The organism is Streptomyces sp. NPDC091272 (assembly GCF_044757485.1).
Taxonomy (GTDB): Bacteria; Actinomycetota; Actinomycetes; order Streptomycetales; family Streptomycetaceae; genus Streptomyces.
Genome location: NZ_JBIVVC010000011.1, coordinates 112,837 through 166,036, shown reverse-complemented (window position 1 = coordinate 166,036; position 53,200 = coordinate 112,837). Strand labels below are relative to the sequence as shown.

Sequence of the window (53,200 nt, the reverse complement as noted above, 5' to 3'; positions counted from 1 at the left end):
CGCCGGGGGGCGCCCCCCAACGCGGTGTCCGCCCGCCATCACCCCCCCGCGGCGCATATAAAAAAAGCGCCCGGGGGGGGGGGGGGGGGGGCCGGGGCCCCCCCCCCCCCCCGGCGGTTTTCCATGTCCCGGACAACGCCCCCCGGCAGGGGCCCGGGTACGACGAAGGGCCCGCCGTACGGATGATCCGTACCGCAGGCCCTTGCGAGCGTCAGCTCTCCTCGCGGCGGAGCTTCGGCTTGAGGTCCTTGAAACGGCCGAGCAGACCGTTCACGAACGACGGGGAGTCGTCGGTGGAGAACTCCTTGGCGAGCTGCACCGCCTCGTCGATCACCACCGCGTCCGGGGTCCCGTCCACCCACACCAGCTCGTACGTACCGAGCCGGACGATGTTGCGGTCCACGACCGGCATCCGGTCGAGGTCCCAGCCCTCGGCATAGGTCTCGATGAGCTCGTCGATCCGGGGCGCGTACTGCGCGTACCCCTCGACGAGTTCCATCGTGTATTCGGTCACCGGCGGCTGTCGCTCGTCGCTCCGCGAGTGCCGGACCCAGTCCGCGAGGACATTCTGCACGGACGTACCGCGCTGATCGGCCTCGAAGAGGATCTGGAACGCGCGCTTGCGGGCGTTGTTGCGAGCAGCCACGGTTAGCTGTTCACCCGGCCGAGGTAGTCGCCCGTGCGGGTGTCGACCTTGATCTTCTCGCCGGTCGTGATGAACAGCGGGACGCCGATCTCGTAATCGGTCTCCAGGGTGGCGGGCTTGGTGCCACCGGTGGAGCGGTCGCCCTGCACACCCGGGTCGGTGTGCTTGATCGTCAGCTCGACGGCGGCCGGCAGCTCGACGTAGAGCACCTCGCCCTCGTGCTGGGCGACGGAGGCGGTGAAGCCCTCGATCAGGAAGTTGGCGGTGTTGCCGACGGACTTGCGGTCGACCATGAGCTGGTCGTACGTGTCCATGTCCATGAAGACGAAGTACTCGCCGTCCATGTACGAGAACTGCATGTCACGGCGGTCGATGGTGGCGGTCTCGACCTTCGTGCCGGCGTTGAACGTCTTGTCGACGACCTTGCCGGACATCACGCTCTTGAGCTTGGTGCGCACGAAGGCCGGGCCCTTGCCGGGCTTGACGTGCTGGAACTCGACGACGGACCAGAGCTGGCCTCCGTCGAGCTTGAGCACCATGCCGTTCTTGAGGTCGTTCGTGGAAGCCACGGTTGCGGAATCTCCTGGACTGGTGGAACGACCTACGGAACGCACTCGGCAAGCACGGGGCTAGAGCGCGAGCAGTTCTTTGGTCGTAATGGTGAGTAGCTCGGGTCCGCCGTCCGCCTCGGGGCGCACGACGAGAGTGTCATCGATCCGGACTCCGCCCCGGCCAGGGAGGTGAACCCCCGGTTCGACGGTGACCGGCACACAAGCGTCCAGTTTACCCATGGCCGAAGGTGCCAACTGCGGGTCCTCCACGATTTCGAGCCCCACACCGTGTCCGGTGGACGCCGCGAGGGCGTCTCCGTAGCCTGCCGCCTCCAGTTGGTGACGGGCCACGCGGTCCACCTCGCGGTACTCGACGCCCGGTGCGAGGGCCTCCCTGGCCGTCCGCTGGGCGGCGAACACCAGGTCGTAGAGCTCGATCTGCCAGTCCGCCGGGGTGGTGCCGATGACGAAGGTGCGGCCGATCTCGACCCGGTAGCCCCGGAACTCGGCGCCGAGGCAAACCGAGAGGAAATCGCCCTCCTCGACCCTGCGGTCCGTCGGCCGGTGTCCGGCTCGTCCCGAATTCGGGCCGGTGGCGACGGAGGTGGCGAAGGCGGGGGCGTCGGCGCCGTGGTCGACGAGGCGCCGTTCCAGCTCCAGGGCGAGATGCCGTTCGGTGCGGCCCACCAGGATCGACTCCAGGAGTTCGCCGAGCGCCTGGTCGGTGATCTCGCCCGCGGTGCGCAGGGCGGTGAGCTCCTCCTGGTCCTTCACGATGCGCTGCTGCTCGACGGAGGTGCCGAGCTCGGTGAGGCGCAACCGGGGAGCAGCCGAACCGAGGGCCCGGTAGCGCGCGACGGTGAGGTGGTGTTCCTCGACGGCGAGGGAGCCGGCGCCCGCCGCGGCTGCGAAGCCCGCTGCTGCCACTGCCGCGTCGGCGCCGGTGGTCGGCAGCACCTGCACGCGCAGCGTCTCGTCGGGGCGGCCCTCGACGGGGGCGCCCTCCGGCGTGCGCGGGCACACCAGGAGGTCGCGCTCGGGGCCCTCGGGGCCGAGCAGCAGGACGGCGCCGGGCGGGGCGCCGCCGGCGAGGTAGCGGACGTTGGCGGGCCGGGAGACCAGCACCGCGTCGCTGCCCGCGGCAGCCGTGCGGTCGCGCAGCCGCCCGCGGCGGATTCCATGGGCCTCAGACATGCCCCGAGCGTAGGTACGGGGGCACGGACGCGCCGGTTCTGCGCGTCCGACCGGGGGGCCGCCGAAGGTGTCCGGAGGAACTACCAGGTGGGCGGGCTGGCCATCGCCCGCGCCAGGGTCTCGTCCAGGAGCTGGGCCGTGGTGGCCACGTCGTACTGGGAGTTGTCGATGATGGGCAGTCCCGAGCCGTACCAGCCCGCCATCCGGCCGTGGATGCGGGCCACTTCCTCGTCACTGAGGCGCCGGTTGCCGCTGCGCTTGGCGTTGCGCTCCAGGACGATCTCCAGACCGGGCAGCAGGACCACCGGCAGCAGCCCGGGGCCCACGTGCCGCTTCCAGCCGCCGAGGCCCACGACGGGCCGGTCGGGGAAGACGGCGTCGTCGACGATGCAGGAGATGTTGTTGGCGAGGAAGTTGCGGGCGGCGAAACCGCAGGTGCGGCGGGCCAGGCGGTACTGCGCCTCGGAGTGGTCGTTCCAGCCGGCCTGCGGGTCGGCGAAGCCCGAGCAGACCCACTCGCGGACGTCGTCGAGGCTGATGTGCGCGGTCGGCACCCGGCGGCTCTGTGCCCAGTACTTGGCGACCGTGGTCTTGCCGGCCCCGGCGGGGCCTATGAGCAGCACCGCGAGTGTGGTGTTCCCGGTACCCGCGTGGGCGGGCGCCACCGGCGCGGCGGGCAGCGGCACGGGCCCGCCGGGCGGCAGCTGGATGTGCCCCGTGGTGTCACGCGCGGCGGAGGGCACGGGGGCGTGCTGCGGCGGGGAGGACGGCCCGTGGGACGGCTGGGGCCCGTGGTGAGGCTGAGGCCCATGGTGAGGCTGAGGCTGAGGCTGCGGCGCTTGCTGGGGCTGCGGGGCAGCCGGGGGCTGCGGGGCAGCCGGGGGCTGCGGGGCCTGCTGGGGCTGCGACACGTGCGGGGGCGCGTGGGGCGGCTGGGGCAGACCCTGCGGGGCGGGCGGGCCCGCCGGCGGGTGCGGGGCACCGTGCGGGTGCGGGGTGGCGCCCTGCGGGTGCGAGCCGGCCTGCGGGTGCGGGCTGGCGGCCTGCGGGTGCGGGGTGGTGCCCTGCGGGTGCGAGGTGGCCTGCGGGTGCGGGCTGGCGGCCTGCGGGTGCGGGGTGGTGCCCTGCGGGTGCGAGGTGGTGCCCTGCGGGTGCGAGGTGGTGCCCTGCGGGTGCGAGGTGGTGCCCTGCGGGTGCGAGGTGGTGCCCTGCGGGTGCGAGGTGGTGTCTGCCCACGCCGCGCCGGAGTCGTGAGGAGGTGGCAGCGGAGCCCCCACTACGTGCTGCATCCGGTGCCACTCCGTCTCGTACAGGCGACTGTTGCCGGGCCGGTCGGTGAATCCGAACCGTGATGATGCTGACCCGAAAAGGCCGGGCCGAACCCTCGAACGGTACCGCCCCCGGCGTTCACCAGGTGAATGCCGGGGGCGCTGCCGTCTGCCCCGACCTGTCAGACGGCGTTCTCAGCCGGTGAGTTGCTCCGCGAGCGCGCGCAGTGCGAGCAGGTACGAGCCGATGCCGAAGCCCGCGACGGTGCCGCTGGCGACGGCCGCCACCACCGAGGTGTGCCGGAACTCCTCGCGGGTGTACGGGTTCGAGATGTGCACCTCGATCAGCGGGGCGGTGCGCTGGGCGGCGGCATCCCGCATCCCGTACGAGTAGTGGGTGAAGGCCCCGGGGTTGAGAACGACCGGAATTCGCCCGTCCGCGGCCTCGTGCAGCCAGCGGATCAGTTCGCCCTCGTCGTTGGTCTCCCGGACCTCGACGTCGAGACCGAGTTCCTTGCCGAGCCCCTGACAGGCCTCGACGAGACCGGCGTACGACGTCGCCCCGTACACGTCCGGCTCGCGGGAGCCGAGCCGCCCGAGGTTGGGCCCGTTGAGCACCAGGACCCGGCCGGCCCCGCTCACGCGGCGATCTCCGCGTGCGCGGCCAGCAGCATCGCCGGGTCGGGACCCTCCAGCACGGTCGGCCTGGCGAGGCCGTCCAGCACGATGAAGCGCAGCAGGTCGCCGCGGGACTTCTTGTCGACCTTCATGTTCTCCACCAGCTTGGGCCACTGGTCCCCGCGGTAGGTGAGCGGCAGCCCGACCGACTCCAGGATCGACCGGTGCCGGTCGGCGGTCGCGTCGTCGAGCCGGCCCGCGATCCGGCCGAGTTCGGCGGCGAAGACCATGCCGACGGAGACGGCGGCACCGTGCCGCCAGTTGTAGCGCTCGTTCTTCTCGATCGCGTGGCCCAGCGTGTGCCCGTAGTTGAGGATCTCGCGGCGTCCGGCCTCCTTGAGGTCCCCGGACACCACCTCCGCCTTGACCTTGATCGACCGGACGATCAGCTCGGTGGTGTGCGGTCCGGCGGGCGTGCGGGCCGCGACCGGGTCCGACTCGATCAGGTCGAGGATGACCGGGTCGGCGATGAAGCCGGCCTTGATGACCTCGGCGAGCCCGCTGATGAAGTCGTTGACGGGCAGCGAGTCCAGGGCCGCGAGGTCGCAGAGGACCCCGGCCGGCGGGTGGAAGGCACCGACCAGGTTCTTGCCCTCGGCGGTGTTGATGCCGGTCTTTCCGCCGACCGCCGCGTCCACCATGCCGAGCACGGTGGTGGGTACGGCGATCCAGCGCACACCGCGCAGCCAGGTCGCCGCCACGAACCCGGCCACGTCGGTGGTGGCCCCTCCCCCGACGCCGACGATCACGTCGGTGCGGGTGAAGTTGGTCTGGCCGAGCGCCTTCCAGCAGTACGCCGCGACCTCGACGGTCTTGGACTCCTCGGCGTTGGGCAGCTGGATCGCGATGACGTCGTAGCCCTGCGCCGCCAGGTCCTCCCGTACCGCCTCACCGGTGTCGGCGAGGGCCTCGGGGTGCAGTACGGCGACGCGCTTGGCCTGCTTGCCGATCAGCCCGGGAAGCTCGCCCAGCAACTGCCGCCCCACCAGCACGTCGTACGCCTCGGTGCCGTCCGTGCCGCCGACGGTGATCCGTGCCGGTGCTGCTGCGGGCCCGGTCTGCCCGGTCTGCTCGCTGGTCATGCGTCCTTCAACTCCATTGCGTCCAGGACCGCCTGGGCGACCTCTTCGGGGGTGCGGCCGTCGGTGGCGACCACCACCCGGGCTACCTCGGTGTACAGGGTGCGGCGGGCCTCCATCAGCTCGCGCCACTGCTTGCGCGGGTTGACCGCCAGCAGCGGGCGGGCCTGGTTGAGGCCGGTGCGCCGCACCGCCTCCTCGACGTCCATCGACAGAAAGACGACCGGGTGCGCGGAGAGCAGTTCCCTGGTCGACTCGTCCAGGACGGCGCCGCCGCCGAGCGCGAGCACTCCGGTGTGCTCCGCCACGGCCGCGCGTACGGCCGCCCGCTCCAGCTCACGGAAGTACGGCTCGCCCTCGTCGACGAAGATGTCGGCGATCTCCCGGCCCTGGGCCGCGACGATGTCCGCGTCGGTGTCCCGGTGCGCGAGACCGAGCCGCTCGGCGAGCAGCGCGCCGACGGTCGTCTTGCCGACGCCCATCGGCCCGACGAGCACGACCCTCGGGCCGGTCGGTGTACCGGGCACCGGATCTCCGGGCGGTGTGCCGTCCGGTGTGCCGGACGGTGCGCCGGTCACCGGATCTGCAGGTTGTCGAGGTACGACTGCACGTTGCGCCGCGTCTCGCCGACGCTGTCGCCGCCGAACTTCTCGGCGACCGCGTCCGCGAGCACCAGCGCCACCATGGCCTCGGCCACGATGCCCGCCGCGGGCACCGCGCAGACGTCGGACCTCTGGTGGTGGGCGGCGGCGACCTCACCGGTCGCGATGTCGATCGTGGCCAGTGCGCGCGGCACCGTCGCGATCGGCTTCATCGCGGCCCGTACCCGCAGCAGCTCACCGGTGGACATGCCGCCCTCGGTGCCGCCCGCCCGGCCTGTGGTCCGCCGCACACCGTCCTCGGTCGGCACGATCTCGTCGTGCGCCTTGGAGCCCGGCACCCGCGCCAGGTCGAAACCGTCGCCGACCTCGACGCCCTTGATGGCCTGGATGCCCATGAGCGCGCCCGCGAGCCGGGAGTCGAGACGGCGGTCCCAGTGGGTGAACGAGCCGAGACCGACCGGCACGTTGTACGCCAGGACCTCGACCACACCGCCGAGGGTGTCGCCGTCCTTGTGGGCCTGGTCGATCTCCGCGACCATCGCCTTCGACGCGTCCGCGTCCAGGCAGCGCACCGGGTCCTCGTCCAGCTTCGCCTCGTCCGAGGGCTTCGGCAGGACGCCGTAGGGCGCCTTGGCCGCGGCCAGCTCGACGACGTGGCTGACGATCTCGATGCCGGTGGTCTGCTTGAGGTACGAACGCGCCACCGTGCCCAGCGCGACCCGCGCGGCGGTCTCCCGCGCGCTCGCCCGCTCCAGCACCGGGCGCGCCTCGTCCAGCGCGTACTTCTGCATGCCCGCGAGGTCCGCGTGGCCGGGGCGGGGGCGGGTCAGCGGCGCGTTGCGCGCCAGCTTGGCCAGCTCCTCGGGGTCCACCGGGTCGGCCGACATGACCTGTTCCCACTTCGGCCACTCGGTGTTGCCCACCATGATCGCGACGGGGCCGCCCATGGTGAGGCCGTGCCGCACGCCGCCGAGGAAGGTGACCTCGTCCTTCTCGAACTTCATCCGGGCGCCGCGCCCGTAACCGAGCCGCCGCCTGGCCAGCGCGTCCGCCACCATCTCCGTGGTGATCGGCACACCGGAGGGAAGTCCCTCCAGCGTCGCGACGAGTGCGGGTCCGTGGGATTCTCCCGCGGTCAGCCAGCGCAACCTGCTCAACGGTGCTCCTCATGCTCGCGCCTGGAACTTGGGCGACGCAGCCCGGATGCGCGGCCCGGACCCGCCTACCCCGATCCTCCCACGTCCGGGTGACGCCCTCGCCCCCGGCTCAGTATTCGGACCGGACTCTCACGTACCGGAAAGCGCCCGTTCGCCCGCGGCCCGCATGACGGCGAGCGGCGCCGCGGTGGCACCGGTCATCTGCTCGACCTGGAGCACCGCCTGGTGCACCAGGAGATCGAGTCCTCCGACCACTGCTCCCCCGTGGGCCGACCAGGCCGAGGCGAGAGGGGTCGGCCACGGCTCGTAGAGCACGTCGAAGAGCGTCCCGACGGCGTGCGGTACCCGCGCCGCGAGGGCGTCGGTGGTGCCCGCCGGCGTCGTCGCGATCACCAACGGCTGCGTGAACGCCTCCGCCGCGTCGCCCCAGTCGGCGGTCCGCACGTCCACGCCGAGCCGCTCCCCCCAGGTCCGCATCTCGGCCGCGCGCGCCTCGCTGCGCACGTACGCGGTGACGGGCCCCGCACAGATCCTGGCCAGCGCGGCGAGCGCGGACGAGGCGGTGGCCCCGGCCCCGAGGACCGCCGCGGACTCCACCTTCTCGACACCGCGCTCCCGCAGCGCCGAGACCATCCCCGGGATGTCGGTGTTGTCACCGAGCCGGCGGCCTTCCGCGGTGAACACGACGGTGTTCACCGCCTCCACGGACGCGGCGGTCTCACTGACCTCGTCGAGCAGCGGCATGATCGCCCGCTTGAGCGGCATGGTCAGCGAGAGCCCGGCCCACTCCTCGCCCAGCCCGCCGACGAACTCCGGGAGCCGGGCCTCGTCCACCTCGAACCGGTCGTACGACCAGCCGTCGAGACCCAGCTCCGCGTAGGCGGCGCGGTGCAGGACGGGTGAGAGGGAGTGGGCGATGGGCGAGCCGAGGACGGCTGCCCGGTTGCGGTTGCTGCTCACTGGCCGGACTTCTCCTTCTCCCGTTCCCTCTGGTACTCGCGGCGGTTCTTCTCGTGCTCCGCGTTCGTAGCCGCGAAGAGCGTCTTCTCCGAGGTGACCGACACGAAGTAGTACCAGGGACCCGGCGTGGGGTTGATCGCGGCGGTCAGTGCCTCGTCACCCGGGTTGCTGATCGGGCCCGGTGTCAGGCCCTTGTGGTTGAGTCCGTAGGTGTTGTACGGATCGTTGAACTTGCGCGCCTCGTCGACGGAGCCGATGTCGAGTGTGGACGTCGCCTTGAAGTAGTTGACCGTGGAGTCGAACTCGAGGCGCCCGACGGTCTCCTGGTTGTCCGGCTTGATGCGGTTGTAGACGACGCGTGCGACCTTTCCGAAGTCGTGCGCGTACTTGCCCTCCTTCTGCACCAGGCTCGCCACGGTGAGCAGTTCGAAGGGGGACTTGAGGCCGAGCTTCTGCGCCTCGCCCGCGAGGTCCTGCTGCGCGTAGTGCTGGTTGGCCTCGGCGACCATCTTCTTGAGCACCTCTTCGGGCTTGGTGCCCTTGGCCACCGGATAGGTCGCCGGGTAGAGGAAGCCCTCCAGCGGGTCCTTGAGCTCCGGGTCGTTGGGCACCCAGGCGGGCAGTCCGAGGTTCTTGGCCTGGGCCTTCGCCACCGCCTTGGTGGTGCCCGGCTTGAGCTCCAGACGCTTGTCGAGCTCGGCGTAGACCGTGAGGTTCCGGGTGCCGGGAGGAAGGTTGTAGTTGTTCCGGCTGGCCGGGTTGAGCATCAGCTCCAGCGCGGCCTTCGCGGACATCTCCTTCTTCATGGTGTACACCCCGACCTGGATGGAGTTGCCCTTCTTCGGGTCCTTCCCCATCTCGGCCGTGAAGGCGCTGACGCTCTTGACCACGCCCATCTTCTTGAGCGTGTTGGCGATCTCGTTGCCGTCGGCGCCCTTCTTGACCTCGATCTGCACCGGGTCGGTGCCCTCGCCCGAGTAGTCCTCCGCGGCCCCGAACCTCGCCTGCCAGAAGTCGTACCCGACGTACGCCACCCCGCCGAGTCCACCGAGCAGGACCGCCGACACCACCAGGCACGCGCAGCCGTTGCGGCTCTTCTTCTTGCCCTTGCCGGGCTTGCCGCCCTTGCCCCTGCGTGCGGAGCGGGGGTCGTCGTCGTACTCGTCGTCGTCCTCGCCGCCGCGGGGCGGGGTGCGCCCGTTGTCGGTGCCGGTGAAGAAGGGGTGCTCCTCCTCGGCCGGGGCCTCCGGGTCCCAGTCGATCACCGGCTCGGGGGGCGTGCTGCGCTGGGCGGGGGGCTGCGGCGGCGGGTAGGCCTCGGGCGTGCCGTAGTAGTCCTGCTGCTCGCCGCCGTACCCGGGCTGCTGTCCGCTGTACGGGTCGGCCGCGTTCATGCCGTACGGAACGGCCTGGTGCTGCTGACCGGTGTCCCAGCCGCCGTGGTTCTCCTGGCCTGCGTACTGCTGCGGGCCGGAGGGGACGGCCTGCGGGTACTGGCCGCTGTCATGACCCTGCTGGTACTGGCCGTGCGGCCGGCCCTGCGGGTACTGGCCGCCGTCGTGCTGCTGGAGGTAGTGACCGCCCTGGTGCTGCTGCGGGTACTGGCCGCTGTCGTAGTACGGCTGCTGGGGGGCGCCGCCCTGCTGCGCGTACTGCTGCTGCGGCGGGCCGTCGTGGCCCGGGGGGCCGTAGGGGACCTGGACCTGCTGCTGGTCCTGACCGTGGGCCGCGTCGTACGGGACCTGGCCGTGTCCGGCCTGCTGTCCGCCCCAACCCTGGTCGCCCTGGTCCCCGTAGAGCGGGTCCTCCGGGTGCCACGGTTCGGAGCCTTGACCCCGGCCATACTCAGTCATCGGTCCCCTAGAGCCGCGAGGCGGCGGGTGTGGCGCGCGTGGGGCACGGCATCCGTCCCGCCTCAGATCCTGTGCGGCAGCTGTTCGAACGCCGCCACGGCGCGGAACGTTACCGTATCGCGATCAGACAACCACTTCGACGCCTTCGCCGGGGAGCTCCCCCGACACCCGTTCGGCCTCAAGTGCGTTCTGAAGAATGACAATCGCAGCGGCCTGGTCGATGACGGACCGTCCCTTCTTGGACTTCACGCCGGAGGCGCGCAGCCCCTGAGTGGCCGTCACCGTGGTCATCCTCTCGTCCACCAGCCGCACCCCGACCGGCGCGATGCCCCGGGCGAGCTCCTGGGCGAACTTCCGCACCTTGGCCGCGGCCGGCCCCTCGCCCCCGTTGAGGGAGCGAGGGAGGCCGACGACGACTTCGAGGGGTTCGTACTCCTCGACCAGTTGGCGCAGCCGGCGGTGGGCGGCCGGGACGTCACGTCCCGGCACGGTCTCCACCGGGGTGGCGAGGACCCCGTCGGGGTCGCACGAGGCGACCCCGATCCGGGCGTCCCCGACGTCGATCGCGAGCCGGCGTCCGCGTCGCATCAGGCGGTTTCCCCGACGAGGCGCTCGACGGCGTCGATGGCGTCACCGATGGACTCGACGCTGGTGCCGCCGCCCTGGGCGACGTCCGGCTTGCCGCCGCCACCGCCACCGAGGGTCTTGGCGGCCGTACGGACCAACTCGCCCGCCTTGAGACCGCGCTGACGGGCCGTCTCATTGGTGGCGATGACGGTCAGCGGGCGGCCGCCGGCCGTGCTGAACAGGGCCACGACCGCGGGCCTGTCGCCCTGGATGCGGCCGCGCACGTCGAGTACCAGCTTGCGCAGGTCGTCGGCGGAGGTGCCGTCGGGCACCTGACCGGTGACGAGGGCGACGCCCTTGACGTCCTTGGCGCCCTGGACGAGCCCGGCGGCGGCCTGCAGGACCTTCTCGCCGCGGAACTTCTCGATCTCCTTCTCGGCGTCCTTCAGCTTGCCGAGCATGGCGGAGATCTTCTCGGGCAGCTCCTCGGGGCGGCCCTTGATCAGTTCCTGGAGCTGGGCGACGACCGTGTGCTCGCGGGCCAGGAACTTGTACGCGTCGACGCCGACCAGGGCCTCGATGCGGCGCACCCCGGAGCCGATGGACGACTCGCCGAGCAGCTTGACCAGGCCGAGCTGGGCGGTGTTGTGCACGTGCGTGCCGCCGCACAGCTCCTTGGAGAAGTCGCCGATGGTGACCACGCGGACGCGCTCGCCGTACTTCTCGCCGAACTCGGCGATGGCGCCCTGCTTCTTGGCCTCGTCGATCGACATGACCTCGGCGCGGACGTCCATCTCGTGCGAGAGGACCTCGTTGATCTTCTGCTCGACGTCGGTCAGCACGGCGCCGGGAACGGCGGCCGGGGAGCCGAAGTCGAAGCGGAAGCGGCCGGGCTGGTTCTCCGAACCGGCCTGGGCGGCCGTCGGGCCCAGCGCGTCGCGCAGCGCCTGGTGGGTGAGGTGGGTGGCGCTGTGGGCGCGCGCGATGGCGTTGCGGCGGTGCACGTCGATGATTGCCTGGGCCGGGGCACCGACGGTGACCTCGCCGACCTGGACGACGCCCTTGTGCACGTAGACGCCGGGTACCGGCTTCTGGCAGTCCCGGATCTCGACGACGGCGCCGTTGTCCAGCTTGATGCGGCCGGTGTCGCCGATCTGGCCGCCGCCCTCGGCGTAGAACGGGGTGCGGTCCAGGACGATCTCGACCTCGTCGCCCTCGGTGGCGGCCGGGGACGGCGTGCCGTCGACGAGGATGCCCACGACGCGGGACTCGCCCACGGTGGAGGTGTAGCCGATGAAGTCGGTCTCACCGGCGGCGTCCGCGATCTCGCGGTAGCCGGACATGTCGGCGTGGCCGTGCTTCTTGGCCTGGGCGTCGGCCTTGGCGCGGTCGCGCTGCTCCTTCATCAGACGGCGGAAGCCGTCCTCGTCCACCGAGAGGCCCTGCTCCTGGGCCATCTCCAGGGTGAGGTCGATCGGGAAGCCCCAGGTGTCGTGGAGCAGGAACGCCTTGTCGCCGGAGAGGACCTGGCCACCGGCGGCCTTGGTCTCGGTGACGGCGGTGTCCAGGATGTTGGTGCCGCCCTTGAGGGCCTTGAGGAAGGCGGCCTCCTCGGCGAGGGCGACGCCCAGGATGCGCTGGCGGTCGGTGATGAGCTCCGGGTACTGCTGGCCCATCGTGTCGACGACCGTGTCGACGAGTTCCTGGACGACGGGCCCGGTGGCGCCCATCAGGCGCATGTTGCGGACGGCGCGGCGCATGATGCGGCGCAGCACGTAACCGCGGCCCTCGTTGCCGGGGGTGACGCCGTCACCGATGAGCATCACGGAGGTGCGCATGTGGTCGGCGACCACGCGCATCGACACGTCGCTGTTCCGGGCGGCGCCGTAGCGCACACCGGTCAGCTCGGTGGCCTTGTCCATCACGACGCGCAGGGTGTCGGTCTCGTACATGTTCTGCACGCCCTGCAGGATCATGGCGAGACGTTCGAGGCCCAGACCCGTGTCGATGTTCTTCGACGGGAGGTCGCCGAGGATCTCGAAGTCCTCCTTGCCGAGGCCGGCGCCGCGCTCGTACTGCATGAAGACCAGGTTCCAGATCTCCACGTACCGCTCGTCGTTGACGGCGGGGCCGCCCTCGGCGCCGAACTCGGGGCCGCGGTCGTAGTTGATCTCCGAGCAGGGGCCGCAGGGACCGGGGACGCCCATCGACCAGTAGTTGTCCTTCTTGCCCAGGCGCTGGATGCGCTCGGCGGGGACGCCGATCTTCGTCCGCCAGATCTCCTCGGCCTCGTCGTCGTCGAGGTAGACGGTGATCCAGAGCTTCTCGGGGTCGAGGCCGTAGCCGCCCTCGTCGACGGACTTCGTCAGGATCTCCCAGGCGAAGCGGATGGCCCCTTCCTTGAAGTAGTCCCCGAAGGAGAAGTTGCCGCACATCTGGAAGAACGTGCCGTGCCTGGTGGTCTTGCCGACCTCTTCGATGTCCGGCGTGCGGACGCACTTCTGGACGCTGGTGGCGCGCTGCCACGGCGGCTTCACTTCACCGAGGAAGTAGGGCTTGAAGGGCACCATGCCCGCCGGGACCAGGAGCAGAGTCGGGTCGTCCGCGATGAGCGACGCCGAAGGGACAACGGTGTGACCGCGCTCCTCGAAGAAGCTCAGCCAGCGGCGACGAATTTCTGCCGACTCCATCAGTGGTCCTCATTCCGGTTGTACGAATTCCCGTTGTGTGACGGGGGGTTGGTGTGGTGCGGGGGTCCGGCGCTGTGGCCGATGGCCCCCTGGCGCTGCGGCGGGAGCGCCCGCGCGTCCTCGGGGGCCGCGTCCAGGCCGAGCGCGTCGCCGAGTTCGGCCTCCCGCTGGACCATGCCGGCCCGCACGTCGAGCGCGAAGTCCTTGAGCCTGTGGCCCGCCTCGACCGCCTTGTCCGCGGCCTGTGCGGCGAGGCTCTCGGGGGTCAGCGCCTTGATCTTGCGGTTGACCTTCTGGGTGGCCCACACGCCGGCGGCTGCGCCTGCGGTGAACCAGAACGTACGGCGGAACATCGCTGCGTCAGTCCTTAGGTCCGCGAGAACTCCGGCCGTTCCGCTTCGCCCGTCGCGCGGAGGGAAGGGTCCGGCCGACGATCACGGTACGGCCGTCCGGAGCCGGCGGCTCCGGCGTCTTCTTGCGCCCGATCGCCTGTCGCACGCCGTATCCGAAGGCGGCGACCTTGACCAGTGGGCCGCCGAAGGTGGAGGCGACGGTGGAGGAGAGCGCGGACGCGTTCGAGGTGACTTCCTGGACGTCGGAGGCGATCGCGTCGACCCGGTCCAGCTGGGTCTGCGCGGACCGGACGGTCGCGGAGGCGTCGGACAGCAGCGGTACCGCCTGGTCCGTCACCTCGGCCACCATGCGGGTCGTCGCCCTGAGCGTCTGCGCCAGCCTCACCAGCACCACGGCGAGGAAGGAGACGAGGATCGCCCAGAAGACGGCCACCAGGAGGCCGGCCACCTCTCCACCGGACACGATGCGCTCCCTGCTGCGTAGGGAAATCTGTGTGTCGCGTACAGAAATCCGTGTACGAAAAGTCGTTCCGCGAGCCTATCGCGCCGGGGCCACGGCTCCGTACCGGATAACGCGCGTTCCGGCTGCGGCCCGGGGCCCGCCCCCGTAACGCGCAAACCCGCCGCTCCCCGCTCCGGGAAGGAGCGGGAAGACGACGGGCAGTGCACGCGAGTGCGTGAGGACTACGCCGAGATCAGCGGGCGTAGTACTCGACGACCAGCTGCTCGTCGCAGATGACCGGGATTTCCTTGCGGTTCGGGTCGCGGTCCAGGCGGAAGGCCAGGGCCTTCAGGTTCACCTGGAGGTAGCGCGGGGTCTCGCCGTCCGTGTCGTAGCCACCCTCGCGGGCGACCTGGAAGGGGACCTTCTCGCGGCTGCGCTCGCGGACCATCACGACGTCGTCGGGACGGACGCGGAACGACGGCTTGTCGACCTTGCCGCCGTTGACCTCGATGTGACCGTGCACGACCATCTGGCGGGCCTGGTAGATGGTGCGGGCGATGCCCGAACGCAGAACCAGGGCGTCGAGGCGACGCTCGAGCTCGACGACCAGCGCCTCGCCCGTCTTGCCTTCGGCCTTCTTGGCGCGGTCGTAGGCGCGCGCCATCTGGCGCTCGCTGATGTCGTACTGCGCGCGCAGACGCTGCTTCTCGAGCAGACGGACCTTGTAGTCCGAGTTCTGCTTGCGGCCACGGCCGTGCTCGCCGGGCGGGTACGGGCGCGACTCGAAGTACTTGACGGCCTTCGGCGTCAGCGCAATGCCGAGCGCGCGGCTCTTCTTGACCTTGGGGCGGGACTGGTTCGGCACGAACCAACCTCTCTATCTGAATGGAATACGGCTTCACCAGGGTTATGGGAGGTCACATCCGCAGCCGGGGAAACCCCTCCATCGCTGGACGGGCAGCCGCTCCCTGGTCTGGGCACTATGTGCAGCACGCGAGTGGCCCGTCGATCCGCGCGGGATGACGGGCTGCCCGCGACACCTTCAACGGTGCGCGACGCTCCTGGAAACACCTCCGAAGAGGGCTCCGGCTGCATGTCCCGTTCTGGTGGTGCCGGTGGAACCGGACACGGGACGCAGCGCTTCGGTCGATTGTACTAGGCCGCCGGGAGTGCTGCGGACCGGCCTCGCCCCCTGCGCACCGGGCCCGTCAGCGGCAGGTCCCGAGCATCTCGAACAGTGCGCCCTTCTCCGGCGGCGTCACCGTCAGCGCGTACTTCCCCTTGATGCCGGTCCAGCGGCGGGCGTACTCGCACCAGTACTCGCGGCGCGGCTTCCACTTGTCGGGGGTCCTGCTGCCCTTGTCATGGTTCGCCTGCTTGTCGACGGCGAGGAGCACGTCGAGGTCGTTGGCGTAGCCGAGCCGCTTCTCCGGCGTCCACTCCCAGGCGCCCGCACGCCAGGCGGCGCCGAGCGCCACGACGTGATCGGTCTGGATCTGCGAGGCGCGGCGGTAGGTGTACGGGAGGTCCTTGCCGGTGTAGGGGTCGTGCAGCACGCCGGAGAGCGGGACGCACGCGTCGGGGTCGCCCTGGCGCAGCACGGTCAGGTCCCGGTGCAGCACGTCGTCGCGGGTGTCGCAGCCGTTGCGCCCGCCGGGGGCGTCGGTCTCGTCCGACCAGGTCTCACCGAACGCGGCCCTGTTGTACGTCTCCCAGTGCTTGCCCCACTCGACGGTGAGCCCGGCGAGCCGGGTGCGGGCCTCGGCGGCGGTGGGCGGGAAGCCGGGGCCGGTGAGCGGGACGGGGGTGGGCCGCTCCGGCGGGGTCTCGGCGTGGTGGCAGCCGGTCAGCGCCGCGAGGCAGACGACCAGCACCAGCGAACTTCGGACCATGCTTCGGAGCGTAGCCGGGGGTGCGCGGCCCCGCCTGTCCTGATGGGCCGCCCTCCTCGGTCCCCGGCACCTGCCGTGGGGGCCGGTTCACCGCCCGGCCCGCCGCCCTCAATTGGCGGGCCGCCTCACCCCTGCCCGGCCGGCCGCCCGCGACTGGCGGGCGGTCTCACCCCTGCCCCGCCAGCCGCTCGCGCACCTTCTCCACCACGTCCGCGTACCTGGCCTCCGCCCCGTACCTCGTGGGGGTGTAGTACTGCCGGCCGTGCACCTCGTCCGGGGCGTACTGCTGGGCGGCGATTCCGCCGGGCACGTCGTGCGGGTAGACGTACCCCTGGGCGTGGCCGAGCTTGGCGGCGCCCTTGTAGTGGCCGTCGCGCAGGTGCGGCGGGACCGCGCCCGCCATGCCCTGGCGGACGTCGGCCTGCGCGGCCTGGATGGCGAGGGTCGCGGCGTTGGACTTCGGGGCGAGTGCGAGCGCGATGGTGGCGTGGCTCAGGGTCAGTGCCGCCTCGGGGAAGCCGATCATGGCAACGGCCTGGGCGGCGGCGACGGCGGTCGGCAGGGCGGTCGGGTCGGCGAGGCCGATGTCCTCACTGGCGGAGATCATCAGCCGCCTGGCGATGAACCGGGGGTCCTCGCCCGCCTCGATCATCCGGGCCAGGTAGTGCAGGGCGGCGTCCACGTCGGAGCCGCGGATGGACTTGATGAGGGCGCTGGCGACGTCGTAGTGCTGGTCGCCGTCGCGGTCGTACTTCACGGCGGCCCGGTCGACGGTCTCCTCGACCGTCTCCAGGGTGATCTCCCCGTCCCCCTTGGCGATCGCCGCGCCGGCCGCGGCCTCCAGCGCGGTCAGCGCGCGCCGGGCGTCACCGCCCGCGATCCGCAGCAGGTGGTCCTCGGCGTCCTGGGGCAGGGTGACCGCACCACCGAGGCCGCGCTCCTCGGTGAGCGCCCGGCGGAGCAGTCCGCGCAGGTCCTCGTCGGTGAGGGACTCCAGGGTGAGCAGCAGCGAGCGGGAGAGGAGGGGGGAGATGATCGAGAAGTACGGGTTCTCGGTGGTGGCGGCGATCAGCGTGACCCAGCGGTTCTCCACGGCGGGCAGCAGCGAGTCCTGCTGGGCCTTGCTGAACCGGTGGATCTCGTCGAGGAAGAGGACGGTCTCCTTGCCGAAGCCGCCGGTGGCACGGCGGGCGCCCTCGATGACGGCCCGGACCTCCTTGACGCCCGCGGTGATCGCGGACAGCTCGACGAACCGCTTCTGGGTCGCCTGACTGACCACGTACGCCAGAGTCGTCTTGCCGGTGCCCGGCGGCCCCCAGAGGATCACGGACGAGGGGCCCGCGGGGCCGCCGCCGCCCTCACCGACCAGGCGGCGCAGCGGCGAGCCCGGCTTGAGGAGGTGCTTCTGCCCGAAGACCTCGTCGAGGGTGCGCGGGCGCATCCGGACGGCCAGCGGGCTGCTTGAGGGGTCGCTCGCCTGGCGTTCTTCTGCGGCTGCGGTAAAGAGATCGGGCTCCACGGTGTGAAGCCTAGGTCAGACCACTGACAACGCTCCCGCCGGTCGCCCGGATCAGCTGGTCCAGAAGCTCCACCAGTTGGTCAGGATCAGGATGCCGATGACGCCGATCCACAGCACCGGCACCACCCAGTGGAACTCCACCAGGCCGCTGCGCAGGGCCCGCGGCGCCGGCAGGATCCGGTGCTTGAGGTTGTGGATGGTGACGTAGCAGAACATCACGATGGTGGCGACCCAGGCGAGGCAGCACCACAGGCAGAGCGAGCGGATCGTGTAGAGGGACTGGTACTGGAGGTAGGTGCAGAACGCGACGCCGAAGAGGGTGCCCGCGTTGAGGCCGAGCCAGTACCAGCGCTTGTAGCGGGCCCCGGCGAGGAGGGCGACACCGATGGCGATCACCATGGCGTAGGTGACCAACCCGAGCATCGGGTTCGGGAAGCCGAAGAAGGCCGCCTGCTCGCTCTTCATGATGTTGCCGCAGGCGACGACGGGGTTGAGGCTGCAGCCCGGCGTGAAGTTCGGGTCCTCGGCCAGCTTGATCTTGTCGATCGTGATCACCCAGGCGGCCAGCAGCCCGGCCGCACCGGTGATGATCAGCAGCCAGGCGAACGCCCGGCCCGATCCGACCAGCCCCTTGCCGTCCCGCTCCGCTGACGCGCCCTCTGACACGTCGTCAACCGCTGTCGTCGTCATATCGCCGTTCCGTCGCTGCCGTGGCCTGTGGGGAAGGCTCATTCTGCCGCACGGAGGACGGCGTGCGTGGCCTGCGTACGCAGAAGGGCCCGCAACCACCGTGGTTGCGGGCCCTCCTCTTCCCGTACGGACGAATCACGGGTCACGCGTGCGCAATTGTGCGGCTGCGCGGGGGCCTCAGCCCAGCCGGCGCCTGATCTCCTCGACGACCGTGTCCAGGGCGGCGGGCTCCTGCTCGCCCGACTCCATGTCCTTGATCTGGACCTGGCCCTCGGCGAGGTCGCGCTCACCGGCGACCACGACGTACCGGGCGCCGCTGCGGTTGGCGTTCTTCATGGCGCCCTTGAGGCCCTTCCCGCCGAACGAGAAGTCGGTCGCGATCCCGGCCTTCCGCAACTCGGTGACCTTGGCGAACAGCACCCGGCGGGCCTCCTCGCCCAGCGGCACCGCGTAGACGGCCGTCGCGGACGGGATGTCGAGGGTGATGCCCTCGGCCTCCAGCGCGAGGACCGTACGGTCGACGCCCAGCGCCCAGCCCACCGAGGGCAGCGCGGGGCCGCCGATCATCTCGGACAGGCCGTCGTAACGGCCGCCGCCGCCCACCGCGGACTGCGAGCCGAGCCCGTCGTGGACGAACTCGAAGGTGGTGCGGGTGTAGTAGTCCAGGCCGCGCACCAGCTTCTCGTCGTCCTCGAAGGCGACGCCGGCGGCGGTGATCAGCGCACGCACCTCCTCGTGGTACGCCTTGCACGCGTCGCAGAGGTAGTCGCGCAGCGCCGGGGCGCCGGTCAGCTGCTTCTGGACGTCCGCGCGCTTGTCGTCCAGGACGCGCAGCGGGTTGATCTCGGCGCGGCGGACCGTCTCCGCGTCGAGGTCGAGGCCGCGCAGGAACGACTGGAGGGCCTCCCGGTAGACGGGACGGCACTCCTTGTCGCCGAGCGAGTTCAGCAGGATGCGGAAGTCACGCAGCCCGAGCGAGCGGTACGCCTGGTCGGCGAGGATGATCATTTCGGCGTCGAGCGCCGGGTCCTCCGCGCCGATGGCCTCGGCCCCGACCTGCGAGAAGTGGCGGTAGCGGCCCTTCTGCGGGCGCTCGTAGCGGTAGTACGAGCCGGAGTACCAGAGCTTGACGGGCAGGTTGCCGGCCTTGTGGAGGTTGGCCTCCAGGGCGGCGCGCAGCACGGACGCGGTGCCCTCGGGGCGCAGCGCGAGCTCGTCGCCGCCCTTGGTGGTGAGGGTGTACATCTCCTTGGTGACGATGTCGGTGGACTCGCCGACACCGCGGGCGAACAGCTCGACGTTCTCGAAGCCGGGCGTCTCGATGTAGCCGTAGCCGGAGTTCCGCAGCGGTGCGGCGATGGCCTCACGCACGGCGAGATAGTTCGCGGAGACGGGCGGCAGCAGGTCGTACGTGCCCTTGGGGGCCTGAAAGGTACTCACGGGAGCGGTGTCACATTCCTCGTCGTGGGGCGGGCGCGGCGTCCAGTCCCCGCAGGTACGGGTTGGTCGCGCGCTCCTGGCCGATGGTCGTCTGGGGGCCGTGTCCGGAGAGCACCACGGTCGAGTCCTGGAGCGGCAGGCACACACGGGCCAGCGAGGTCAGGAGTTCGGCGTGGGAGCCGCCGGGCATGTCGGTGCGTCCGACGGAGCCGGCGAACAGCAGGTCGCCCGAGAAGAGGATCGACGGAATGTCCGCCGCCTCGGGCAGCCCGAAGGTCACCGACCCCTTCGTATGGCCGGGCGCGTGCGACACGGACAGGTCCAGACCGGCCAGCTTCAGCTCGGCGCCGTCGTACAGCTCCTTGACGTCGTCCGGCTCGCCCACGGTGAGCTCCCCCATGAGCTGGGCGCCCAGGGAGCGGCCGACGGCCTTCTCCGGGTCGCTCATCATGTAGCGGTCCTCGGGGTGGATCCAGGCGGGTACGTTCTTGGCCCCGCACACGGGAACGACGGAGGCGACGTGGTCGATGTGGCCGTGGGTGAGCACGACGGCCACGGGCTTCAGCCGATGCTTCTTCAGCGTCTCCTCGACACCCTGGGTGGCCTGGTGGCCCGGGTCGATGATGACGCACTCCTCGCCTGCGGCGGGGGCGACCAGGTAGCAGTTGGTCCCCCAGGCCCCGGCGGGGAACCCGGCAATAAGCACGATCGACCTCGATAGGTTGTCCGACGGCGAACGCGCCGTAGCTGTCTTCTGTTGCGTAAGCAATGGATGAGAAGCCTACCGGGGCACTTCGTCCCACAGCTAACCCAGATACGGTACGGGCTAGCTCGGGCCCGGTCGGACAGCCGTCCGGCTTCAGACGACACGTACGAGGAGAACACCCGGTGGTCACCAGCGATCAGCGGCGGCGGCAGCTCGCCAGGGAAAAGTTCGAGCGCCAGCAGCAGCGCCGAGCCGAGAAGCAGCGCAGGGGCAGGCGGCGTGCCGCGGTGATCGGCGCGGCGGTCGCCGTGGTCGTGGCGGCGGGTGCGACGGCCTGGGCGACGGGGGTTTTCGACAGCGAGGACAAGGGCGCGGGCAAGACGGTGGCCGACGCCCCGAACCCGTCGGGCGCCCCGAAGAAGACGGCCGACCCGTGCAACAAGCCGGCCCCGGGCGAGATCGCCAAGCTCTCCTTCAAGGCGGAGCCGAAGCTCGACATCGACAAGTCGGCGAAGTACGCGATGAAGCTGCGGACCACCTGCGGCGACATCGACCTGGCGCTGGACGCGAAGAACGCGCCGCGCACGGTGAACTCCTTCAACTTCCTTGCCGGGAAGGGGTACTTCGACCACACCAAGTGCCACCGCCTCACCACCCAGGGCATCTACGTGCTGCAGTGCGGCGACCCGACGGCGGCCGGCTCGGGCACCCCGGGCTACAAGATCCCCGACGAGAACCTGAAGGACCCGAAGGTCAAGGGCGGCACCTATCCGGCGGGCACGGTCGCGATGGCCAACGCGGGGCCCGGCACCGGCGGCAGCCAGTTCTTCCTGGTCTACAAGGACAGCCCGCTGCCCCCGAACTACACGCCGTTCGGCACGATCGAGGGCGGCCAGGACGTGCTGGCGAAGATCGCCGGTGCGGGTGAGTCCAGCGGGCAGGGCGACGGTGCCCCGAACGCGACCGTGGTCATCGACAAGGCGACCGTGACCAAGTAGACCGACAGTCAAACCGGGATGTGCGGGATGCGGACAGCCGCCCTGCGCGTCGCCTATGTTGGCGGTGTGCAGGGCGTCTTCGGCCCCGCGAACTGACTGTGGACGATGAAACTGTGGACGATGCCCGGGGGCCACGAACCCTCGCAGGCATCATGTGGAGGAGGCGCTGTGAGCAGCGACCCGTGGGGCCGTGTCGACGAGACGGGCACCGTGTACGTGCGTACGGCCGACGGCGAGAAGGTCGTCGGTTCCTGGCAGGCGGGGTCCCCGGAGGAGGCTCTGGCCTACTTCGAGCGCAAGTACGAGGGCTTGGTGGTCGAGATCGGCCTCCTCGAGAAGCGGGTGAAGACCACCGACCTGTCGGCGAAGGACGCCAGGACCGCGATCGATCACCTGCGTACGCAGGTCGACGAGCACCACGCGGTGGGTGACCTGGACGCGCTGGGCAAGCGGCTCGACGCCCTCGTGACGACGGTCGACAAGCGCCGCGAGGAGCGCAAGGCGGAGAAGGCCAAGCAGACCGACGAGGCCAAGGCCGCGAAGGAGAAGCTGGTCGTCGAGGCCGAGGAGCTGGCGCAGAGCGACCAGTGGCGATCGGCCGGCGAGCGGCTGCGGGCACTGGTGGACACCTGGAAGGGGCTCCCCCGGCTCGACCGCAAGGCGGACGACGAGCTGTGGCACCGCTTCTCGCACGCCCGCTCGGCGTTCTCCAAGCGCCGCAAGGCGCACTTCGCGTCGCTGGACGCGCAGCGCGAGGAGGCCCGCAAGGCCAAGGAGAAGCTGGTCACCGAGGCCGAGTCGCTGTCGAAGTCGACCGACTGGGGCGCCACCGCGGCGCGTTACCGCGACCTGATGACGGAGTGGAAGGCGGCGGGCCGCGCCCAGCGCGAGTTCGAGGACGACCTGTGGAACCGCTTCCGCGGCGCCCAGGACGTCTTCTTCGCGGCGCGTGGCGAGACCTTCGCCGAGCGGGACGCGGAGCAGGGCGAGAACCTCAAGCTGAAGGAGGAGCTCGCCGCCGAGGCCGAGAAGCTGGTGCCGGTGAAGGACCTGAAGAGCGCGCGGGCCGCGTTCCGGGCTCTCAACGAGCGCTGGGAGGCCGTGGGCCACGTGCCGCGCGACGCCCGCCCGAAGGTCGAGGGCCGGATGCAGGCGGTCGAGCGCGCGCTCCAGGAGTCCGAGGAGAACGAGTGGAAGCGGACGAACCCGGAGGCGCGTGCGCGTGCCGCCGGTCTGACCGGCCAGCTCCAGGACGCCGTCGTGAAGCTCCAGAAGCAGATCGACACGGCGCGCGCGGCGGGCAACAACGCCAAGGCGGACAAGCTCGCCCGTGAGCTCGAAGGCCGTCAGGCACTGCTCGACCAGGCGATGAAGGGCCTGGAGGAGTTCGGCGGCTGATCCCCGCCGGTACGTACGAGAGGGGCCCCGGACTTGTGCGAAGTCCGGGGCCCCTCTCGGTGGCATTGCGGCGCTACGGCCTGCGTGCCGAGGTGACCCGGTAGACGTCGTAGACGCCCTCGACCCCCCTGACGGCCTTGAGTACATGGCCCAGGTGCTTCGGGTCGCCCATCTCGAAGGTGAACCGTGAGGTGGCCACCCGGTCGCGGGAGGTCTGGACCGCCGCCGACAGGATGTTGACGTGCTGGTCGGACAGGACCCGGGTGACGTCGGAGAGCAGCCGGGACCTGTCGAGGGCCTCCACCTGGATGGCGACGAGGAAGACCGAGGACTGGGTGGGCGCCCACTCGACCTCCAGGATCCGCTCGGGCTGCTGGGACAGCGAGTCGACGTTGACGCAGTCCGCGCGGTGCACGGAGACGCCGCTGCCCCTCGTGACGAAGCCGATGATGGGGTCGCCCGGCACGGGGGTGCAGCACCGCGCCAGCTTGACCCACACGTCGGCGGTGCCCTTGACCACGACGCCCGGGTCGGCGTTCGCCCGGCGCTTGCTGCGGCCGTGCGAGGGCGGCGAACTCTCCGCGATGTCCTCGTTGGCTGCGTCCTCCCCGCCGAGCGCCTGCACCAGCTTCTGCACCACGGACTGCGCGGTGACGTGGCTCTCGCCGATCGCCGCGTACAGCGAGGAGATGTCCGGGTAGCGCATCTCGTGCGCGAGGGTGACCAGCGAGTCGCCGGTGAGGATCCGCTGGATCGGCAGGTTCTGCTTGCGCATGGCACGCGCGATGGCGTCCTTGCCCTGCTCGATGGCCTCGTCGCGGCGTTCCTTGGAGAACCAGGCCCGGATCTTGTTGCGGGCCCGCGGCGACTTCACGAAGCCGAGCCAGTCGCGGGAGGGGCCCGCGCCGTCGGCCTTGGAGGTGAAGACCTCGACCAGGTCGCCGTTGTCCAGGGTCGATTCGAGCGGTACGAGCCGTCCGTTGACCCGGGCACCGATCGTGCGGTGTCCGACCTCGGTGTGCACCGCGTACGAGAAGTCGACCGGGGTGGCGCCCGCCGGGAGCGCTATGACGTCGCCCTTCGGCGTGAAGACGAAGACCTCGTTGCGCGAGAGGTCGAAGCGCAGCGACTCCAGGAACTCGCTGGGGTCCTCGGTCTCCTTCTGCCAGTCGAGCAGCTGCCGCAGCCACGCCATGTCGTTGACCGCGTCGTCCTTGTGGCGCGGCACGTCGGTGCGGACCTTGGAGGTGCCGGCGACGGCCTCCTGCTTGTACTTCCAGTGCGCGGCGATGCCGTACTCGGCGCGGCGGTGCATGTCGAACGTACGGATCTGGAGCTCGACCGGCTTGCCGCTGGGCCCGATGACCGTGGTGTGCAGCGACTGGTACATGTTGAACTTGGGCATCGCGATGTAGTCCTTGAACCGGCCGGGGACCGGGTTCCACCGCGCGTGCACCGTGCCCAGGGCCGCGTAGCAGTCCCGCACCGTGTCGACGAGGACGCGGATGCCCACCAGGTCGTAGATCTCCGCGAAGTCACGGCCGCGGACGATCATCTTCTGGTAGACGCTGTAGTAGTGCTTCGGCCGGCCGGTGACGGTCGCCTTGATGCGGGCGGCCCGCAGGTCGCTCTGCACCTCGTCGGTCACTATGGCCAGGTACTCGTCGCGCTTGGGCGCGCGCTCGGCGACCAGCCGCACGATCTCGTCGTACATCTTGGGGTAGAGGATCGCGAAGGCGAGGTCCTCCAGCTCCCACTTGATGGTGTTCATGCCCAGCCGGTGGGCCAGCGGCGCGTAGATCTCCAGCGTCTCGCGCGCCTTCTTCTCCTGCTTCTCGCGCTTGAGGTAGCGCATGGTACGCATGTTGTGCAGCCGGTCGGCGAGCTTGATCACCAGGACGCGGGGGTCCTTGGCCATCGCCACGACCATCTTGCGCACGGTCTCGGCCTGCGCCGCCTCGCCGAACTTGACCTTGTCCAGCTTGGTGACGCCGTCCACCAGCAGTGCCACCTGGTCGCCGAAGTCACGGCGCAGGGTGTCCAGGCCGTACTCGGTGTCCTCGACGGTGTCGTGCAGCAGTCCGGCCATCAGCGTCGCCGGGTCCATCCCCAGCTCGGCGAGGATCGTCGTCACGGCGAGCGGGTGGGTGATGTACGGGTCGCCGCTCTTGCGCTTCTGCCCGCGGTGCCAGCGCTCGGCGACCTGGTAGGCGGTCTCGATCTGGCGCAGCGTGGCCGTCTCGATCTTGGGGTCGTTGCTGCGCACTATCCGCAGCAGCGGCTCCAGGACCGGGTTGTACGGGGACGAGCGCTGCACGCCGAGCCGGGCGAGCCGGGCGCGGACCCGGTTGGAGGAGCCACCGGAACGGGCCGTGGCACCGGCGGGGGTCGCGGGGCGGACGGTGGGCGCCGGGGCCGGGCCTGCCGCGCGCTCCGGAGCCACCGGCGGCTTGGGCTTGGCGGCCGGGGGCTTCGGGGGCGTGGCGCCTGCCGCGGCCTGGTCGGGCTGCGGGTGGGCGACTGGCTGGGCCTCGTCAGGCAAGAGCGCTCCTCGTACGGTCCTGGACTCCGGGGCGCACCCTTGGATGCGGTCCGGCCCAGGGGGTCCCCGGTCGGGTCCGGAAGGCCCATGGTATCGACCCCCGGGCCCGCGTTCTTCCTGGGCCAGGAGTCAAAAGGTGGGAAAGGCGGGCCCCGGGTTGCCCCGGCGGCCCGCCTCTCGCGGTGCTTCGTGCCTGATCAGACCGTGATCAGGGCTTCCAGCGGGGCGCCCCTGAGCGCGGGCTCCAGCTTGTCCCGGCCGTTCAGGAAGCCGAGCTCCATCAGGACCGCGACCCCGGCGACCTCGGCCCCGGCCCGCCGGATCAGCTCCAGCGAGGCCTCGGCCGTGCCACCGGTGGCGAGGACGTCGTCGATGACCATGACGCGGTCGCCCGCGGCCAGGTCCTCGGCGTGCAGCTCGATCTCGGCGCTGCCGTACTCCAGCTCGTACGTCTGCGAGAGCGTCGCCCCGGGGAGCTTGCCCGCCTTGCGGATCGGGATGAAGCCCATGCCCGCGCGGATCGCGACGGGCGCCGCCAGGATGAAGCCGCGCGCCTCCAGGCCGACGATCTTCGTGGCGCCGTGCTTCGCGCACAGCTGCGCGAGTGCCTCGGTGAGGGCCGTGAAGGCCTTCGGGTCGGCGAGCAGCGGCGTGATGTCCTTGAAGACGACGCCGGGCTTGGGATAGTCCTGCACGTCGCGGATGCGGCTGAGCAGCAGCTCACGGGTGGTGCCGACGGTGCTGCTCATCGGCGCTTCCCCGGGGTGGGGCGGCCGCGGCCGGGCCGCTGGCCGACGACTCCGGCGGCGGGCGCCAGGGCGGCGTCCTCGGGGTCACCGAGGCCTTCCTCGGTCGCCCCCTTGGACTCGGCGGAGGCCCGCTTGGCGAGGATGCGCTTCTTCAGGGCCTTCATCTGCGGGTCGCGTTCCTTCAGGTCGGCGACCAGCGGGGTGGCGATGAAGATCGAGGAGTACGCACCGGCCGCGAGACCGACGAACAGCGAGAGCGAGATGTCGTTGAGCATGCCCGCGCCCAGTACGCCACCGCCGATGAACAGCAGGCCCGCGACCGGCAGCAGGGCGACGACGGTGGTGTTGATGGAACGCACCAGGGTGCCGTTGAGGCTGCGGTTGGCGATCTCGCTGTAGGTGAAGCGGGTCTGCTTGGTGATGTCCTTCGCGCCCTCCTTGAGACCGTCGAAGACGACGACGGTGTCGTAGAGGGAGTAGCCGAGGATGGTCAGCAGACCGATCACGGTGCCCGGGGTGACCTCGAAGCCGACCAGGGCGTAGATGCCCACGGTGATGGTGAGGTCGTGGATCAGGGCGATGAGGGCGGCGGCGGCCATCCGCCACTCGAAGGCGATGGCCAGGTAGATCACCACCAGGACCATGAAGACGCCGAGGCCGGTCCAGGCCTTGTTGGCGATCTGCTGGCCCCAGCTCGGGCCGACCAGCTCGGTGTTGATCTTGTCGGCCGGGACCTGGAGGTCCTGGGCGAGCTTCTCGGTGACCGGCGCCGCGGTCGCGGTGTCGAGGCCGCCGACCTGGATGCGCAGGGTGCCGTTGCCGAGCTTCTGGACGATCGCGTCGTGGCCCGAGGCCTTCTCCGCGTCCTCCTTCGCCTGCTCCACGGTGACCGAGGTGGGCGGCGTCGTGAAGAGCGCGCCGCCCTGGAACTCGATGCCCATGTTGAGGCCCTTGAACCCGAGGCCCGCGATGGCGATGACGGTGATCAGGATGGAGATCCCGTACCAGATCATCCGCTTTCCGACGAAGTCGTAGCCGACCTCGCCGCGGTACAGCCTGGCGCCGATGTTGCCGAGTCGCGACATCTCACGCCTCCTTCGGTTCGGTGGGGGCGGAGACGCGGCGGGAGCGGCGCAGCGGGGGCTTGACACCGAGCCGCTTCGGGTCGAGGCCGGACCACTTGTGGCCCTCGCCGAAGAACTTGGTCTTCGAGGCCAGCAGCGTCATGAGCGGCTTGGTGAAGAGGAACACCACGACGACGTCGAGCAGGGTGGTCAGGCCGAGCGTGAACGCGAAGCCCTGGACCTTGCCGACGGTCACGATGTACAGCACCACCGCGGAGAGCAGCGACACGAAGTCGGACACCAGGATGGTGCGCCGGGCGCGCGGCCAGGCGCGCTCGACCGCGGGGCGCAGGGTGCGGCCGTCGCGGATCTCGTCCCGGATGCGTTCGAAGTACACGATGAACGAGTCGGCGGTGATACCGATGGCGACGATGGCGCCGCAGACCGCGGGCAGGTTCAGCGCGAAGCCGATGGCCGGGCCGAGCAGGGCCATGATCGTGTAGGTCAGGATGCCGGAGACCAGGAGGCTCATCAGCGCGACGAAGGACAGGCCGCGGTAGTAGAGCACCAGGTAGATGACGACGAGCGCCAGACCGATGGCGCCGGCGATGAGGCCCGCTTCGAGCTGGTCGCTGCCGAGCGCCGGGGTGACCGTGGTGACGGTCTCTTCCTTGAACGTCAGCGGCAGGGAACCGTACGACAGGATGTTGCCGAGCTCCTGTGCGGACTCCTGGGTGAAGCTGCCGGTGATCTCGGCGTTGCCGCTGAGGACCGTGGAGACCGAGGGCGCCGAGACGACGTTGCCGTCCAGGACGATGCCGAACCGGTTCATCGGGTCCTGCTGCTTCATCAGGTTGCCGGTGGTCTTGGAGAACTTCTCGGAGCCCGCCTTGGTGAACTCCATGTCGACCTTCCACAGCGCGCGCTGGGTGTCGAACGTGCCTGCGGCCTTCTTGACGTCGGTGCCTTCGAGCTCGGCCGGGCCCAGGATGTACTTCTCCCAGGTCTTGCCGTCGGTGCCGAGACCGCAGGCGATCGTCGGCTCGCTCGGCTTGATGCCGTCGCCCGCCTTCTCACGCTGCGCGGGCTTGGTGCAGTCCAGGGCGACGAAGGCGTCCTGGAGCTTCTTGGTGGCCGGGTCGGGCGCGGGCGCCGTCGGCGTCGCCTTCGGGTCGGGGCTCTTGGAGCCCGCGCTGCCCGAGGGGGTCGGCGTCGGGGCCTTCAGCGCGTCGGTGACGGCGCGGCCCTGGGAGGTGGCGGTCGAGGACGGGGTGGGCGTGGCCTTGTCCGTGGCCTTCGCCTCGGGCTTGCCCGTCGCCGAGGGGTTCGGCTTCGGGGTCTGCGCCGGGTCGGGCGTCGGGGAGCCCGCGGTGACCGTCATCACCGGACGGAAGTAGAGCTTCGCGGTCGTGCCGACCTGCTCGCGGGCCTGCTTGGAGTTCGTGCCCTTGGGGATGTTGACAATGATGTTGTCGTTGCCCTGGGTCTGGACCTCGGACTCGGAGACGCCCATGCCGTTGACGCGGCGCTCCATGATGGAGACCGCGGTGTCCATGTTGGTCTTGTTGATCGCGTTGGGCTGGCCCGGCTCGTTCTGCGCCTTGAGCGTGATGCTCGTACCGCCGGCGAGGTCGATGCCCAGTCGCGGGGTGGTGTGCCCGGACGCGAACATGCCGCCTGCGAGGGCGAGGATCACGATCGTGATCAGAGCCAGGGCACGCCCCGGCCTGCCCGGGGCCCCCGAGGCCTTCCGGCCCTTCTTCGGTGCTGCCACCTTCTCGAATCTCCCTGTCCAACCGCACGCGCCGGGTGTGCGTCGATGCGGCCACGAAGTGTTGTGGGGGCCTGCCCCCGCAAAGGTCCGGCACGGTCCGCGGAGGTGACTACTTCGCGTCGCCCTCGCCGTCGGCCTTCTTGTCCTTCGGCTCGACGTCGGCGGCCGGCTCGTCCGTCTCGGGCTTCTTGCCGAGGTCGATGCGGGCCACGTCCGCGTCGTCGGTGGCGGTCAGCGACGAAGCGTCGTCCGGGACGACGGGGGTGTCGGAGTCGATCTCGTCGGCCACGCCCTCGCCGTGCACGATGCGGTTGTACTCGGCGTCGTCGAGGACGGCGCCGATGGCGTTCTTCGCGTAGACCGCGTGCACGCCGGGGGCGACCTCAAGAAGGACCGAGTCGTCGTGAACCTCCTTGACCGTGGCGTACATACCGCCGATGGTGCGCACGCCGGTGCCGGGCTGCATTTCGTTGCGCATCTGCGCAGCTGCCTGCTGCTTCTTCTTGGCGGACCGGGTCATCAGGAACATGGCCCCGATGAGCACGATGAAGGGGAGGAGGGTCACGATACTCACGGGACGGAACTTCCTTCGCACGACCGCGCAGAAGCGGCCTCTGTATACGGGGGTGGGCATGCCTTCCGGAGAGGTCGGCATCGGCGGAGTCTAGATGAGTCCGCATCAATGGAACAACGTCCAGGATCGCACCGTGGTTCCTGACCCGGCGAGCTTCCACACCGTCACGTCCCGAACAAGCCCGGTTGTCCGCCTTTCGTGGCGCCCTGCTGGGGCGGTACGAGTCCCAGGTGGGCCCAGGCGGCGGGGGTGGCGACCCGGCCGCGGGGTGTTCTGGCCAGGAGTCCCTCCCGTACGAGGAAGGGCTCGGCGACCTCCTCGACCGTCTCGCGCTCCTCCCCCACCGCGACCGCGAGGGTGGACAGCCCGACCGGACCGCCGCCGAAGAGTTTGAGGAGTGCGCCCAGGACCGCCCGGTCGAGGCGGTCGAGACCGCGCGGGTCCACCTCGTACACCTTGAGGGCGGCTGCGGCGATCTCCTTGTCGATGATCCCGCCCGCCGTCTTGACCTGGGAGTAGTCGCGGACCCTGCGCAGCAGCCGGTTGGCGATACGGGGCGTGCCGCGGGAGCGGCCCGCGATCTCGGCGGCCCCGTCGACGCCGATCTCGACGTCGAGCAGGCGGGCCGAGCGGTGGATGACGCGCTCCAGCTCGGACGGCTCGTAGAACTCCATGTGCCCGGTGAAGCCGAAGCGGTCGCGCAGCGGCGGCGGCAGCAGTCCGGCCCTGGTGGTGGCGCCGACCAGGGTGAAGGGGGGCAGCTCAAGGGGGATGGCGGTGGCGCCGGGCCCCTTGCCGACGATGACGTCGACGCGGAAGTCCTCCATCGCCATGTACAGCATCTCCTCGGCCGGGCGGGACATCCGGTGGATCTCGTCCAGGAAGAGGACCTCTCCTTCCTGGAGGGAGGAGAGGATCGCGGCGAGGTCGCCCGCGTGCTGGATGGCCGGGCCGCTGGTGATGCGGATCGGGGCGCCCATCTCGGCGGCGATGATCATGGAGAGGGTGGTCTTGCCGAGGCCGGGCGCACCGGAGAGCAGCACGTGGTCGGCGGTGGCGCCGCGGGCGCGGGCCGCGCGCAGCACCAGGTCGAGCTGTTCGCGCACCTTCTCCTGGCCGACGAACTCGTCCAGGTCCTTGGGGCGCAGCGCGGCCTCGACGGCCTGGTCCTCGCCGTCGGCGGAGGAGTCGACCAGCCTCGGGTCGGTGTCGGGTCCGGACTCGTCCCAGTTCATGTGCGGATCTCTCGGGTCGGATGTGGCGGGTGCGGGCGACGCGGGTCGGCGGGACCGGTGCGCGGCGAGGAGGTGGCGGGGTCGCCGTGCGCGGTCAGCGGGTGCGGTTGAGGGTCTGGAGGGCGGCACGCAGCAGCTGCGGAACCGGCGGCTGGGTGCCTTCGGCGAGAGCCGCCTCCGCCTGCGGCGTGACGGCGGCCACCGCTTCCTCCGCCTCCCGGGAGGCATAACCGAGCCCGATCAGGGCGGCGCTGAGCTGCTCGGTCCAGGGGGCGGGTCCCGAGGCGACGCGTTGCGCGCCGAGCTGGTTGCCGGTGCCCAGCGGGGCGCCGAGCCGGTCCTTCAGTTCGAGGAGGAGTTTCTGTGCTCCCTTCTTGCCGATGCCGGAGACGGCGGTGAGCGCCTTCTCGTCACCGGTGGCCACCGCGAGCCGCAGCGCGTCGGGGCTGTGCGCGGCGAGCATGGCCTGGGCGAGGCGGGGGCCGACGCCGCTCGCGGTCTGGAGCAGTTCGAAGACCTGTCGTTCGTCTTCGTCCGCGAAGCCGTACAGCGTGAGCGAGTCCTCCCGGACGACCAGGGAGGTGGCGAGCTTGGCGGCCTGGCCGAGCCGGAGGGTGGCGAGGGTGTTCGGCGTGCACTGCAGGGCCATGCCGACGCCGCCGACCTCGATGACCGCGGTGGTCGGGGCGAGGGCGGCCACCGGGCCACTGACGAAGGCGATCATGAGGTGCGACCTTTCCTGGCGGTGCTCACTGAACGGGCCACCGGCGTACGGGACTTGTGGGCGGCGACCGCCTGCTGGAGCCGGTTCTGCGCGGGGGCCCGCCAGATGTGGCAAATGGCGAGGGCGAGGGCGTCGGCGGCGTCGGCCGGTTTCGGCGGGGCGTCGAGCCGCAGCAGCCGGGTCACCATCGCCCCGACCTGCGCCTTGTCCGCCCGGCCGCTGCCGCTGACGGCGGCCTTGACCTCGCTGGGGGTGTGCAGGGCGACGGGGATGCCGCGGCGGGACGCGCACAGCATGGCCACCGCGCTGGCCTGGGCGGTACCCATCACCGTCGACACGTTGTGCTGGCTGAACACCCGCTCCACGGCGAGGACTTCGGGCCGGTAGTCGTCGAGCCAGCGCTCGATGCCCTGCTCGATGGCGACCAGCCGCAGGCCCAACTCGGCGTCGGCGGGGGTGCGTACGACACCCACCCCGCACATGGTCAGCGGGCGGCCCGCCACCCCCTCGACCACGCCGACACCGCACCGGGTCAGCCCCGGGTCCACACCCAGTACGCGCACCCTGCCCCCTCTTCGCCTTCGCTCACCTGTTTGTGCAGGCTAGCCGCTCGCACCGACAATCAGGTCCGGCAACGCGACGGGCCGGCGGGGATGTCCCCGCCGGCCCGTCGTCGTACTGGGTTGTGGCAACCGCCGGCTACTCCTCGTCGAGCGCGGCCATGACCTTGTCGCTGACGTCGAAGTTGGCGAAGACGTTCTGCACGTCGTCGCTGTCCTCCAGCGCGTCGATCAGCTTGAAGATCTTGCGCGCGCCCTCCTCCTCCAGCTCGACCTGCATGGTCGGCACGAAGTTGGCGTCCGCCGAGTCGTAGTCGATGCCCGCCTCCTGGAGCGCGGTGCGGACCGCGACCAGGTCGGTGGCCTCGCTGATCACCTCGAAGGTGTCGCCGAGGTCGTTGACCTCTTCGGCACCCGCGTCGAGCACCGCGCCCAGCACGTCGTCCTCGGTGAGCTCGCCCTTGGGGACGATGACGACGCCCTTGCGGTTGAAGAGGTACGAGACGGAACCCGGGTCGGCCATCGAGCCGCCGTTGCGGGTCATGGCCACACGCACGTCCGACGCGGCACGGTTGCGGTTGTCGGTGAGGCACTCGATGAGCACCGCGACGCCGTTCGGGCCGTAACCCTCGTACATGATCGTCTCGTAGTCGGCGCCGCCCGCCTCAAGACCGCCGCCGCGCTTGACCGCGGAGTCGATGTTCTTGTTGGGGACGGAGCTCTTCTTCGCCTTCTGGATGGCGTCGACCAGCGTGGGGTTGCCCTCGGGGTCGATGCCGCCCGTGCGGGCCGCGACTTCGATGTTCTTGATCAGCTTCGCGAAGAGCTTGCCGCGCTTGGCGTCAATCACGGCCTTCTTGTGCTTCGTCGTAGCCCATTTAGAGTGGCCGGACATCTGCCTGTCTCCTTCGCGTAACCAATTCTGCCTGCTTCGGCAGAGATCCTACCGGGATCCGCTCCGATGGCTGCGCTCAGGAGGCAGCGCGCACCATGTCCACGAACATCGCGTGCACCCGGTGGTCCCCGGTGAGCTCCGGATGGAAGGACGTGGCGAGGGCGTTGCCCTGCCGTACGGCCACGATGTGACCGCCGTGTTCGGCCAGCACCTGGGCCTCGGCGCCCACCGACTCCACCCACGGCGCGCGGATGAAGACGCCCTCGACGGGGCCGTCCTCGATGCCGGTGACGTCGACGGTGGTCTCGAAGGACTCGTTCTGCCGTCCGAAGGCGTTGCGGCGCACGATCATGTCGATGCCGCCGAGCGTCTCCTGGCCCGAGCGCGGATCGAGGATCTTGTCCGCGAGCAGGATCATCCCGGCGCAGGTGCCGTACACCGGCATCCCGTCGGCGATGCGGGCACGCAGCGGCTCCAGCAGGCCGAACAGGGCCGCCAGCTTGGAGATGGTGGTGGACTCGCCGCCCGGAATCACCAGACCGTCGACCTCGGCCAGCTCCTGGGGGCGCCGGACCTCCCTGGCCGTGGCGTCGGCCACGGCCAGGGCGATCAAGTGCTCCCGGACGTCGCCCTGGAGGGCCAGGACGCCGACAACGGGGTTGCTGTTCATGCTCGTTACCAGCCCCGGTTGGCGTAGCGCTCGGACTCGGGGAGGGTGTCGCAGTTGATGCCGACCATGGCCTCGCCCAGGTTCCGCGAGGCGTCCGCGATGATCTTCGGGTCGTCGAAGAAGGTGGTGGCCCGGACGATGGCGGCGGCGCGCTTGGCCGGGTCGCCGGACTTGAAGATGCCGGAGCCGACGAAGACGCCCTCGGCGCCGAGCTGGCGCATAAGCGCGGCGTCGGCGGGGGTGGCGACGCCACCCGCCGAGAACAGCACCACCGGGAGCTTGCCGAGCTCGGCGACCTCCTTGACCAGCTCGTACGGGGCGCGCAGCTCCTTGGCGGCGGCGAACAGCTCGTTGTTGTCGTAGCCGCGCAGCCGGGCGATCTCGTTCTTGATCTGGCGCAGGTGGCGGACCGCCTCGACGACGTTGCCGGTGCCGGCCTCGCCCTTGGAGCGGATCATCGCCGCACCCTCGGCGATGCGGCGCAGGGCCTCACCGAGGTTGGTGGCGCCGCAGACGAACGGGGTGGTGAAGGCCCACTTGTCGGAGTGGTTGACCTCGTCCGCCGGGGTCAGCACCTCGGACTCGTCGATGTAGTCGACGCCGAGCGACTGGAGGACCTGGGCCTCGACGAAGTGACCGATGCGGGACTTCGCCATCACCGGGATGGACACGGCCTCGATGATCTCTTCGATCATGTTGGGGTCGGACATCCGGGCCACGCCGCCGTCCTTGCGGATGTCGGCGGGCACCCGCTCCAGCGCCATGACCGCGACGGCGCCCGCGTCCTCGGCGATCTTCGCCTGCTCGGCGTTGACGACGTCCATGATCACGCCGCCCTTGAGCTGCTCGGCCATGCCGCGCTTGACGCGGTCGGTGCCGGTGGCGGGGGTGTGGGAGGTGGTGTTGCTGGACATCTGATCGACCTCGCTCGAAGACGGAAAGGCAGGCGTTTCGGCAGATTCCCGCACGGGTTCCTGCATGACTGAGCAAACGCCCTGCGACCAGTCCACTGCAAGGGCCAATGATGAGCCGGTGGATCGTTTTCGCGGCCGGCGGGCGGCCGGGCGCTCAGGTGCCGGGGCGGTCGACCGGCCGAGGCGTACTCGGTACGGGGCAGTCGCGGGGCGCTCAGGTGCCGGGGCGATCGGCCAGTGCCACCGGGGCCTCGTCGTCCATCTCGAACGCCAGCGGGAACGGTGCGTGCCCGGCCAGCCGGAACCACCGGACCGTCCGGTGCCGGCGCAGCGCGCGGGCGGCCCGCACCGAGTCGTTGTGGAACCGGCGCGCCATCGGCACCCTGCGTACCGCGGCGGCCAGCTCGCCCGCGGCCTCCTCGCCGCCCGGGGCGAGCTTGAGCGCCTCCACCTGTTCCGGCTCCCCGAACACGGCCCGCAGCGCCTGGCTGAGCTCGCTCTCCGCGACCTCCCGATGCTCCTCCTCGGCCTGCCGCGCGTCGTGCGCGGCCTGGTACAGGACGATCGACGAGGCGGGGTCCAGCACCCCCGAGGTGGCCAACTCCTGTGCCACGGAGGCCCGCCGCAGCAGTTGCGCGTCGAGGGCCGCGCGGGAGGCGTCGATACGGGCGTGCAGCCGGTCGAGGCGGCCCGCGGTCCAGCTGAGGTAGAGACCGATCGCGAAGAGGGCGACGACGATCCAGATGAGGGTTACGGTCACCCGGCGAGGCTATCCGCTCGGCGCGGGCCGCTTGGCGCGGGGCGGGGCGGGGCGCGGGTGGGTGCACGGCGGGGCGGTGGGTGCCCGGCGGGGCGGTGGGTGCCCGGCGGGGCGAAGTGAGCGCGTGCGGGCGCGTCATGGCTGATCGCGCAGTTCCCCGCGCCCCTGAAGGTGCGCCCCTGAAGGGGCGCCCCCCCAGGCGTTCTCAGTCCCGGGCCATGCGCATTCGGGCGCGGGCCATTCTTCCCGGGCGTTCGTCATCCTCCGTCGCCACGGCTCCCGCGCCGTCCATCACCGTCTCGTACACCGCCAGGATGTCCGCGGCGACCGTCGACCAGTCGAAGCGGCGCACATGGAGCGCGCCCCGTTCGCTCAGTTCGGCCCGGCGGCCCGCGTCGGCGAGCAGGCGTACCGCCGCGGCGGCCAGCGCCTGCGCGTCCTCGTTGGCGAACAGGTCGCCCGCCGCTCCCTGGTCCAGCACCTGCGCGAACGCGTCCAGGTCGCTCGCCAGCACCGGCGCCCCCGCCGACATCGCCTCGACCAGGATGATGCCGAAGCTCTCACCGCCCGTGTTGGGGGCCACGTACACGTCCACGCTGCGCAGCAGCCGTGCCTTGTCCTCGTCGCTGACCATGCCGAGGAACTCCACCCGGGAGCGCATCTCCTCGGGCAGCGAGGCCACCGCCTCCTGCTCGTCACCGCGCCCCGCGACCAGCAGCCGGGTGTCGGGGCGCGCCGCCAGGATGGCGGGCAGCGCGCGCATCAGCACGGGCAGGCCCTTGCGCGGCTCGTCGATGCGGCCGATGAAGCCCAGGGTCTGGCCCTGCCACTGGGCCTTCGGCTCCGCCTTCGCGAAGAAGTCGACGTCGACGCCGTTGGGGATGGTGACCGCGTCACCGCCCAGGTGCTCGACGAGCGTGCGCCGCGCGTACTCGCTCACCGCGATCCGCGCGCTGATCTTCTCCAGCGCGGGCTGCAGGATCGGGTACGCCGCGAGCATGACGCGCGAGCGGGCCGTGGAGGTGTGGAAGGTCGCGACGATCGGCCCCTGCGCCGCCCAGCAGGTCAGCAGGCCCAGCGAGGGCGCCGCCGGCTCGTGGATGTGCACCACGTCGAAGGTCCCGTCGTGCAGCCAGCGCCGCACCCGGGCCGCCGACAGGACGCCGAAGCTCAGCCGTGCCACCGACCCGTTGTAGCGGACCGGCACCGCCCGGCCCGCCGACACCACGTAGGGCGGCAGCGGGGTGTCGTCGTCCGCCGGCGCCAGCACGGAGACCTCGTGGCCGAGCCCGATCAGGTGCTCGGCCAGGTCCCGGATGTGGAACTGGACGCCCCCCGGCACGTCCCAGGAGTACGGGCAGACGATCCCGATCCTCAACTCCGGTCCTCCGGTCGCGCGTCCAGATCCGCCGACCACAGTCGTTGCAGCATGTGCCAGTCCTCCGGATGCTCGGCGATCCCCGTGGCGAAGGCGTCGGCCAGCGCCTGTGTCATCAATGACGTCTTTTCGCCGCGCGTACCTGTCTCCGGTACGTCCACGGGCGGATGCACCCGTCCCCGCATCATCCGGCCGTCGTACCAGAGCGTCGCCGGCAGCAGCAGCGCCCCCGTCTGCTGCGCCAGGATCGCGGGCCCGGCCGGCATCCGCGCGCTCTCGCCGAAGAACTTCACCTCGACGCCCGAGGCGGACAGGTCCCGGTCCGCGACCAGACAGACCAGACCGCCGCGGCGCAGCCGTCTGGCCAGCGTGCCGAAGGCGGAGCCGCCCGTGTGCGGCACGACCTCCATCCCGAGGCTCTCGCGGTACGCGACGAACCTGTCGAACAGGGACTCCGGCTTCAGGCGTTCCGCGACCGTCGTGAAGGGATGGCCGAGGTGGCTGGTGGCGTACGCGCCCGCCAGGTCCCAGTTGGCCAGGTGCGGCAGCGCGAGAACGACTCCGCGGCCCCCCTCCAGGGTGTCCGTCAGCCGGTGCAGGTCCTGGATCTCGACACCGGAGGCGATCCGCTCCCGGCTCCACGCGGGCAGCCGGAAGGACTCCATCCAGTACCGCATGTACGAGCGCATCCCCGCCCGGGACAGCTCCCGCAGCCGCGCCGGGTCCGCGTCGGGCACCACCCGGGCCAGGTTGGCCTCCAGCCGCAGCACGCTCTTGCCGCGCCGCTTCCAGGTCCGGTCCGCGACCAGGCGGCCCAGGCCGGCGGCGACCGGCTCGGGCAGCTTCTTCACCCCGGCCCAGCCGAGCCCGTACAACCCGTCGACCAGCCTGTCCTTGGCGGACGGCCGCCCGCTCCCGGCGGCGGCGTGGCCCTTCCCCCGGTCCGTGCTCACGACGTGGCTCCGTTCCCGGTCGCCGCGTCGGCCTCGGCCGACTCACGGCGTACCGTCACGACCCGTTGCCCCAGGGTCACCAGCGACCCCACAGCGACGACCCACAGTGCGACCGGCAGCAGCACGTCGACACCCGGCAGCCCGAACTTGTGCAGTCCGGCGACCCCGGCGGCTACCAGCGTGATCACGAGCCGTTCGGCCCGCTCGATCAGGCCGTTGACGGCGACGGGCAGCCCGATCGCCTCACCGCGGGCCTTGGTGTACGAGACCACCTGGCCGCTCGCGAGACAGAAGATGGCGACCGCGCACAGCACGTTGTCGTCACCGGTGCCGGCGTACCAGAGGGCGAGTCCGCCGAAGATGCCCGCGTCGGCGACCCGGTCCAGGGTGGAGTCGAGGAACGCGCCCCACCGGCTGGACACGCCGGCCTGGCGCGCCATGTTGCCGTCGACGAGGTCGGAGAAGACGAAGAGGGTGATGACGATGGTGCCCCAGAAGAACTCCCCGCGAGGGAAGAAGACCAGCGCACCCGCCATCACTCCGGCCGTACCGATGAGCGTGACCGCATCCGGACTCACTCCGCGACGGAGCAGAAATGCGGCAAACGGTGTGAGGACACGCGTGAAGAATGCACGCGCGTACTTGTTCAGCATGGCCTTCCCGAGGGGTCGGATGGCCGAGCGGCCCCTGTGGCCACCGGCTGGCCCATCGTAGCCACGACCCGCAGGCTCCACCGCCGGGCACCCGCCCACCGCCGTGTCCGTACGACAGATGGCGGCACCACGGCCGCCGCGGACGCCGGCGCCGGTGCGCAAGCCGGACCCGCCCGCACTCCGCGGTTCCGGCGCCGCGGACCCGCGCTCCCGCCCCGCCCCCGCACACGCGGCCGGCCCGGGTATGGACGCAAGGTGACCCGGGTGGAAAGCTCGAATGACCGCGGGCGTCATCGAGGCCGCCACGCCGCAGCGGCTCCTCATGTCCGCGCCCTTCTCCTCACCGTGCACCTTTCCTCGGGAGGCCGGAAACCATGGGCGTACACACCAAATCGAGCGCACATCCCGGAGCCGCCGGCAGGGCGACACCGGCCGACCACCCCGCATCCGTACGGAACGTGGTGCTGGTCGGCCACAGCGGATCGGGCAAGACCACACTGGTGGAAGCACTCGCACTCGCCACGGGTGCGGTGCAGCGGGCCGGCCGGGTCGAGGACGGCACCACCGTCTCCGACCACGACGAGATCGAGCACCGCAGGCAACGCTCCGTACAGCTCTCGCTCGTGCCCGTCGCCTGGGACGGCATCAAGATCAATCTGCTGGACACCCCCGGTTACGCGGACTTCGTCGGGGAGCTGAGGGCCGGTCTGCGCGCCGCGGACGCGGCCCTCTTCGTCGTCTCGGCCGCCGACGGCGTCGACGGGGCCACCCGCATGGTGTGGGAGGAGTGCGCGGCCGTCGGGATGCCGCGCGCCATCGTGGTCACCCACCTGGAGGCGGCGCGCGCCAACTTCGAGTCGATGACCGACCTCTGCGCGGAGGCCTTCGGCGGCGACGACCCGGACGCCGTACTGCCGCTCTACCTCCCGCTGTACGGCGAGCACGGCCCCGACGGACACGCCCCGGTCGCCGGGCTCCTCGGCCTGCTCTCGCAGCGGATCTACGACTACTCCCGCGGCGAACGCACGGAACTCGCCCCCGACCCCGCCCAGCTCCCGCGCATCAGGGCCGCCCGGGACCGGCTCATCGAGGGGATCATCGCCGGGAGCGAGGACGAGTCCCTGATGGACCGCTACCTCGACGGCGAGGACATCGACCTGGAGACCCTCGTCGGCGACCTGGAGAGGGCCGTCGCCCGCGGCAGGTTCCACCCCGTGGTGGCCGCCGCCCCCGCAGCCGAGGGCAGCCGCCTGGGCCTGGGCACGGTCGAGATCCTGGAGCTGATCACCGGCGGCTTCCCGACCCCCGCCGAACACGAACTCCCCGCCGTCACCACCCCGCAGGGCCACCCCGCTCCCCCGCTGACCTGCGACCCCGCAGGTCCGCTCGTCGCCGAGGTGGTCAAGACCGCCGCCGACCCCTACGTCGGCAGGATCTCCCTCGTACGGGTCTTCTCCGGCACGCTGCGCCCCGACGAGAGCGTCCATGTCTCCGGCCACGGACTGGCCGACCGCGGCCACGCCGACCACGACCTCGACGAGCGGGTCGGCGCGCTCTCCTCGCCGTTCGGCAAGCAGCAGCGACCGCTCACCCACTGCGTCGCGGGCGACCTCGCCTGCGTGGCCAAGCTCACCCGGGCGGAGACCGGCGACACCCTCTCCGCCAAGGAGAATCCGCTCCTCGTCGAGGGGTGGTCCATGCCCGACCCGCTGTTGCCGCTCGCCGTCCAGGCGCACAGCAAGGCCGACGAGGACAAGCTCTCGCAGGGCCTCGCCCGGCTCGTCGCCGAGGACCCGACGATGCGCCTGGAACAGAACGGGGCGACCCGTCAGCTCGTCCTGTGGTGCCTGGGCGAGGCACACCGCGACGTCGCGCTGGAGCGGCTGCGCACGCGGTACGGGGTCCGCGTCGACGCCGTCGGCCACAAGGTGCCGCTGCGCGAGACCTTCGGCGAGAAGACCTCGGGCCGCGGCCGGCACGTCAAGCAGTCCGGCGGCCACGGCCAGTACGCCATCTGCGAGATCGACGTGGAGCCGCTGCCGCCGGGCACCGGCATCCAGTTCGTGGACAAGGTGGTCGGCGGTGCGGTGCCCCGCCAGTTCATCCCTTCCGTGGAGAAGGGCGTGCGCGCCCAGGCCGCCCGCGGTCTGGCCGGACATCCGCTCGTGGACGTACGGATCACGCTGCGGGACGGCAAGGCGCACTCGGTGGACTCCTCGGACGCGGCGTTCCAGACCGCCGGGGCGCTGGCCCTGCGGGAGGCGGCGGCCGATGCCCGGATCGACCTCCTGGAGCCGGTCGCCCAGGTCACCGTCCTGGTCCCGGACGACTACGTCGGCCCCGTCATGAGCGACCTCTCCGGCCGGCGCGGCAGGGTCGTCAGCACCGAACAGGCCGGCCACGGCCGCACCCTGGTCCGCGCCGAGGTCCCGGAGGTGGAGATCGGCAGGTACGCCGTCGACCTGCGCTCCGTCTCGCACGGCACCGGACGCTTCAGCCGTACGTACGCCAGGCACGAGCCGATGCCACCCCAGCTGGCGGGCAAATTCCGCGAACAGGACCAAAGTGGCGCCTAGTTGACCGGTTTGCGGTGATGCCGTCCCGATCTGTCCGGCCAATTCGCTTGCGGTGGGCGGCATTCCGCGCTCCCATGACGTGCGGGGCAACACGTCGATAGTCTGTGATCGCAGCTCAGCAGGTGTGCGGCGCGCGGCAGTTGGGAACAGGCCGCAGTGCAGGGCGACGCACGGAGCAGCACACAGCACAGCACGGTGTCGTACGTGGACGGTCGATGGGGGCGGTAGTGGCGGACTCGGGATTCGACTTCTCACCCGGTGCACAGGTACCGCTCCAGGGCTCGGCGGGGCAGACCGCGGCGACGCACGCGCTCGCGTCGGCCGCCTACCGCGACGGCGCGGTCACCACGCTGCTCGACGCGAACAGCGAGTGGCACAAGTCCGAGGTGAAGAAGGGCAGGCTCTCCCTCTTCGAACCCAACCTCGGCGAGGCCTTCTCCCGCGCCATCCAGATCCGGATGCTCGGCGGCGCCCGCGAAGCGCTCATCCAGTCCTTCGGCACCGAACCGCAGACGGTGGTCGAGCACTGTCTGGCCGCCACCAACATCCGTAAGGCCCGCGACACCAAGCTCACGCTCGTCATGGCCGTCTTCGGCCTGCTCTTCCTGCCCGGCCTGCTGCTCTGGCTGGCCGTCTTCCAGCTCCGCCGCACCATCGCGGGCGCCAAGGACCGCAGGGCCGGAGCGCTGGGCACGGTCCTGCTCGTCGCCGTCGGCGGCCTGGTCGTGCTCTTCCTGATCAAGCTGCCGTTCTCCGGCTTCCTCGGCATCTATCTGCGCGCCATGCTGGTCGCCCCGGTCATCGGCTGGCTCTGGGCCAAGCAAATCTGCGAGTCCACCGCCAGGGACCTCAGGGAACGCTGGTCGGCGCTGCTGTCCGGCGGCGGCATCGGCGCCAAGATCCCGGAAGCCGTCCCCAAGAGTCCGGGCGAGGTCGACGCGGAGAGCCTGCGCCAGAGCCTGGCCCGCCTCACCGCCGAGCAGCAGTCCAACGCGGTCTTCTACGCGGGCCCCAAGGGCATACTCGGCATGGGCACCCGCTGGGGCAGCTGGCAGCTCGCCGAGGAGCTCAACCGCGCCGACCCCGCCAAGGAGATCCACGGTTTCCGCAGCTGGGACGTCATAAGGGCGATCCACGACCAGCTGCGGATGCTGGAGCGCGGCCCGCTGCACACCGGCGGCTTCCCGACGCCGTCGGTCCGGCACTGGATCGTCGCCCCGGTCGGCGAGAACGCGGGCTCGGTCAGCCGCCCCGAGGGCCAGGACGTCGACGCGTACCAGATCAAGAACCACGAGATACAGCGCATCTGCAACGAGCAGCAGTTCGGCGCGGGCAACCGGCACTACCTGGGCGTCCAGTTCACCCTGTGGGACGGTCAGCTGGTCATCACCATGCTCATCACGGTGACCGTGCTGCACGAGACCCTGCGCATCGAGGTCACCGGGCACGCGCTGGGCCCGGTGCACCCCCTCTTCACCACGAAGCCGAGTCCGAAGACGGTGACGGTCGGCAAGACCGTCAAGTTCTGGGAGACCAAGACCCGCGAGCTGCCGCTCACCGACACCAACGAGGTGGTCCGGCTCAGCGCCCGCGCCCCGCTCACCTGGTTCCCGAACCTCCTGGACCACCTCGGCGGCAAGCTCTCGCTGCCCGAGCCGTTCGGCCTGCGGCACGCCTGGGCGGCGAAGCCCTGGCGGCACCGCTTCATGGCGGACGACGCGATGCGCGCGGCGGCGCCGGTGCTACGGGTGGTGCACACCGCGGCGATCAAGGTCCTGGAGGACCACGGGGTCGACACCGAACGCTTCAGCGGCCGTGCGATGAACCTCAGTGGCATGGTCCAGGACCCGTCGCCGCGCAAGGCCGACGTGTACGACGCGTGATTCCTACGGCTGCTCGGGCCACACGTCGGCGAGCATCTTGCGGGTGTCGGCCAGCAGCTGCGGCAGCACCTTGGTGTGCCCGACGACCGGCATGAAGTTGGTGTCCCCGCCCCAGCGGGGCACCACGTGCTGGTGCAGATGGGCGGCGATGCCCGCGCCCGCGGCGGAGCCCTGGTTCATGCCGAGGTTGAACCCGTGCGCCCCGGACGCCGTGCGCAGCGCGGTCATCGCCTTCTTGGTGAACAGCGCCAGCTCGGCGGTCTCGGCGTCGTCCAGCTCCGTGTAGTCGGCGACGTGCCGGTACGGCATGACCATCATGTGGCCGCCGTTGTACGGATAGAGGTTCATGATCGCGAAGACGCTCGTGCCGCGCGCGACGATCAGCGACTCCTCGTCGCTGTGCGCGGGAGCCACGCAGAAGGGACAGCCGTCGTCGGACCCGGGTCCGGTCGGCTTGTTCTCACCCTGGATGTACGCGATCCGGTGGGGCGTCCACAGCCGCCCGAACCCGTCCGGCTCACCCACCGGTCCACTCTGCTGCTCCGGCTCAGTCGTCATGCGGAAAGCATAGGCGGACGAGCTGGGCGAACAGCAGGGAGGGCGGCTCCCGGCAGGAACCGCCCTCTCCTCGCCACGGCAGTCGCTAGACCTGCACGCGACGCTCCACCACGTCCACCAGCTTGGCGATCGCCTCGTCGCGCGGGACGCCGTTCTCCTGCGACCCGTCGCGGTACCGGAAGGAGACCGTCCCGGCGGCCATGTCCTCGTCACCGACGATGATCATGAACGGGACCTTCTGCTTCTGCTGGTTGCGGATCTTCTTCTGCATCCGGTCGGACGACGCGTCCACGTCGACCCGCAGCCCCTTCTTCTTCGCCTCGGCGGCGAACTCCTGGAGGTACGGGATGTGCGCGTCGCCGATCGGGATGCCGACCGCCTGCACGGGCGCCAGCCACGCCGGGAACGCACCCGCGTAGTGCTCCAGGAGCACCGCGAAGAACCGCTCGATCGAGCCGAACAGCGCACGGTGGATCATGACCGGCTGCTGCTTGGTGCCGTCGGGGCCCGTGTACTCCAGGTTGAACCGCTCCGGCAGGTTGAAGTCCAGCTGCACGGTCGACATCTGCCAGGTGCGGCCGATGGCGTCCTTGCACTGCACCGAGATCTTCGGGCCGTAGAAGGCCGCGCCGCCCGGGTCCGGGACCAGGGGCAGGCCCTGCTTCTCGGCGACCTGGCGCAGCGTCTCGGTGGCCTCCTCCCAGATCTCGTCCGAGCCGACGAACTTCTCCGGGTCCTTGGTGGACAGCTCCAGGTAGAAGTCGGTCAGACCGTAGTCGCGCAGCAGCCCGAGAACGAAGGTGAGGGTGCGGTCGAGCTCCTCCGCCATCTGCTCCTTGGTGCAGTAGATGTGCGCGTCGTCCTGCGTGAAGCCGCGGGCCCGGGTCAGACCGTGCACCACGCCCGACTTCTCGTACCGGTACACGGTTCCGAACTCGAACAGCCGCAGAGGCAGTTCGCGGTACGAACGCCCCCGGGCATCGAAGATCAGGTTGTGCATCGGACAGTTCATGGGCTTGAGGTAGTAGTCCGTGCCCTCGTCGAGCTGCATGGGCGGGTACATGCCGTCGGCGTACCAGTCCAGGTGCCCGGAGGTCTCGAAGAGCTTCCCCTTGGTCGCGTGCGGGGTGTAGACGAACTCGTACCCCTCCTCCTCGTGCCGGCGGCGCGAGTAGTCCTCCATGACCCGGCGGATGATGCCGCCCTTGGGGTGGAAGACGGCGAGTCCTGAGCCGATCTGCTCCGGGATCGAGAACAGGTCCAGCTCGTTGCCGAGCTTCCTGTGGTCGCGCTTCTCGGCCTCGGCGAGGAACTCCAGGTGCGCCTTCAGCTCGTCCTTCGACGGCCACGCGGTGCCGTAGATGCGCTGGAGCATCGGGTTCTTCTCGCTGCCGCGCCAGTAGGCGGCGGCGTTGCGCATCAGCTTGAAGGCCGGGATGTTACGGGTGGAGGGCAGGTGCGGACCGCGGCAGAGGTCCTTCCAGCACAGCTCGCCGGTCTTCGCGTCGAGGTTGTCGTAGATGGTCAGCTCGCCGCCGCCCACCTCGACGTCCGCGCCGTCGTCGCTGGACGCAGAGCCCTTGATGCCGATGAGCTCCAGCTTGTACGGCTCGTCCGCGAGCTCCTCGCGGGCCGCCTCGTCGCTGACCACCCGGCGGGAGAACTTCTGCCCCCGCTTCTGGATGACCTGCATCTGCTTCTCGATCGCCTTGAGGTCCTCCGGCGTGAAGGGCCGCTCGACGTCGAAGTCGTAGTAGAAACCGTCCTTGACCGGCGGGCCGATCCCCAGCTTCGCCTCGGGGAACAGCTCCTGCACCGCCTGCGCCATCACGTGCGCGGTCGAGTGACGCAGGATGTTGAGCCCGTCCTCGGAGGTGATCTCGACCGGCTCGACCTCCTCGCCGTCGGCGACCTCGTACGACAGGTCCCTCAGCTCGCCCCCGACGCGTGCGGCGACGATCGAGCGCTCACCGGCGAAGATCTCGGCTGCCGTGGTGCCCGTCGTCACCACGCGCTCTTCCCGCTCGGAATCGCGTTGGACGAACACACGGACGTCTGACACCGGTCTCTCCTGACTGAGGGGGGTGCGCGCCTGAGGAAGCGGCACGCACCCGAATCGTACCGAGCGACCCGGCCCGCACGCGAAACGGTTGTCACACCCCCGCCGGGCAGCCCCTCAGTCCTCCCCGCTGCAGGCCTCCTCGAAGAAGTCCAGGTTCTCGTGCAGCGCCTTCAGCAGCCGGTCCCGTTCCGCCTCGTCCACCTGTACGGGAGCGACTCCCGACGCCCCCGTCAGCCGCCGGAAACCGCCCCGGCTCTCCAGCCGTCCCCGCACCTGGACCGGCAGTCCGACCAGGTGCGCGTGGCCCGCGATGCGGTACGCCTCCTCGTCCAGGGTGATCCGTACGTGCGGCACCTCCGCGCCCGCGAGCACCCGCAGCCGGACCGTTCCGCCACCGCGCGGGGCCGACCTGCGCATCCGTACGACGGCCCCGGTGATCCGTACCGGCACGGACGGCTCGTCACGCCGGTAGCGGGCCCCCGCCGCCCGCAGTGCGGGCAGGTCGCCCGGCGAGAACTCGACCACCTCGGGGCGGGCCGCGCAGCCCGGCGGCACCCCGGCCGCAGGCGCCCAGGCCAGCGCGATCCGGGCTCCCTGCGCGCCCTGCACCAGCGCGACGACCGCGTCGGTGAGTTCATGGCTGACCCCGGCCTCCACCGCCGCGTCGAAGGCCTCCATGCCGCCGGTGGCGCGCTGGTAGTCGGTGGCCTCGCGGGCGGCGTGCAGCGCGTGGTGCAGGCGTACGACGGTGCCGCGCCCGGTGACGACCGGCACGAAGGCGGTCAGTTCACGCCCTCCCGTGCCCGCTCCGACCAGCACGCCGTCCAGGGCCGACTGTGCCTGCCTGCGGTGCCGCGCCCCGTAGTAGCCGGCCCGCCCGCTGGCGGCGAGCGCCCCGGCGAGCAGCAACTGGCGCGCCGCCGCCCGCAGCTTCTCCTGGGCCGGCCAGGCCGCGGCCCCCGTCACCTCCTCCGGCACGTCCCGCCACCAGCGGACCTCGTCGCTGGGCACCGCGAGCTGCACCAGTACCTCGCGGGCGGACGGCGCGGGGCAGCGCTCCAGCGCGGTCAGCGCCTCGCCCAGCAGGTCGTCGCTGTCGGGGAAGGCCCGTGACTCGGGTACGAGGAGGGAGGTGGCGCCGCCCGTGGGCCCCGGCGGTGTCCAGCGCGCGTACCGCCCGGCGGCTCCCCCGCGCCGCCGCCAGCCGTGCCGGGCGAGCAGGGCGCCCAGGACGGCGGGGTCGACCTGGCAGGGTTCGGGTCCGCCGCCGTCCCAGCTGCCGGGCACCTCGCCCGGGTGGGGCCGTCCTGACTCGTCGATCGGCCGGTAACGGTGCATCAGGGTTTCCCTCCCGCCCCGACGCGCGTCATGATCTCGCAGAGGGCTCGGTCGTCGAATATCCGCGAGGTGGGGACCCGCACGTTGGTCCTGTTCCGGCCGGTCACCGGGTGTCCGGCCAGATTGGTCCAGTAGCAGCAGTGCCGCAGGTCGAGGCGGTCGTGTCCGGCCCGCAGCCAGTCGTCCCGGTCCCTCGGGACCAGCATCACCACCAGGATCTTGTGCACCGAGACGGGGGTGCGCGCCAGCTTCACCAGGTGGTCGTTGTCGAGGGTGAAGGAGAACGCGGCGCCGGGCGGGTGCGGGGCGATCTGGTAGGTGCACTTGAGCTGGACCTTGATGGTCACTTCGTCGTCGATGGTGTGCACGGGCGAGCCGTGGCTGACGTGCCAGTCGATCCCGTTGTCGGGGAAGGGCTGGGAGAGCGAGCAGCCTGCGGCCGCCGCGACCGCGTGCAGATAGCCCACCTGGAGGGTCTCCATGCAGGCGGTGGTGGCGAGCGCGCCCCGGGGCGGGTGGTCGGTCGATGAGATCCGTCCGGGCAGCAGCCCGCCCGGTTCGGGCTGCGTGAGCGCCATGGCTGACGTGTGCCTTCCGGGCCGTGCCGATCAGGGGGGTGGTCACGGGCCGTCAACTCGGCGTCCCGTCACCTGTGTTGTCTCCGTACGGCTTATGGCGTAAACGGCCCGGGTATCACCGCTTCGGGCAGAAAGCGCACCGGGTCCGTCCGTGAGGCACATCATCTGCCGTGAGCGCTGGAGGAGTTGGGACATGACGTGCTGGTACGAGGGGCCCCTGGCGGCCTTTGACACGGAGACCACGGGCGTCGACGTGGAGGGCGACCGGATCGTCTCGGCGGCCCTTGTCGTGCAGGACTCGGCGGGAGCGAGGTTTCGCGCCACCCGCTGGCTGATCAACCCCGGCGTTCCGGTGCCCGCCGGGGCCACCGAGATACACGGGCTGACCGACGAACACCTGCAGCACAACGGCCGGTGGCCGTCGCCCGTGGTGGAGGAGATAGCCCGTGCGCTGGCGGAGCAGTGCGCGGCGGGCCGGCCGCTGGTCATCATGAACGCGCCGTTCGACCTGACCATGCTGGACCGGGAGTTGCGGCGCCACCGGGCGTCGTCGCTGTCCCGCTACCTGGAGGCCAGGCCGTTGCACGTGCTGGACCCGCGGGTCCTGGACAAGCATCTGGACCGGTACCGCAAGGGCCGCCGCACCCTGACCGACCTGTGCGAGTTCTACGGCGTGACACTCGACGGGGCGCACGACGCGGCGGCCGACGCGACGGCTTCGATCGAGCTCGTACGGGCGGTGGGCCGCCGGTTCGCCGCCCGGCTCGAACGTCTCTCCCCCGCCGAACTGCACACCCTCCAGGCGGTGTGGCACGCGGCGCAGGCACGGGGGCTGCAGGCGTGGTTCGCACGCAACGGCTCGGACGAGGCGGTGGATCCCGCGTGGCCGCTGCGCCCGGAGCTCCGCAGGGCCGAAGCGGCCTGACGCCGGGAACGGCGGTCCCTTCCGGGGACGCACCACCCGGGTCCGGGGACGCGCCACCGGGGGTCCGCCCGCCACGGCGAGGCCGACGGCGCCTCCCGGCATGCAAAAAGCCGGTCCGTCTGTGACGGACCGGCCTTTCCCAGGTGGGCGATACTGGGTTCGAACCAGTGACCCCTTCGGTGTGAACGAAGTGCTCTCCCACTGAGCTAATCGCCCGGGAACGGGTTGAACCATACAGCGCTTTTCCGGGTGGTTCCAAACCGCGCCCGCCTCACCCCGCGAGCACGGCCGCCAGCCCTCTGCGTCCCGCCCGCATCATCAGCGCGTGATTGGCCACGAAGACTGGCCGTCCGGGGACGGCGAGCCTGCGCAGCAACGGCTTGTGCACGTCGACCACCTGCTCGTAGTGGGCGCGGCTCCCGGCGCCGTGCGCGACGACGGTCCAGCGCAGCCAGCCCTCCAGGTCGCCCGTCATGCCGATCTCCAGGATCCCGGCGGCCGGGTCACGGCGGCGTTCGCGCACGGTCACCAGCAGGTCGTACGGGAGGAAGGAGCGGAAGCGCGCGGTGCCGGTGCGCCCGTCGCCGGGGACGACCTCGCGCACCTGCGGCCACCAGCGCGGATAGTCCTCGGCGCGTTCCAGCAGCGCGTAGACGTCCGTCGGCGGGGCGGGCAGGTCCCAGATGCTGCGGAAGCGGTAGTGGCACCAGTCCATGGGCCAAGTCTGCGGCACACGCACGTACTCACCCCGGATCTGAGTAGCTTCTTTGAGTATCCGTGCCCTTAGCGGGGGCGGTCCGTGCGCCCACACTCACGCCATGACGAACGTTCCGCCCCTGGGGCCGGCCGACGAGCTGGTGCTCCTCGACCGCGAGCTGACGCAACTCGACGTGCGCAAGCGGCAGTTGCTGTTGCGCCGCGACTGGCTGGTGCAGGTGCTGAACCAGCCGTCCGCCGCGCCGCCGCACGCTGCCCGGCCGAACCCGGCCGGCCGGCCCGCTCCCCCGCCGCGGTCCGCCCCCGGCGCCCGCACCCTCGCGGGCACACCCCGAGCCACGTCCGGCGCGCAGAACGTGCTGCTGACGCTCGGCGGGATCCTGCTCGCTGTCGCCGCGCTGGCGTTCACCCTGGTCGGCTGGGGCCAGTTGGGCATCGCGGGCCGCTCCGCCGCTCTGGGTCTGGTGACCGTCGCCGCGCTGGCCGCTCCGGTGCTGCTGGTACGCCGCGGTCTGGCGGCGACGGCCGAGTCGATCGGCGTGGTCGGCCTCCTCCTGACGGTGCTGGACGCGTACGCGCTTCACCAGGTCGCCTTCGAGAACAGCGGCGCCGTGGCGTACTGCGCGGGGGCCGCGGCCCTGCTCGCTCTCCTCTGGACGGTGTACGGCCTGCTCGTCCCGGGACTGCGCGTACCTCTCCCGGCGGCGCTGTCGGCCGCCCAACTCCCGCTTGTGCTGCTCGCGTCGGTGAACTCCTCGACGGCGCTCCCCGTCGGCTGGGCGCTGCTGGCGACGGCGGCGGCCGACACGGCCACGGCTCTCCTGCTGCTCCACCGCAGGGTGGGCCCCGCCCCTTCCGCCGACCGCACCGGCCCCTCCTCCCGGAGGTTCGTCCCGGTCGGCGTTCTCGCCGCGGTCTGCGCCTGGGCGGCCGGGGGGTGCGTGCTCCTGGTGGCACTGGTCCTGTCCTCGGGTGCGCGGACGACGCCGGTCGCCCTCGCGCCGTCCGGTCTCTTCCTCGCGTGCGCCGCCCTCGCCCTGGCCGCCTCCCTGCGCAGGCCGCAGGTCGCGACCGCCCTGGCGGCGGGCCTGACGCTGACGGCCGCCGTGGTCGGGGCGGTGCGCCCGGCCGTGCCCTTCGCGTGGACGGCCCCCGTCTGCCTGCTCTGCGCGCTCGTCGTCCTGGCACTGTCCCGGGCGGGCACCCCCCGACTGCCGCGCCCGGTCAGGACCGGCCTCGCGGTGTCGGCCGCGGTGGTCGGCGGCGGCGCGGTCCTCCAGACGGTTCCCGCGCTGGCCCTGACCGTGCTGTGGGGTCCGGCCTCCCGGGCGGCCGCGCCCTGGCAGGGCCGGCCCACCACGTTCCGCGACACGATCGCCCTCGACGTGCCCTGGCACGCCTTCTCCACCGCCCCGCTGATCCTGCTGGCCACGGCGGCAGCCCTCGCGGTGCTGCACCGCCGCTCCCCGGGACCGGCGACGGCCGTCGGCACGGTTCTCCCGGCCTCCGCCGCCGTGCTCCTGCTCCCGACCTCGCTCGACCTGTCCCACTCGGCGGCGCTGGGCGTCCAGCTCGCCGTGACGGCTGCCGCGCTGATCCTGGCCGCGCTCACCGCCGCTCCCTCGGCGGCGACCGTCGCTCCCGGTGTCCGTAGCGCCGTGTCGTACAGCGCGACGGCCGTCGCGGCCGTGACGGCGGGATCGGTGTCCTGTCTGGCGCTGGCCTCCCGGGGCGGCACCTTCGCGGTGTTCGGCACGCTGCTGGTCCTGTGCACGGCCCTCGCCGTACGCGCCCCGTCCCCGGCGCTCCGGGCGGCGGGCGCCGTCGCGTGGGTCGGGTACGCGACCGGACTGCTCTGCGCGGGAGCCGCCGCACTCGCGCTGGCGCCGCAGCAGGCCGCGCTGCTGGTCCTCGTGGTGCCCGCCGCGGTCGCCCTGCTCGCCGCTTGGACACCTCACGCCCCCGCCGAGCTCGCCGCCACGGCGCCGATGCTGCTCGCCGTGGCTCTCGCGGCGGGCGAGGGGCCGATGCTGTCGCTGGTGCTCGCCCTGTGCGGGGTGATCGCCGCCGGCACCGCCGTGCGCGGGGACCGGCGGCCCGTCGGGTGGGCCGCGGGGGCGCTGTTCCTGCTGGCCACCTGGGTGCGTCTGGCGGCATCGGGGGTCGGCGAACCCGAGGCGTACACCCTGCCGGTGTCCGTCCTGGCGCTCGCCGTGGGGGCGCTGCGGCGGCGGCACGACCCGCGGGCGTCCTCCTGGGTGGCGTACGGGCCGGGCCTGGCCGTGACGATGCTGCCGAGTCTCGTGGCCGTCGTGGCCGACCCGCACTGGCTGCGCCCGCTGCTGCTGGGCCTCGGGGCCCTCGTGGTGACCCTGCTGGGCGCCCGGCACCGGCTCGGGGCCCCGCTGCTGCTCGGCGGCGCCGTGCTGGCCCTGGTGGCGCTGCACGAGCTCGCCCCGTACGTCGTCCAGGTGGCCGGCGCCCTGCCGCGCTGGCTGCCCCCGGCGCTGGCCGGACTGCTGCTGCTCGTGGTGGGGGCGACGTACGAACAGCGCCTGCGCGACGCCCGCAGGCTGCGCTCCCGGCTCGGCCGGCTGCACTGACCTCCCGCGCCCCCGGAGCCGGCCAAGGAGCCGGAAAACGCCGACGGCCCGAGAGACTTTTCAGTCTCTCGGGCCGTCGGTCCGGGGTGGGCGATACTGGGTTCGAACCAGTGACCCCTTCGGTGTGAACGAAGTGCTCTCCCACTGAGCTAATCGCCCGGGCACAGGCAGAACATTACCGCATGTCAGCGCGTGCCCCCGACCACTTTCCCGCGCCCTGGCGGCTGCCTACTCGTTGATCTTCCACGGCATCACGACGCCGAACTTCCAGAGGTAGATACCGACCAGCACGGCGATGATCACCAGCCCGACGGTGGTCAGGATGATGTTCCGCCGCCGCACCTTCGGGTCGAGCGCCTTCTGGGCCGCCTCGGTGACCTTCCGCTTCGTCCAGCGCAGCACCAGCTGTGCCCAGACGAACTCGGTCGCCCAGATCGCCATGCCGCCGAAGATCACCAACCAGCCGGGCCCCGGCAGCGGCAGCATGACGACGCCTGCGGCCACGACCGCAAGACCGACGACGAAGACGCCCACCTGCCAGCTGAGGTGCAGCGTCCTGCGTTCCTGGATGTACTGCGGCGCCCGCGATCCGAGCTCCCGCTCGTCGGTGTCGCCCCCCGTGCCGGGCTCGGTCGCCGTCGATCCGGCAACCCCGTCCCGTCCGTCACTCTCCGCGTTCATGGTCCCAACTTACCCGACCGGCCACCCTCACTGGAATGGCTGTACGGGTCAAGGAAGGACTCGGCCGTACGAGCGACAGCAAGAGACTCAAAACACTCATAAGGGTTTACAACTACCCCGTAGGTGGCATGTCGAATTCGCCGACGTGCGAATCCCCGAGCGCACACTGAGCGAAAGGCCCTGGCGCTTATGAACACCACGGTCAGCTGCGAGCTGCACCTGCGCCTCGTTGTGTCGAGCGAGTCATCACTGCCTGTACCCGCGGGCCTGCGGTACGACACGGCCGATCCCTATGCCGTGCATGCCACCTTCCACACCGGAGCCGAGGAAACGGTCGAGTGGGTCTTCGCCCGCGATCTCCTCGCCGAGGGCCTGCACCGGCCCACCGGAACCGGCGACGTCCGAGTCTGGCCGTCCCGGAGCCACGGTCAGGGCGTTGTCTGCATCGCCCTGAGCTCACCGGAGGGCGAGGCCCTGCTCGAAGCCCCGGCGCGGGCGCTTGAGTCGTTCCTGAAGAGAACGGATGCCGCGGTGCCACCTGGCACCGAACACCGGCACTTCGACCTCGACACGGAGCTCTCTCACATCCTGGCGGAGAACTGAGCCAGTTGGAGAGTCGCTCCTCGCCGTCCGACTCGGGGCGACGGCGATGGGCGGACAACCACATAGGGACAACTTCATAGGGCAGGCATCGACGCCGTCACCGCGGAATCCACCGCGGCGGCGGCGTCGCTGTGCCCTCTCCCGGTCCGCCGCGGGGCACTGTCCGTAGTGCCTCGGGTACGAGCGGCTAGAGTCGGCCAGCATCGGCGGGCACCGGCCCGCAGCAGGCCAGGGAGCTAAGCGTGCTGATCCCCCACGACACCCGGAAAGCCCTCGACGTCGTCGTCGACCTGGTGAACACCGCACCGGAGAGCGAGCCGACCGACCGCCTGACGGACGTCGAGGCGCTGACCGCCTTCGCACGGCTGCACGACGTGAGCGACGTGGGCAGGCTCGGTCCGGACGATCTCCGGGCCGTACGGGACGTGCGGGCCCGCTTCGCGGAGGTGTTCGAGGCGCCCGGCCCGCGGGCCGCCGCCGAGCTCATCAACCAGCTGGTGGCCGCGGCGGGCACGACGCCCCGGCTGACCGACCACGACGGCTTC

The 53,200-nt window shown here is 71.1% G+C and carries 49 protein-coding genes and 2 tRNA genes (1 of these 51 cut by a window edge); 8 read left to right on the top strand and 43 right to left on the bottom strand.

Features of this window, described 5'->3' with window-relative positions; all coding sequences use genetic code 11:
- Positions 1-211 precede the first annotated feature (211 nt).
- From nusB to ACIQM4_RS27040, 20 genes are all read right to left on the bottom strand, one after another.
- Positions 212-646 (bottom strand): transcription antitermination factor NusB, encoded by a 435-nt coding sequence (gene nusB, locus ACIQM4_RS27135; RefSeq protein ID WP_401596621.1) that lies wholly within the window; start codon positions 644-646, stop codon positions 212-214.
- A gap of 2 nt (positions 647-648) precedes the next feature.
- Complete coding sequence (gene efp, locus ACIQM4_RS27130) at positions 649-1,215, bottom strand: elongation factor P (protein WP_401596619.1); 567 nt, start codon at positions 1,213-1,215, stop codon at positions 649-651.
- Positions 1,216-1,275: 60 nt separating this feature from the next.
- Positions 1,276-2,391 carry a M24 family metallopeptidase gene (locus ACIQM4_RS27125; protein WP_401596617.1) on the bottom strand — a complete coding sequence of 372 codons (1,116 nt, stop codon included), beginning with the start codon at positions 2,389-2,391 and terminating at the stop codon, positions 1,276-1,278.
- Positions 2,392-2,471: 80 nt separating this feature from the next.
- Positions 2,472-3,332 (bottom strand): AAA family ATPase, encoded by an 861-nt coding sequence (locus tag ACIQM4_RS27120; protein WP_401596881.1) that lies wholly within the window; start codon positions 3,330-3,332, stop codon positions 2,472-2,474.
- Positions 3,333-3,854: 522 nt separating this feature from the next.
- Complete coding sequence (gene aroQ, locus ACIQM4_RS27115; RefSeq protein ID WP_401596614.1) at positions 3,855-4,301, bottom strand: type II 3-dehydroquinate dehydratase; 447 nt, start codon at positions 4,299-4,301, stop codon at positions 3,855-3,857.
- Positions 4,298-5,419 (bottom strand): 3-dehydroquinate synthase, encoded by a 1,122-nt coding sequence (gene aroB, locus ACIQM4_RS27110; RefSeq protein WP_401596611.1) that lies wholly within the window; start codon positions 5,417-5,419, stop codon positions 4,298-4,300. Before aroB ends, aroQ begins: the two co-directional genes overlap by 4 nt.
- The gene (locus ACIQM4_RS27105; protein ID WP_401596878.1) at positions 5,416-5,898 is read right to left on the bottom strand and encodes a shikimate kinase; all 483 of its coding nucleotides are present in this window, start codon (positions 5,896-5,898) and stop codon (positions 5,416-5,418) included. The genes aroB and ACIQM4_RS27105 overlap by 4 nt, the downstream gene beginning before the upstream one ends.
- Positions 5,899-5,990: 92 nt before the next feature.
- On the bottom strand, positions 5,991-7,175 hold the full coding sequence (gene aroC / locus ACIQM4_RS27100) for a chorismate synthase (protein ID WP_401596609.1): 1,185 nt from the start codon (positions 7,173-7,175) through the stop codon (positions 5,991-5,993).
- A gap of 129 nt (positions 7,176-7,304) precedes the next feature.
- Entirely contained in the window at positions 7,305-8,135 is an 831-nt protein-coding gene (locus ACIQM4_RS27095; protein WP_401596607.1) for a shikimate dehydrogenase, read from the bottom strand.
- Complete coding sequence (gene mltG, locus ACIQM4_RS27090; protein WP_401596604.1) at positions 8,132-9,988, bottom strand: endolytic transglycosylase MltG; 1,857 nt, start codon at positions 9,986-9,988, stop codon at positions 8,132-8,134. The genes ACIQM4_RS27095 and mltG overlap by 4 nt, the downstream gene beginning before the upstream one ends.
- A 123-nt stretch (positions 9,989-10,111) precedes the next feature.
- Entirely contained in the window at positions 10,112-10,576 is a 465-nt protein-coding gene (gene ruvX, locus ACIQM4_RS27085; protein WP_401596602.1) for a Holliday junction resolvase RuvX, read from the bottom strand.
- Positions 10,576-13,245, bottom strand: coding sequence for an alanine--tRNA ligase (gene alaS / locus ACIQM4_RS27080; protein WP_401596599.1), 2,670 nt, complete (start codon positions 13,243-13,245; stop codon positions 10,576-10,578). The genes ruvX and alaS overlap by 1 nt, the downstream gene beginning before the upstream one ends.
- Positions 13,245-13,598, bottom strand: coding sequence for a DUF6167 family protein (locus ACIQM4_RS27075; protein ID WP_401596597.1), 354 nt, complete (start codon positions 13,596-13,598; stop codon positions 13,245-13,247). The genes alaS and ACIQM4_RS27075 overlap by 1 nt, the downstream gene beginning before the upstream one ends.
- A gap of 7 nt (positions 13,599-13,605) precedes the next feature.
- Positions 13,606-14,046 (bottom strand): DUF948 domain-containing protein, encoded by a 441-nt coding sequence (locus ACIQM4_RS27070; protein WP_401596876.1) that lies wholly within the window; start codon positions 14,044-14,046, stop codon positions 13,606-13,608.
- Between the two features lie 247 nt (positions 14,047-14,293).
- Positions 14,294-14,908 (bottom strand): 30S ribosomal protein S4, encoded by a 615-nt coding sequence (rpsD, locus tag ACIQM4_RS27065; protein WP_185030621.1) that lies wholly within the window; start codon positions 14,906-14,908, stop codon positions 14,294-14,296.
- 343 nt (positions 14,909-15,251) lie between these two features.
- Positions 15,252-15,935: an HNH endonuclease family protein gene (locus tag ACIQM4_RS27060; RefSeq protein WP_401596595.1), complete on the bottom strand. Its 684-nt coding sequence runs from the start codon at positions 15,933-15,935 to the stop codon at positions 15,252-15,254.
- Positions 15,936-16,101: 166 nt separating this feature from the next.
- Positions 16,102-17,454: a replication-associated recombination protein A gene (locus ACIQM4_RS27055; protein ID WP_401596592.1), complete on the bottom strand. Its 1,353-nt coding sequence runs from the start codon at positions 17,452-17,454 to the stop codon at positions 16,102-16,104.
- A 51-nt stretch (positions 17,455-17,505) separates the two neighbouring features.
- Entirely contained in the window at positions 17,506-18,144 is a 639-nt protein-coding gene (locus tag ACIQM4_RS27050; protein ID WP_401596590.1) for a vitamin K epoxide reductase family protein, read from the bottom strand.
- A 177-nt stretch (positions 18,145-18,321) separates the two neighbouring features.
- The gene (gene hisS / locus ACIQM4_RS27045) at positions 18,322-19,584 is read right to left on the bottom strand and encodes a histidine--tRNA ligase (RefSeq protein ID WP_401596588.1); all 1,263 of its coding nucleotides are present in this window, start codon (positions 19,582-19,584) and stop codon (positions 18,322-18,324) included.
- 10 nt (positions 19,585-19,594) lie between these two features.
- Positions 19,595-20,290, bottom strand: coding sequence for an MBL fold metallo-hydrolase (locus ACIQM4_RS27040; RefSeq protein WP_401596586.1), 696 nt, complete (start codon positions 20,288-20,290; stop codon positions 19,595-19,597).
- A gap of 182 nt (positions 20,291-20,472) precedes the next feature.
- Between ACIQM4_RS27040 and ACIQM4_RS27035 the strand changes: the two genes are divergently transcribed.
- Both ACIQM4_RS27035 and ACIQM4_RS27030 read left to right on the top strand, forming a co-directional pair.
- Complete coding sequence (locus ACIQM4_RS27035) at positions 20,473-21,288, top strand: peptidylprolyl isomerase (protein ID WP_401596583.1); 816 nt, start codon at positions 20,473-20,475, stop codon at positions 21,286-21,288.
- 168 nt (positions 21,289-21,456) lie between these two features.
- Positions 21,457-22,686: a DUF349 domain-containing protein gene (locus ACIQM4_RS27030; protein ID WP_401596580.1), complete on the top strand. Its 1,230-nt coding sequence runs from the start codon at positions 21,457-21,459 to the stop codon at positions 22,684-22,686.
- Between the two features lie 73 nt (positions 22,687-22,759).
- On the opposite strand, the gene ACIQM4_RS27025 is transcribed toward ACIQM4_RS27030, so the two are convergent.
- The 15 genes from ACIQM4_RS27025 to pgsA form a co-directional block, all read right to left on the bottom strand.
- Positions 22,760-25,228, bottom strand: coding sequence for a RelA/SpoT family protein (locus ACIQM4_RS27025; RefSeq protein WP_401596578.1), 2,469 nt, complete (start codon positions 25,226-25,228; stop codon positions 22,760-22,762).
- Positions 25,229-25,425: 197 nt separating this feature from the next.
- Positions 25,426-25,977, bottom strand: a complete 552-nt coding sequence (locus ACIQM4_RS27020) for an adenine phosphoribosyltransferase (RefSeq protein ID WP_401596576.1) — start codon at positions 25,975-25,977, stop codon at positions 25,426-25,428.
- Complete coding sequence (gene secF, locus ACIQM4_RS27015) at positions 25,974-27,062, bottom strand: protein translocase subunit SecF (protein ID WP_401596572.1); 1,089 nt, start codon at positions 27,060-27,062, stop codon at positions 25,974-25,976. Before secF ends, ACIQM4_RS27020 begins: the two co-directional genes overlap by 4 nt.
- A 1-nt stretch (position 27,063) precedes the next feature.
- Positions 27,064-28,815: a protein translocase subunit SecD gene (secD, locus tag ACIQM4_RS27010; RefSeq protein WP_401596570.1), complete on the bottom strand. Its 1,752-nt coding sequence runs from the start codon at positions 28,813-28,815 to the stop codon at positions 27,064-27,066.
- A gap of 109 nt (positions 28,816-28,924) precedes the next feature.
- Entirely contained in the window at positions 28,925-29,389 is a 465-nt protein-coding gene (gene yajC / locus ACIQM4_RS27005; RefSeq protein ID WP_401596567.1) for a preprotein translocase subunit YajC, read from the bottom strand.
- A gap of 164 nt (positions 29,390-29,553) precedes the next feature.
- Positions 29,554-30,624 carry a Holliday junction branch migration DNA helicase RuvB gene (ruvB, locus tag ACIQM4_RS27000; protein ID WP_401596564.1) on the bottom strand — a complete coding sequence of 357 codons (1,071 nt, stop codon included), beginning with the start codon at positions 30,622-30,624 and terminating at the stop codon, positions 29,554-29,556.
- A 94-nt stretch (positions 30,625-30,718) separates the two neighbouring features.
- The gene (gene ruvA / locus ACIQM4_RS26995; RefSeq protein WP_401596561.1) at positions 30,719-31,348 is read right to left on the bottom strand and encodes a Holliday junction branch migration protein RuvA; all 630 of its coding nucleotides are present in this window, start codon (positions 31,346-31,348) and stop codon (positions 30,719-30,721) included.
- A complete protein-coding gene (ruvC, locus tag ACIQM4_RS26990; protein WP_401596558.1) occupies positions 31,345-31,911 on the bottom strand; it encodes a crossover junction endodeoxyribonuclease RuvC in 567 nt (188 codons plus the stop codon). The genes ruvA and ruvC overlap by 4 nt, the downstream gene beginning before the upstream one ends.
- 136 nt (positions 31,912-32,047) lie before the next feature.
- Positions 32,048-32,803, bottom strand: coding sequence for a YebC/PmpR family DNA-binding transcriptional regulator (locus tag ACIQM4_RS26985; RefSeq protein ID WP_401596556.1), 756 nt, complete (start codon positions 32,801-32,803; stop codon positions 32,048-32,050).
- Positions 32,804-32,879: 76 nt separating this feature from the next.
- On the bottom strand, positions 32,880-33,473 hold the full coding sequence (gene pdxT, locus ACIQM4_RS26980; protein ID WP_401596553.1) for a pyridoxal 5'-phosphate synthase glutaminase subunit PdxT: 594 nt from the start codon (positions 33,471-33,473) through the stop codon (positions 32,880-32,882).
- A 5-nt stretch (positions 33,474-33,478) separates the two neighbouring features.
- Positions 33,479-34,387, bottom strand: coding sequence for a pyridoxal 5'-phosphate synthase lyase subunit PdxS (gene pdxS, locus ACIQM4_RS26975; RefSeq protein ID WP_401596550.1), 909 nt, complete (start codon positions 34,385-34,387; stop codon positions 33,479-33,481).
- 214 nt (positions 34,388-34,601) lie between these two features.
- Entirely contained in the window at positions 34,602-35,147 is a 546-nt protein-coding gene (locus ACIQM4_RS26970; RefSeq protein ID WP_401596548.1) for a hypothetical protein, read from the bottom strand.
- Between the two features lie 205 nt (positions 35,148-35,352).
- Complete coding sequence (locus ACIQM4_RS26965) at positions 35,353-36,525, bottom strand: glycosyltransferase family 4 protein (RefSeq protein ID WP_401596546.1); 1,173 nt, start codon at positions 36,523-36,525, stop codon at positions 35,353-35,355.
- Entirely contained in the window at positions 36,522-37,478 is a 957-nt protein-coding gene (locus tag ACIQM4_RS26960; RefSeq protein WP_401596544.1) for a phosphatidylinositol mannoside acyltransferase, read from the bottom strand. The genes ACIQM4_RS26965 and ACIQM4_RS26960 overlap by 4 nt, the downstream gene beginning before the upstream one ends.
- Positions 37,475-38,131, bottom strand: a complete 657-nt coding sequence (gene pgsA / locus ACIQM4_RS26955) for a phosphatidylinositol phosphate synthase (RefSeq protein WP_401596541.1) — start codon at positions 38,129-38,131, stop codon at positions 37,475-37,477. Before pgsA ends, ACIQM4_RS26960 begins: the two co-directional genes overlap by 4 nt.
- A gap of 374 nt (positions 38,132-38,505) precedes the next feature.
- Here pgsA and ACIQM4_RS26950 point away from each other — a divergent pair, with 374 nt between their 5' ends.
- Together ACIQM4_RS26950 and ACIQM4_RS26945 are read left to right on the top strand one after the other, a co-directional pair.
- Positions 38,506-40,707 carry an elongation factor G-like protein EF-G2 gene (locus tag ACIQM4_RS26950; protein WP_401596538.1) on the top strand — a complete coding sequence of 734 codons (2,202 nt, stop codon included), beginning with the start codon at positions 38,506-38,508 and terminating at the stop codon, positions 40,705-40,707.
- Positions 40,708-40,922: 215 nt separating this feature from the next.
- Complete coding sequence (locus tag ACIQM4_RS26945; RefSeq protein ID WP_401596536.1) at positions 40,923-42,590, top strand: hypothetical protein; 1,668 nt, start codon at positions 40,923-40,925, stop codon at positions 42,588-42,590.
- A 3-nt stretch (positions 42,591-42,593) separates the two neighbouring features.
- On the opposite strand, the gene ACIQM4_RS26940 is transcribed toward ACIQM4_RS26945, so the two are convergent.
- The 4 genes from ACIQM4_RS26940 to ACIQM4_RS26925 form a co-directional block, all read right to left on the bottom strand.
- Entirely contained in the window at positions 42,594-43,148 is a 555-nt protein-coding gene (locus tag ACIQM4_RS26940) for an HIT family protein (RefSeq protein ID WP_401596534.1), read from the bottom strand.
- Positions 43,149-43,233: 85 nt separating this feature from the next.
- Positions 43,234-45,210, bottom strand: coding sequence for a threonine--tRNA ligase (gene thrS, locus ACIQM4_RS26935; RefSeq protein ID WP_401596531.1), 1,977 nt, complete (start codon positions 45,208-45,210; stop codon positions 43,234-43,236).
- 114 nt (positions 45,211-45,324) lie between these two features.
- Positions 45,325-46,548 carry a hypothetical protein gene (locus tag ACIQM4_RS26930; RefSeq protein ID WP_401596529.1) on the bottom strand — a complete coding sequence of 408 codons (1,224 nt, stop codon included), beginning with the start codon at positions 46,546-46,548 and terminating at the stop codon, positions 45,325-45,327.
- On the bottom strand, positions 46,548-47,126 hold the full coding sequence (locus ACIQM4_RS26925) for a DUF4365 domain-containing protein (RefSeq protein WP_401596527.1): 579 nt from the start codon (positions 47,124-47,126) through the stop codon (positions 46,548-46,550). The genes ACIQM4_RS26930 and ACIQM4_RS26925 overlap by 1 nt, the downstream gene beginning before the upstream one ends.
- 193 nt (positions 47,127-47,319) lie before the next feature.
- Between ACIQM4_RS26925 and ACIQM4_RS26920 the strand changes: the two genes are divergently transcribed.
- Positions 47,320-48,051 carry a 3'-5' exonuclease gene (locus tag ACIQM4_RS26920; protein ID WP_401596524.1) on the top strand — a complete coding sequence of 244 codons (732 nt, stop codon included), beginning with the start codon at positions 47,320-47,322 and terminating at the stop codon, positions 48,049-48,051.
- 144 nt (positions 48,052-48,195) lie between these two features.
- Here ACIQM4_RS26920 and ACIQM4_RS26915 read toward each other — a convergent pair.
- Positions 48,196-48,267, bottom strand: a tRNA-Val gene (locus tag ACIQM4_RS26915).
- Positions 48,268-48,322: 55 nt separating this feature from the next.
- Positions 48,323-48,766, bottom strand: a complete 444-nt coding sequence (locus ACIQM4_RS26910) for an SRPBCC family protein (protein WP_401596521.1) — start codon at positions 48,764-48,766, stop codon at positions 48,323-48,325.
- 103 nt (positions 48,767-48,869) lie between these two features.
- On the opposite strand from ACIQM4_RS26910, the gene ACIQM4_RS26905 reads away from it, so the two are divergent.
- On the top strand, positions 48,870-51,371 hold the full coding sequence (locus tag ACIQM4_RS26905) for an SCO7613 C-terminal domain-containing membrane protein (protein WP_401596518.1): 2,502 nt from the start codon (positions 48,870-48,872) through the stop codon (positions 51,369-51,371).
- An 87-nt stretch (positions 51,372-51,458) separates the two neighbouring features.
- Here the strand turns inward: ACIQM4_RS26905 and ACIQM4_RS26900 are convergent.
- A tRNA-Val gene (locus ACIQM4_RS26900) sits at positions 51,459-51,530 on the bottom strand.
- A 69-nt stretch (positions 51,531-51,599) separates the two neighbouring features.
- The gene (locus ACIQM4_RS26895; protein WP_401596515.1) at positions 51,600-52,052 is read right to left on the bottom strand and encodes a TIGR02611 family protein; all 453 of its coding nucleotides are present in this window, start codon (positions 52,050-52,052) and stop codon (positions 51,600-51,602) included.
- 189 nt (positions 52,053-52,241) lie between these two features.
- On the opposite strand from ACIQM4_RS26895, the gene ACIQM4_RS26890 reads away from it, so the two are divergent.
- Together ACIQM4_RS26890 and ACIQM4_RS26885 are read left to right on the top strand one after the other, a co-directional pair.
- Complete coding sequence (locus ACIQM4_RS26890; RefSeq protein WP_003987206.1) at positions 52,242-52,655, top strand: SsgA family sporulation/cell division regulator; 414 nt, start codon at positions 52,242-52,244, stop codon at positions 52,653-52,655.
- A gap of 242 nt (positions 52,656-52,897) precedes the next feature.
- Positions 52,898-53,200, top strand: partial view of a CGNR zinc finger domain-containing protein gene (locus tag ACIQM4_RS26885; RefSeq protein WP_401596512.1) — the 5' portion only. Its footprint extends 255 nt past the window's final position; 303 of the gene's 558 nt are visible here — the first part of the coding sequence; its start codon is at positions 52,898-52,900; its stop codon lies off the right edge, out of view.

Excerpts from the sequence above, each read along its gene's own strand:
- aroB (WP_401596611.1), bottom strand. The coding sequence starts at position 5,419 with ATGACCAGCGAGCAGACCGGGCAGACCGGGCCCGCAGCAGCACCGGCA.
- ACIQM4_RS26925 (WP_401596527.1), bottom strand. The coding sequence starts at position 47,126 with ATGGCGCTCACGCAGCCCGAACCGGGCGGGCTGCTGCCCGGACGGATC.
- secF (WP_401596572.1), bottom strand. The coding sequence starts at position 27,062 with ATGTCGCGACTCGGCAACATCGGCGCCAGGCTGTACCGCGGCGAGGTC.
- ACIQM4_RS26905 (WP_401596518.1), top strand. The coding sequence starts at position 48,870 with ATGACGAACGTTCCGCCCCTGGGGCCGGCCGACGAGCTGGTGCTCCTC.
- ACIQM4_RS26910 (WP_401596521.1), bottom strand. The coding sequence starts at position 48,766 with ATGGACTGGTGCCACTACCGCTTCCGCAGCATCTGGGACCTGCCCGCC.
- ACIQM4_RS26945 (WP_401596536.1), top strand. The coding sequence starts at position 40,923 with ATGGGGGCGGTAGTGGCGGACTCGGGATTCGACTTCTCACCCGGTGCA.
- ACIQM4_RS27020 (WP_401596576.1), bottom strand. The coding sequence starts at position 25,977 with ATGAGCAGCACCGTCGGCACCACCCGTGAGCTGCTGCTCAGCCGCATC.
- ACIQM4_RS26890 (WP_003987206.1), top strand. The coding sequence starts at position 52,242 with ATGAACACCACGGTCAGCTGCGAGCTGCACCTGCGCCTCGTTGTGTCG.
- ACIQM4_RS27105 (WP_401596878.1), bottom strand. The coding sequence starts at position 5,898 with ATGGGCGTCGGCAAGACGACCGTCGGCGCGCTGCTCGCCGAGCGGCTC.
- ACIQM4_RS27125 (WP_401596617.1), bottom strand. The coding sequence starts at position 2,391 with ATGTCTGAGGCCCATGGAATCCGCCGCGGGCGGCTGCGCGACCGCACG.
- ACIQM4_RS26985 (WP_401596556.1), bottom strand. The coding sequence starts at position 32,803 with ATGTCCGGCCACTCTAAATGGGCTACGACGAAGCACAAGAAGGCCGTG.
- ACIQM4_RS26940 (WP_401596534.1), bottom strand. The coding sequence starts at position 43,148 with ATGACGACTGAGCCGGAGCAGCAGAGTGGACCGGTGGGTGAGCCGGAC.
- ACIQM4_RS27060 (WP_401596595.1), bottom strand. The coding sequence starts at position 15,935 with ATGGTCCGAAGTTCGCTGGTGCTGGTCGTCTGCCTCGCGGCGCTGACC.
- ruvB (WP_401596564.1), bottom strand. The coding sequence starts at position 30,624 with ATGAACTGGGACGAGTCCGGACCCGACACCGACCCGAGGCTGGTCGAC.
- ruvX (WP_401596602.1), bottom strand. The coding sequence starts at position 10,576 with ATGCGACGCGGACGCCGGCTCGCGATCGACGTCGGGGACGCCCGGATC.
- pdxT (WP_401596553.1), bottom strand. The coding sequence starts at position 33,473 with ATGAACAGCAACCCCGTTGTCGGCGTCCTGGCCCTCCAGGGCGACGTC.
- pgsA (WP_401596541.1), bottom strand. The coding sequence starts at position 38,131 with ATGCTGAACAAGTACGCGCGTGCATTCTTCACGCGTGTCCTCACACCG.
- ruvA (WP_401596561.1), bottom strand. The coding sequence starts at position 31,348 with ATGATCGCCTTCGTCAGTGGCCCGGTGGCCGCCCTCGCCCCGACCACC.
- ACIQM4_RS26920 (WP_401596524.1), top strand. The coding sequence starts at position 47,320 with ATGACGTGCTGGTACGAGGGGCCCCTGGCGGCCTTTGACACGGAGACC.
- pdxS (WP_401596550.1), bottom strand. The coding sequence starts at position 34,387 with ATGTCCAGCAACACCACCTCCCACACCCCCGCCACCGGCACCGACCGC.
- ACIQM4_RS27075 (WP_401596597.1), bottom strand. The coding sequence starts at position 13,598 with ATGTTCCGCCGTACGTTCTGGTTCACCGCAGGCGCAGCCGCCGGCGTG.
- ACIQM4_RS26950 (WP_401596538.1), top strand. The coding sequence starts at position 38,506 with ATGGGCGTACACACCAAATCGAGCGCACATCCCGGAGCCGCCGGCAGG.
- alaS (WP_401596599.1), bottom strand. The coding sequence starts at position 13,245 with ATGGAGTCGGCAGAAATTCGTCGCCGCTGGCTGAGCTTCTTCGAGGAG.
- ACIQM4_RS27050 (WP_401596590.1), bottom strand. The coding sequence starts at position 18,144 with ATGACGACGACAGCGGTTGACGACGTGTCAGAGGGCGCGTCAGCGGAG.
- ACIQM4_RS26930 (WP_401596529.1), bottom strand. The coding sequence starts at position 46,548 with ATGCACCGTTACCGGCCGATCGACGAGTCAGGACGGCCCCACCCGGGC.
- ACIQM4_RS26895 (WP_401596515.1), bottom strand. The coding sequence starts at position 52,052 with ATGAACGCGGAGAGTGACGGACGGGACGGGGTTGCCGGATCGACGGCG.
- mltG (WP_401596604.1), bottom strand. The coding sequence starts at position 9,988 with ATGACTGAGTATGGCCGGGGTCAAGGCTCCGAACCGTGGCACCCGGAG.